Origin of the sequence: Flavobacterium tiangeerense (assembly GCF_007830355.1) — a bacterium.
GTDB classification, from domain to species: Bacteria; Bacteroidota; Bacteroidia; order Flavobacteriales; family Flavobacteriaceae; genus Flavobacterium; species Flavobacterium tiangeerense.
Genome location: NZ_VLKO01000012.1, coordinates 57672 through 100538, shown reverse-complemented (window position 1 = coordinate 100538; position 42867 = coordinate 57672). Strand labels below are relative to the sequence as shown.

Annotated in this window: 41 protein-coding genes and 1 tRNA gene (1 of these 42 cut by a window edge); 16 read left to right on the top strand and 26 right to left on the bottom strand. The window is 33.8% G+C overall.

Going from position 1 to position 42867, the window contains the following annotated elements; genetic code table 11:
• Positions 1–326, top strand: a 326-nt coding sequence (locus tag IQ05_RS14110; protein WP_144890508.1) for a transposase, incomplete at its 5' end; no start/stop codon positions are given.
• 99 nt (positions 327–425) lie between these two features.
• Here the strand turns inward: IQ05_RS14110 and IQ05_RS14105 are convergent.
• Both IQ05_RS14105 and IQ05_RS14100 read right to left on the bottom strand, forming a co-directional pair.
• Positions 426–500 (bottom strand) — tRNA-Val (locus IQ05_RS14105).
• 87 nt (positions 501–587) lie between these two features.
• Positions 588–1808, bottom strand: coding sequence for a bifunctional folylpolyglutamate synthase/dihydrofolate synthase (locus IQ05_RS14100; protein WP_144894008.1), 1221 nt, complete (start codon positions 1806–1808; stop codon positions 588–590).
• A 128-nt stretch (positions 1809–1936) separates the two neighbouring features.
• Here IQ05_RS14100 and IQ05_RS14095 point away from each other — a divergent pair, with 128 nt between their 5' ends.
• Both IQ05_RS14095 and IQ05_RS14090 read left to right on the top strand, forming a co-directional pair.
• A complete protein-coding gene (locus IQ05_RS14095; protein ID WP_144894006.1) occupies positions 1937–2632 on the top strand; it encodes a MotA/TolQ/ExbB proton channel family protein in 696 nt (231 codons plus the stop codon).
• 1 nt (position 2633) lies between these two features.
• A complete protein-coding gene (locus tag IQ05_RS14090; protein ID WP_144894004.1) occupies positions 2634–3029 on the top strand; it encodes an ExbD/TolR family protein in 396 nt (131 codons plus the stop codon).
• A 200-nt stretch (positions 3030–3229) separates the two neighbouring features.
• On the opposite strand, the gene IQ05_RS14085 is transcribed toward IQ05_RS14090, so the two are convergent.
• The 4 genes from IQ05_RS14085 to IQ05_RS14070 all read right to left on the bottom strand — a co-directional run bounded on the left by IQ05_RS14085 (position 3230) and on the right by IQ05_RS14070 (position 7419).
• Complete coding sequence (locus IQ05_RS14085) at positions 3230–4129, bottom strand: energy transducer TonB (protein WP_144894002.1); 900 nt, start codon at positions 4127–4129, stop codon at positions 3230–3232.
• A gap of 175 nt (positions 4130–4304) precedes the next feature.
• Positions 4305–5531: a Glu/Leu/Phe/Val dehydrogenase dimerization domain-containing protein gene (locus tag IQ05_RS14080; protein ID WP_144894000.1), complete on the bottom strand. Its 1227-nt coding sequence runs from the start codon at positions 5529–5531 to the stop codon at positions 4305–4307.
• A 92-nt stretch (positions 5532–5623) separates the two neighbouring features.
• Positions 5624–6208, bottom strand: a complete 585-nt coding sequence (locus tag IQ05_RS14075) for a chalcone isomerase family protein (RefSeq protein WP_144893998.1) — start codon at positions 6206–6208, stop codon at positions 5624–5626.
• Positions 6209–6354: 146 nt separating this feature from the next.
• Positions 6355–7419: an anhydro-N-acetylmuramic acid kinase gene (locus tag IQ05_RS14070; protein ID WP_144893996.1), complete on the bottom strand. Its 1065-nt coding sequence runs from the start codon at positions 7417–7419 to the stop codon at positions 6355–6357.
• 88 nt (positions 7420–7507) lie between these two features.
• On the opposite strand from IQ05_RS14070, the gene IQ05_RS14065 reads away from it, so the two are divergent.
• From IQ05_RS14065 to IQ05_RS14040, 6 genes are all read left to right on the top strand, one after another.
• Positions 7508–8647: an acyl-CoA dehydrogenase family protein gene (locus IQ05_RS14065; protein ID WP_144893994.1), complete on the top strand. Its 1140-nt coding sequence runs from the start codon at positions 7508–7510 to the stop codon at positions 8645–8647.
• Between the two features lie 215 nt (positions 8648–8862).
• Entirely contained in the window at positions 8863–9351 is a 489-nt protein-coding gene (locus tag IQ05_RS14060; protein ID WP_144893992.1) for a DinB family protein, read from the top strand.
• Positions 9339–10049, top strand: coding sequence for an NRDE family protein (locus tag IQ05_RS14055; protein WP_144893990.1), 711 nt, complete (start codon positions 9339–9341; stop codon positions 10047–10049). Before IQ05_RS14060 ends, IQ05_RS14055 begins: the two co-directional genes overlap by 13 nt.
• 11 nt (positions 10050–10060) lie before the next feature.
• On the top strand, positions 10061–11095 hold the full coding sequence (locus IQ05_RS14050; RefSeq protein ID WP_144893988.1) for an ATP-grasp domain-containing protein: 1035 nt from the start codon (positions 10061–10063) through the stop codon (positions 11093–11095).
• Between the two features lie 217 nt (positions 11096–11312).
• Positions 11313–11753 (top strand): hypothetical protein, encoded by a 441-nt coding sequence (locus tag IQ05_RS14045; protein ID WP_244289583.1) that lies wholly within the window; start codon positions 11313–11315, stop codon positions 11751–11753.
• 38 nt (positions 11754–11791) lie between these two features.
• Positions 11792–12772: a M28 family peptidase gene (locus IQ05_RS14040; protein ID WP_144893984.1), complete on the top strand. Its 981-nt coding sequence runs from the start codon at positions 11792–11794 to the stop codon at positions 12770–12772.
• Here IQ05_RS14040 and IQ05_RS14035 read toward each other — a convergent pair whose 3' ends face one another.
• Positions 12773–13342, bottom strand: a complete 570-nt coding sequence (locus IQ05_RS14035; RefSeq protein WP_144893982.1) for a GNAT family acetyltransferase — start codon at positions 13340–13342, stop codon at positions 12773–12775.
• Positions 13343–13471: 129 nt separating this feature from the next.
• Between IQ05_RS14035 and IQ05_RS14030 the strand changes: the two genes are divergently transcribed.
• Positions 13472–14149, top strand: coding sequence for an SDR family NAD(P)-dependent oxidoreductase (locus tag IQ05_RS14030; RefSeq protein ID WP_144893980.1), 678 nt, complete (start codon positions 13472–13474; stop codon positions 14147–14149).
• A gap of 12 nt (positions 14150–14161) precedes the next feature.
• Positions 14162–14761: a SprT-like domain-containing protein gene (locus IQ05_RS14025; RefSeq protein ID WP_144893978.1), complete on the top strand. Its 600-nt coding sequence runs from the start codon at positions 14162–14164 to the stop codon at positions 14759–14761.
• Positions 14762–14765: 4 nt separating this feature from the next.
• On the opposite strand, the gene IQ05_RS14020 is transcribed toward IQ05_RS14025, so the two are convergent.
• The 6 genes from IQ05_RS14020 to gcvP all read right to left on the bottom strand — a co-directional run bounded on the left by IQ05_RS14020 (position 14766) and on the right by gcvP (position 22181).
• Positions 14766–15527, bottom strand: a complete 762-nt coding sequence (locus IQ05_RS14020; protein WP_144893976.1) for an ABC transporter ATP-binding protein — start codon at positions 15525–15527, stop codon at positions 14766–14768.
• Complete coding sequence (locus IQ05_RS14015; protein ID WP_086453470.1) at positions 15524–16273, bottom strand: MlaE family ABC transporter permease; 750 nt, start codon at positions 16271–16273, stop codon at positions 15524–15526. The genes IQ05_RS14020 and IQ05_RS14015 overlap by 4 nt, the downstream gene beginning before the upstream one ends.
• Positions 16274–16352: 79 nt before the next feature.
• Positions 16353–17201, bottom strand: a complete 849-nt coding sequence (locus tag IQ05_RS14010) for a glycosyltransferase (protein ID WP_144893974.1) — start codon at positions 17199–17201, stop codon at positions 16353–16355.
• Positions 17202–17227: 26 nt separating this feature from the next.
• Positions 17228–17755 (bottom strand): methyltransferase, encoded by a 528-nt coding sequence (locus IQ05_RS14005; protein WP_086453472.1) that lies wholly within the window; start codon positions 17753–17755, stop codon positions 17228–17230.
• A gap of 234 nt (positions 17756–17989) precedes the next feature.
• On the bottom strand, positions 17990–19048 hold the full coding sequence (locus tag IQ05_RS14000) for a 3-oxoacyl-ACP synthase III family protein (RefSeq protein WP_144893973.1): 1059 nt from the start codon (positions 19046–19048) through the stop codon (positions 17990–17992).
• Positions 19049–19331: 283 nt separating this feature from the next.
• Positions 19332–22181: an aminomethyl-transferring glycine dehydrogenase gene (gene gcvP, locus IQ05_RS13995; protein ID WP_144893970.1), complete on the bottom strand. Its 2850-nt coding sequence runs from the start codon at positions 22179–22181 to the stop codon at positions 19332–19334.
• A 145-nt stretch (positions 22182–22326) separates the two neighbouring features.
• On the opposite strand from gcvP, the gene IQ05_RS13990 reads away from it, so the two are divergent.
• Complete coding sequence (locus tag IQ05_RS13990; RefSeq protein ID WP_144893968.1) at positions 22327–23142, top strand: UbiA prenyltransferase family protein; 816 nt, start codon at positions 22327–22329, stop codon at positions 23140–23142.
• Here IQ05_RS13990 and IQ05_RS13985 read toward each other — a convergent pair.
• From IQ05_RS13985 to IQ05_RS13930, 12 genes are all read right to left on the bottom strand, one after another.
• The gene (locus IQ05_RS13985; protein WP_144893966.1) at positions 23119–23577 is read right to left on the bottom strand and encodes an SRPBCC family protein; all 459 of its coding nucleotides are present in this window, start codon (positions 23575–23577) and stop codon (positions 23119–23121) included. The two genes, IQ05_RS13990 and IQ05_RS13985, sit on opposite strands and share 24 nt — an antisense overlap.
• Positions 23574–24485 carry a TIGR01777 family oxidoreductase gene (locus IQ05_RS13980; protein ID WP_144893964.1) on the bottom strand — a complete coding sequence of 304 codons (912 nt, stop codon included), beginning with the start codon at positions 24483–24485 and terminating at the stop codon, positions 23574–23576. Before IQ05_RS13980 ends, IQ05_RS13985 begins: the two co-directional genes overlap by 4 nt.
• Positions 24486–24490: 5 nt before the next feature.
• Positions 24491–25309, bottom strand: a complete 819-nt coding sequence (locus IQ05_RS13975; protein WP_144893962.1) for a DCC1-like thiol-disulfide oxidoreductase family protein — start codon at positions 25307–25309, stop codon at positions 24491–24493.
• The gene (locus tag IQ05_RS13970; RefSeq protein ID WP_144893960.1) at positions 25306–26016 is read right to left on the bottom strand and encodes a YqjF family protein; all 711 of its coding nucleotides are present in this window, start codon (positions 26014–26016) and stop codon (positions 25306–25308) included. Before IQ05_RS13970 ends, IQ05_RS13975 begins: the two co-directional genes overlap by 4 nt.
• Positions 26013–26348: a hypothetical protein gene (locus tag IQ05_RS13965; RefSeq protein ID WP_144893958.1), complete on the bottom strand. Its 336-nt coding sequence runs from the start codon at positions 26346–26348 to the stop codon at positions 26013–26015. The genes IQ05_RS13970 and IQ05_RS13965 overlap by 4 nt, the downstream gene beginning before the upstream one ends.
• A gap of 59 nt (positions 26349–26407) precedes the next feature.
• Entirely contained in the window at positions 26408–26911 is a 504-nt protein-coding gene (locus IQ05_RS13960; protein WP_144893956.1) for a GbsR/MarR family transcriptional regulator, read from the bottom strand.
• A 225-nt stretch (positions 26912–27136) separates the two neighbouring features.
• Positions 27137–29161, bottom strand: coding sequence for a M3 family metallopeptidase (locus tag IQ05_RS13955; protein ID WP_144893955.1), 2025 nt, complete (start codon positions 29159–29161; stop codon positions 27137–27139).
• 95 nt (positions 29162–29256) lie between these two features.
• Complete coding sequence (purE, locus tag IQ05_RS13950) at positions 29257–29742, bottom strand: 5-(carboxyamino)imidazole ribonucleotide mutase (protein WP_167496949.1); 486 nt, start codon at positions 29740–29742, stop codon at positions 29257–29259.
• Positions 29743–29752: 10 nt separating this feature from the next.
• Positions 29753–30349 (bottom strand): HNH endonuclease domain-containing protein, encoded by a 597-nt coding sequence (locus IQ05_RS13945; protein ID WP_144893951.1) that lies wholly within the window; start codon positions 30347–30349, stop codon positions 29753–29755.
• A 2-nt stretch (positions 30350–30351) separates the two neighbouring features.
• Positions 30352–31644, bottom strand: a complete 1293-nt coding sequence (locus IQ05_RS13940; protein ID WP_144893949.1) for an AAA family ATPase — start codon at positions 31642–31644, stop codon at positions 30352–30354.
• Positions 31645–31766: 122 nt separating this feature from the next.
• A complete protein-coding gene (locus IQ05_RS13935; protein ID WP_144893947.1) occupies positions 31767–32921 on the bottom strand; it encodes a 5-(carboxyamino)imidazole ribonucleotide synthase in 1155 nt (384 codons plus the stop codon).
• 103 nt (positions 32922–33024) lie between these two features.
• Entirely contained in the window at positions 33025–33558 is a 534-nt protein-coding gene (locus tag IQ05_RS13930) for a hypothetical protein (RefSeq protein ID WP_144893945.1), read from the bottom strand.
• Between the two features lie 105 nt (positions 33559–33663).
• Here IQ05_RS13930 and hpt point away from each other — a divergent pair, with 105 nt between their 5' ends.
• The 4 genes from hpt to obgE all read left to right on the top strand — a co-directional run bounded on the left by hpt (position 33664) and on the right by obgE (position 37178).
• The gene (gene hpt / locus IQ05_RS15555; RefSeq protein WP_144893943.1) at positions 33664–34194 is read left to right on the top strand and encodes a hypoxanthine phosphoribosyltransferase; all 531 of its coding nucleotides are present in this window, start codon (positions 33664–33666) and stop codon (positions 34192–34194) included.
• Between the two features lie 12 nt (positions 34195–34206).
• Positions 34207–34779 (top strand): adenylate kinase, encoded by a 573-nt coding sequence (locus tag IQ05_RS15550; RefSeq protein WP_144893941.1) that lies wholly within the window; start codon positions 34207–34209, stop codon positions 34777–34779.
• Between the two features lie 52 nt (positions 34780–34831).
• Positions 34832–36106, top strand: coding sequence for a hemolysin family protein (locus IQ05_RS13915; protein WP_144893939.1), 1275 nt, complete (start codon positions 34832–34834; stop codon positions 36104–36106).
• Positions 36107–36176: 70 nt separating this feature from the next.
• Entirely contained in the window at positions 36177–37178 is a 1002-nt protein-coding gene (obgE, locus tag IQ05_RS13910) for a GTPase ObgE (protein ID WP_144893937.1), read from the top strand.
• Between the two features lie 69 nt (positions 37179–37247).
• Here the strand turns inward: obgE and IQ05_RS13905 are convergent, their stop codons facing one another.
• Positions 37248–42867, bottom strand: the 3' portion of a protein-coding gene (locus tag IQ05_RS13905) for an alpha-2-macroglobulin family protein (RefSeq protein ID WP_158634596.1). The gene runs 860 nt beyond the window's last position; the window shows 5620 of its 6480 coding nt (coding positions 861–6480); its start codon lies beyond the right edge, outside the window; the stop codon is at positions 37248–37250.

Sequence of the window (42867 nt, the reverse complement as noted above, 5' to 3'; positions counted from 1 at the left end):
TTGAATTATATCCCGAAATCGAAAAAGCATATAATTTAGCCCAAGAGTTGAGAAATATATTTGAGAAAACAACAGATAAAATCATTGGACTCTCAAGATTAGCTAAATGGCATGAAAAAGTAAGTCAATCTGGATTTAAGTCTTTCAATACAATCTCAAGATCTATAATAAATCATTACCAAACCATACTAAACTATTTTGATAACAGAAGCACAAACGCATCTGCAGAGTCGTTCAATGCTAAAATAAAAGCTTTTAGAACTCAATTTAGAGGCGTTAAAAATGTTGCATTCTTCCTTTTTAGGCTAACAACTATTTATGCTTAATTTTTCATTCCCCACAGGTTTTGGGATTGATCCCATATTTTATAAAAAGCTGTTGGCTTTTGTGCAAAAAAAAACTTCTCAATTTCTTGAGAAGTTTTGTGGGCGATGAGGGGTTCGAACCCCCGACCCCCTCGGTGTAAACGAGGTGCTCTGAACCAGCTGAGCTAATCGCCCTAATGCAATTCGATAATTTTCATTTCCTTATTGCGAGAGCAAATATAAGACTGTTTTTTGGATTTGCAACTAAAAAACAAAAAAAAATTACAAAATTTCTGCAACTACAAAGGTACTCCCACCTAAGTAAATGAAGTCGGTCTCTACTGCATTTTGCAAGGCTTTTTGATAAGCTTCTGAGACAGAATTGTATACTTCGCCTTGAAGTGCAAATAACTCGGCTTTTTGTTGTAAGTTTGAAGCGTCTAGTCCACGAGGAATATTGGGCTTACAAAAATAATATTTTGCAATTTTTGGAAACAAAGGCAAAATTTCTTCTAAATCTTTATCATTTACGACTCCTAGAACAAAGTGTAACGTATCAAATTTCTCGTTTTGAATTTGCTTTAATACGATTTCAAGCCCGTTTTTATTATGAGCTGTATCGCAAATTACCTTTGGAGCCGTATGTATTTGCTGCCACCTGCCTTGAAGTCCTGTGTTTTTTACCACATGTAACAAACCAGCTTGCGTATTTTGAGTGGTGATTTCAAATTCAGTTTGCTTATTCAAAACCTGTATAGTTTGTAATACCGTCTTTTTATTGTGCATTTGATAATCGCCAATCAAGTCTGAAGCATAGCTTTCTGAAATTAAATCAGAGGCAAAATAAATCTCCGAATTGCCTTCTTTGGCTTTAGTTATAAAAACGGGTTTTGTTTCAGAGGTGTATTCTCCAATAATCACGGGAACATTGGGTTTGATAATTCCTGCTTTCTCAAAAGCAATTGCATCAAGTGTATTTCCTAAAAACTGGGTGTGATCCAGTCCTATATTGGTCACAACCGAAACTAATGGGGTGATAATATTGGTTGCATCTAGTCTTCCGCCCATTCCTACTTCAATAATAGCAATATCAACTTTTGAAGTAGTAAAATAATCAAATGCTAATCCTACGGTCATTTCGAAAAAACTCATGTCATTTGCTTCAAAAAAAAGCTGATGCTCCGTTATGAAATCTTCAACAAATTTTTCAGATATTTCGATCCCGTTTATTTTAATACGTTCTCTAAAATCTTTTAAATGTGGAGACGTGTACAAACCTACTTTATATCCCGCTTCTTGTAAAACCGATGCTAGCATGTGTGATGTTGATCCTTTGCCATTGGTTCCTGCCACATGAATGCATTTCAACTGCTTCTCTGGATGATTAAGGTGTGTAGCAAGTTTATGAGCATTAGTTAAATCTTTCTTGTAAGCTTGTGCTCCCTGAAGTTGGTACATTGGGAGTTGATTAAACATCCAGTTTATAGTGTCTTGATAATTCATTTTGATGGTAAATAGGGATTGTTTAAAATATTTTTCAATTTTTTTAGTTTAATATTACATCGAAAAGTATCTTTATTGCAAAATTGAAATAAATTTTAGAATTAATGATTAAAATACAATAATATTATATGTTTAGTTTTATACAATTACAAGCGGACACCCTTACTAATGCTGCATCAAATGTAGTTATTGAAAAAATTGCTCCTAACACTGAGGTTTCTACTTTAGGATTTTTATTAAAAGGAGGAATATGGCTAATTCCTATTGGAATTTTATTGTTTTATACCTTTTATCTCATTGTAGAACGCTATTTATATATCAGTAAAGCTTCAAAGGTAGATAGCTTGTTGCTTCGTGATGTAAGGGATCAGTTAAATTCTGGCAATTTAGACTTGGCTAGATCTATTGCTGAGCGCAACAGTACCGCATCAGGAAATATAATTAAAGAAGGTATTCTTGTTATTGGTAGGCCAATTAGTGAAATCGAATCGAATATGGATCGTGCAGCCGATATTGAAATTGGCGAAATGGAAAAACACTTAAGCCATTTGGGACTTATTGCGGGTATCGCGCCTACATTAGGTTTTATTGGGACAATTTCTGGAGTTATTAAAATATTTTACAGTATATCAGTAACTGAGAATATTAGTATCGGAAACATTTCTGGCGGATTGTACGAAAAAATGATTAGTAGTGGAGCGGGTTTAATAGTAGGGATTGTTGCTTACAGTGGATACCACTTGTTGAACGGAAAAATTGATAATTTTGCATTAAAAATCCAAAAACAAGTTCTTGAGTTTGTAAATATTATTCAAAGATCATAACATGTCTATAAAAAGAAAAAGAAGATTCCATGCCGAGGTCGCGACTTCTTCGTTAAGCGACATTATGTTTTTTTTACTGCTGTTTTTCTTGATTATTTCAACACTTGCTAATCCAAATGTAATCAAGATGACCTTGCCAAAGGCACAATCAAATGAAAAAACAAACAAGCAATACATCAGTTTATCAGTCACTGAGGATAAAAAATTCTACATTGACAAAGAGCCTGTTTCATTTGAAGAACTCGAGACTACACTAATGTCGAAAATGGGTTCGGCAAAAGATCAAACCGTTATTGTTAGGATTCCATTTAACTTACAAGTACAAGATTTAGTCGATGTCTTGCAAATAGGAGTGAGGAACAATCTGAAATTTGTGATTGCTACCAGTCCTAAATAAGAATATAAGTTTTTAAAAGTTGCTATTTTTGGGCGTGACCAGAATAAATAAAAGGGGCTAATCAACTTTATAGTGATTGGCCCCTTTTTTTATTCTGGTCGGGCTATTCGCAGTACTTCGGTACTTGCTGCTATCCCTCACGCGGCCCAACGTAGATTTGAAGCATATTTTTAAAATGTATTGTGGTGTAAACAAACCCACTAATTCAAATTGAAATTATAAACAATCTTTCCTACTTGTTTTTCTGGTGCATCACTGCTTGCGTCCCACTTAGTGTTCATGGCAGCAATTCTAGCTTGATCTAGCAAGCATTTTGCCGTATTTGTAGTTCCTTTTACACCAGCAAGTGCACTCATTGTTCTACCGTTGCGGTCAACGGCTACTTCAACAACTACTTTTCCTTGCTCGTTACAGGTGTATTTAGGAGCGGGTTTAGAAACCGCTTTTCTATTTCCTAGTGAATAGCCAACGCCACCGCCAGAACCACTTCCGGATCCGCCTCCACTTCCAGAACCATAGCCACTCCCAGTTCCTATACCAGTTCCAGTTCCGTTTCCTCCGCCTGTTCCACCACCAGAACCACCAGAGCCATAATATTCTCCAGAGTTTAAGCTTCCGTTTGCTTTTCCTTTGTTTCCGGCTGTTTTGTCATCACCATCGCCTCCTTTGTTTGAACCTTTAAGAATACTCGACAAAGCATCATTCGTAGTATTCGAAACTTTTGGTTTTACAACTACTGGTTTTGTTTCTTCTTTTACTACAACTGTGGGTTTCTTTGTTTTTTCTTTGGTAGGAATAACAACGCTTTCGTCAGTACTGTTTTCTTGTGACAATATTGCTTCGTCAGGTGTAGTATTTACTGGAGTTTGCTTAGATTGGTTGGTTGCCTCTAGTACTTCACTTTGATAATCAGCACCAGACCCAAGATCACTATCTCCAAAATTGACTGTAACTCCGCCACCGCCGCCACCGCCGGCAAGTTCATCTGCATTTGCAGGAGGCCAAAATCGGATAAAAAATAAAATCAACAACATTGTCGCATACAAAAGAGTAGTGATGATTAAAGATTTCTTTTGATTAGATGAAATGGTGGAACTCATTTTTGTTTTATTTGTAAAAGTGTATGATTAAAAACGTTGAAAAGTACTAAAAATTGTCAAGAGTAAAAAGCGAGTGCTCAAATATAAATTGGAGCTTTTTAAAAGTAAAATGGGAATTAGTAGCTTTTATGACTACTAATTCCCATTTATATAAGTGTAATTATGATTGCTTGTATTAAGTAAGCTGTTTTAGTGCAATTTCAAATGCAGTTGCGCTAATGTTTGTTTTGCTAGGGTTGATTGCGTATGCTTTCTCGATAGCCGTTTTGATAATTTCAGAAGTGTCTTGAAATATAGCTTCATCAGTCATTTGTACTTTCTTTTCCATGAAATAAGCAAATACACGTGCCATACCGCAATTAGAAATAAAGTCAGGAATTAAGCTCACTTTGTGATCTACATCTTCCATAATTGGACCAAAAAATATTTCTTTATCAGCAAAAGGTACATTGGCACCACATGAAATTACTTCAAGACCATGAGTAATTAAACTGTCAATTTGAGATTGCGTTACCAATCTTGATGCAGCGCATGGAGTGAATATCTCAGCACCAATTGTCCAAATCTTTTGGTTGATTTCTTCAAAAGGAATCATGTTTTCGGCAACCAGTTTATTTCCGTCTTTGGCTAAAAACAAGGCTCTTATTTCTTCAAAAGAGAATCCTTCTTCATTGATCAATCCACCATCTCTATCAATAATACCAATTACTTTGGCGCCCATTTCTGCTAAATAAAAAGCAGCTGCAGAACCCACGTTACCAAAACCTTGAACGATAGCTTTTTTTCCTTTTACATCACCGCCATAAATGGCATAAAAGTTACGAACGGCTTCGGCTACACCGTAACCAGTAATCATATCAGCAACAGTATATTTTTTAGAAACATCTGGAGAGAATTTTGGGTTCTCAATTACTTTTACAACACCTTGACGCAACTGACCTATTCTGTTAATTTTATCAGCTTCAGTAGGTTTGAAATGACCGTTGAACACGCCTTCTTGCGGGTGCCAAACGCCACATTCCTCAGTCATAGGAATAACTTCGTGAATTTCATCTACATTCAAATCGCCACCTGTACCGTAATAACTTTTCAATAAAGGAGAAACGGCTTTGTACCAGCGTTGCAATACTCCTTTTTTTCTTGGGTCATTTGGGTCAAAATTTATTCCAGATTTTGCTCCACCAATAGCGGGTCCAGAAACCGAAAATTTAACTTCCATTGTTTTGGCAAGTGATAAAACCTCGTTCATGTCAAGGCCTTTTCTCATTCTTGTACCACCACCGGCAGCACCTCCGCGAAGAGAATTGATTACAGTCCAGCCTTCGGCTTCGGTTTCAGGATCTTTCCAGTTAAAAACAATTTCAGGCTCTTTATTTTCGAATTTCTTTAATAAATCTTTCATTTGTTGTGATATGTTTATATTTGCAAATATAAAAAAAGCAATTTTGCTAAATGTTTATTCTGCAAAAAAAAAAGAATAAAGATTTTTTTTAGTTATTCTTTTCCTAATAAATCTTCTTTCAATGTTTTGTCAACTGGGTTTTCAGATAGCCAAATTCCGTAGAATGCTTTTTTGAATTCAACACCTTTAATTTTACCTCTGTAGATTTTGTTTTTTGTAATCCACAATGACTCGTCTTGTGGGTTAAAGGTCAACTCAAAAACATCACCAGATTTAGTTTCTTCTGTGCTTAATAAGTCTTCGAGTTCTTGAAGTTCTTTGGCAAATTTTAGAGCTCCTGATTCTCCTACAGATTTTTCCATCCCTTTTGCAAGCGCTTTAGATAGTTTTTTTGAAGTGATCAATCCAGACGTGATGTGAAGTGCAACAGCCATTTCATTACCGCTTTCAAGAATCTGTTTAGCATCTTGATTAAACTTTGTCAAGTATAAAGCTTGAATGTATAAGTCAGTAAAAAATTTAGAGCGTTGTCCTACTCCATTAAGGGTAAGATTTACTCCTTTAAATTCAATTGTTCTAGGAATATTAACTCCGTTAACAGTAAAGTTTTTTTGTGCATTTACGGTATTAAATTGTAGTGCACTCATTAAGGCGAATACTATCAGTACTTTTTTCATAATGTGGTATTTAATTAAAAAAAATGGATTTAAAACAGTCTGCAAATATAGCTCAAAAAAAGGATTGTAATGGTATTGAGAATAATGTCTTTTTAAAATTATGATTTCTAGCCTGATTTGTCTTAAAATTAATGAAAAATATTTATTTATTCATAAATTTTTCCTGAACTATGATTCATTTTGGCTCCTGTCACACTTTTTAATACATTGATTTTGTTTTCTAATCGCAATATTCCAAGTATTCCAAAGATCAGTGCCTCTTTGAATTCGATAATTTTAGGTGAAGGAATTATAATTGTAGCCAGTTGCAATTCATTTTGTATTGTTTCAATTAAAAAATTATGGTAAGCTCCGCCTCCGGTAATAAATAGTGTTCCAGTTTTGTTTGGCAACGCATTTGCTATTTGTATAGCAATATGATTTGTAAAGGTGTTAAGCTTATCTTCAATTGATAAGTCATATTGGTCTATCAATGGAATAATTATTTCTTTAACAAATTCAAAGCCCAGTGATTTAGGGTGTTTTTTTTGGTAATAGTCTAATGCGTTTAATTTTTGTAATAATGTAGCATGGCATTCACCTTTTTTTGCAATAGCACCTTTGTCATCATAAGCCAATCCTAGCGTATTAGAATAGTGATTTAACACCGTGTTTACAGGACAAATATCAAAAGCTATCCGTTCTTGATTTACTTCAAATGATAGGTTTGAAAACCCACCTAAATTCATGCAATAGTCATATTCACTAAATAAAATCCGATCTCCTATAGGTACAAGTGGTGCGCCTTGGCCCCCTAGTGCTACATCTTGAACTCTGTAATCACAAACTACTTTTTGGTTTACGATAGATGCTATATGTGGTAAATTTCCAATTTGTAAAGTGATACCCTTCTCTGGCTGATGTAAAATAGTATGTCCGTGGGAACAAACGGCATCAATAGAGTTGAGCTTGTTTTTTAAAATGAAGTTTACGATAACCTCACCTAGTAACTGTGTATAAGATTCATTCAGTTCAATTAATTTTTCAGTAGAGAAAGAAACGGCACTTTTTAATTTGTTTAACCAATCTGGTGAATATGAAACAGTTTCAGTTTCTAAGATTTCAAATTCCCATGTATTGTTTTTTGTAGTAAAAACAATGTGTGCCAAATCAATGCCGTCTAGCGACGTTCCTGACATTACACCTATAATATTGTATTTTTCTTTAAACATTGGCTAAAATTGCGAAATCGTTTGAAATCTGATATTTAATAATTACTTTTGGGGGCAAATTTAAGAACAATTAATTTACAACAAAAATATGGATTTTAATCTAACCGAAGAGCATTTAATGATTCAGCAGGCTGCTAAAGATTTTGCAGTTGCAGAATTATTACCAGGAGTGATTGAGCGTGATGAACATTCAAAATTCCCTACTGAGCAAGTGAAGATGATGGCCGAATTGGGTTTCATGGGAATGATGGTAGATCCTAAGTACGGTGGGTCAGGTTTAGATAGTATTTCATATGTATTGGCAATGACCGAAATAGCAAAAGTAGATGCGTCTGCTGCCGTTATTATGTCTGTTAACAATTCATTGGTTTGCGCCGGTATGGAAAAATATTGTTCAGAAGAACAAAAAATGAAATACTTAGTGCCACTTGCTAAAGGAGAAGTTATTGGTGCGTTTTGTTTGTCTGAGCCAGAAGCAGGAAGTGATGCAACTTCTCAAAAAACAACTGCAATTGATAAAGGAGACCATTATTTATTAAATGGTACTAAAAACTGGATTACAAATGGAAGTACGGCTTCTACATACCTAGTTATTGCACAAACAGATGTTGAAAAAGGACATAAGGGTATTAATGCTTTTATTGTTGAAAAAGGTTGGGCTGGTTTTGATATTGGACCAAAAGAAAAGAAAATGGGAATTCGTGGTAGTGATACACACTCTTTAATGTTTACAGATGTTAAGGTTCCTAAAGAAAATAGAATTGGTGAGGATGGTTTTGGGTTTGCATTTGCTATGAACGTATTAAATGGAGGTAGAATTGGTATAGCATCTCAAGCACTAGGAATTGCTACAGGAGCTTATGAAATAGCTTTGAAATATTCAAAAGAAAGAAAAGCTTTTGGTAAAGAGATTTTTAATCATCAAGCGATTGCCTTTAAATTAGCGGATATGTACGTAAAAGTGACTGCTGCTAAATTATTAGTAATGAAAGCTGCTTGTGAAAAAGATGAAGGTAAAGATATTGCGCACTCTGGTGCAATGGCAAAATTATATGCTTCAGAAATTGCTCTTGAGGTAGCTAATGAAGCAGTTCAAATCCACGGAGGAAACGGTTACGTAGCTGAATATCATGTAGAACGTATGATGCGTGATTCTAAGATTACACAGATATACGAAGGAACTTCGGAGATTCAACGTATCGTGATTTCAAGAGGATTAGTTTCCTAAAAGTTATACAGATCTAGTTTAAACCCTTTTCAATTTCGATTGAAAAGGGTTTTTTTTATGGTCTTAATTAGTATTTTAAGATTTTTTTAGATTTTTATTGTTTAAAAATGATTTCGGGACTCTTTTTAATTTGATACTAATTGCTTTTCTTTGTTGAGTTGTGATTTTAGATTTCTTTTTTTTAAACCATTGCAACACCCAACTAATATATTTTTATGCTGATACCTTCTATACATAATAGTTTAAACGAACTGATAGATTTGCTAGGTCAATTGTCACAAACAGAATATTCAAATTCTTGTGCAGAATTAAGCAATGCTACTATTGGAGAGCATACGAGACATATTATTGAAATGTTTCAATGTCTTGAAAAGCAATATGATTTAGGAGTTGTGAACTATGATAAAAGAGAGCGTAACACCCTTATTCAAACGGATACTACATTTGCTATAGAAAATATTAGGGGTGTTCAGAAAAATTTGGATAAGGAAAACAAAAACATAACCTTACTGCAAATTATTGACGGCGAAGAAATCCGAATCGACAGCAACTACAATAGAGAATTGTTATATAATTTAGAACACTGTATTCACCACCAGGCACTTATAAAAGTTGCGATATTACAATGTGAAACCGTTACGATTGATCCAAATTTTGGTGTTGCAAGATCAACCATAGAATATAGAAATCAATGTGCACAGTAAGTTTTGTAGCAACAAATGATAGTGTTATCATTACTTCGAACCGGGACGAAAAAACAATAAGGCCTAGTGCCATTCCTCCAAAAAGCTATACTGTAAATGGTCAAAATCTTATTTTTCCTAAAGATCCAAAAGCTGGAGGAACTTGGTTTGTGACCAAAGCTGATGGAACTATTTTGGTTTTGCTAAATGGTGCCGCAGAAAAACATGAAGTCCAATTACCATATCGAAAAAGTCGTGGCTTGATTGTTTTAGAAATAATTAGTAGCGCGTCGCCAAAAGATTTCTGGGTGGAGATTGATTTAGAGGCAATAGAACCATTTACATTAGTTTTGTTTCAAAATCAGGAACTTTTTCAATTGCGTTGGGATGGAAATAATAAGCAAACGCTAGCTTTAGATAGCAATAAAAATCACATTTGGTCTTCATCTACTTTGTATCCAGCTTTGGTGAGAGAACAACGAGCTGCTTGGTTTCATACTTTTATGAGCGAAACCGATGTTATTTCAAAAGAAAAATTATATGATTTTCATAGGCATACGCAGGAAGGAAATGAGGAAAACGGTTTAGTAATCAATCGAAATAACGAGATGAAAACCTTAAGTATTACTCAGGCTGTAGTACATCAAAATAAAGTTAGTCTCTTACATTATGATTTGGTAGAACAACTCGATTTTTCAACCTCATTTATCACTATCTAAATAATACAATTTTGAAATTATTTTTTCATAAAATTACCCATTGGGAATATTGGCCTTTTCAAATTGTTTATATTCCCATTTATTTTTTGTGGTCTTACTATTCGATCAAGGCAAAATCTATTTTTTTCTTTAATGCTTCTAATCCAACTATAAAAAATGGTGGGTTTATGATGGAGTCTAAGAAAGAAATTTACGACTTGATACCGCAACAGTATTATCCCAAAACAGAATTAGTTTTGGAAGGAACCCCAGTAGAAAATGTTATAAAAACAGTTGAAAGCGCAGCAATAAAGTACCCGTTTATTGCAAAACCAGATGTTGGACTACGAGGATCTGGAGTCAAAAAAATTAACACGGTTCAGGATTTAAAAGAATATGCTGAAAAAGCAAATTTCAATTACTTGGTTCAAGATTTAATACCTTTTTCAAATGAGGTTGGTATTTTTTATGTGCGCTATCCTAATGAAAAATCAGGTAGAATTACCGGAATAGTATCTAAAGAATTCTTGATTATTACTGGAGATGGTTTTTCAACCGTTCAAGAGTTAATCAAGCAGAATCCACGCTATGAACTTCAATTGAATGTCTTGAAAAAAGAGTACGGTAAAAAATTATTCGAAATTTTACCAAAAGGCGAGAAGTTAAATTTAGTTCCTTACGGTAATCATGCTCGAGGTGCAAAATTTGTAGATGGTAGTCATTGGATAACTCCAGAATTGACTAAAACGATTAACGAAATGTGCTTGCAAATCCCAGGTTTTTATTTTGGTAGACTGGATGTCATGTACAATACCATCGAAGAATTAGAACTAGGAATTAATTTTGCAGTTGTAGAGTTAAACGGAGCTGGGAGTGAGCCAACTCATATTTATGACCCTAAGCATTCTTTGTTTTTTGCTTGGAAAGAATTAGCGCGTCACATTACATATATGTATGAAATAAGTGTAGCAAACCATAAAAATGGCTTTCCTTATTTAGAACATAAAGAGGGAATGAAGGAATATAGAATGCACCTAGAACAAAGTAAAAAAATTGTAAATTTCTAATGCCATGAGAGCCATAAAAAATATTTTTGTTGGTTTTTTGGTAAGCTTTATTGGTTCAATTCCACTGGGTTATTTAAACTTGATTGGTTTTGAGATCTATTCGAAACTTGGAATAAGTAGTCTGATTTTATTTTTGTTTGGCGTTCTAATAGTAGAAATGTTTTTTATATATTTCTCGTTACTTTTCGCAAAACAACTTGTCTCCAATAAAAAATTAATGAAAGTTATTGATTTTTTTGCCATTTTTTTTCTCTTAATTCTTGCCTGTACTTTTTATTTTAGCGGGAATACATCGCTAAATAGCCCGTCATTACTTGAAAAATATGCCGCCTTTTCTCCTTTTTTAATTGGCCTCGGATTGAGTGCCATAAATTTTGTTCAAGTTCCATTTTGGACAGGATGGAATCTCTATTTAATGAATGAGAATTATATTTTGGTTGCAAAAAGATTGAAACTGTATTATATTGCAGGAACTTTGGCAGGAACATTTGCAGGAATGCTTAGTTTGATATTGCTTTTAAGCGTTTTGGCGCAACGCACAACAAGTTTTTCAACGTTTGTAGTACCAGTACTTTTTCCGTTGTTTTTTGTTGTTTTAGCTCTTTTTCAAATTATAAAAGTCTACAAAAAGTATTTCTCAAAAAAAATGCCATTATAAAATTTATAAATTTCGCTAATAAATAAACCACAATATCTATGAAAAATATTTTCTTATCGCTTCCTAAAATTTTTCTTGTATGCTTTTCAACTGCAACAGTCTTTGCTCAAACTAATGGTACTTTGCCGCTTAAAAGTATTGAAGCGGTGTATCAAGTAAATGAAAAAGAAGTAGCTGCTACATTGCAATTTTTAGCGTCAGATGCATTAGAAGGTCGAGAAACAGGACAGCCGGGCTTAGTGAAAGCTGCAGATTATTTAGAACAATTTTTTAAGGATAATAATGTAAAGCCTTACTTTAAATCTTACAGAGATACCTTATCTACTTTTAAAGAAACCGCTTTTAATGTTGTAGGTTATCTAGAAGGTAGTGATCCTGTTTTGAAAAATGAATTTATACTTCTGAGTGCACATTACGACCACATCGGAATTACAAAAAAAGGTGTTAACGGTGATTTTATTAACAACGGTGCCAATGATGATGCGTCAGGTACCACTGCGGTTGCTGAAATGGCAAAATACTTTAGCATATCAAAAAACAACAAGCGTAGTATTCTATTTGTGTTCTTTGCAGGAGAGGAAAAAGGGTTGTTAGGATCTAAGCATTTGACTAAAAAACTAAAAGCACAAAATTTCAACTTGTACACTCACTTTAATATTGAAATGATTGGCGTTCCTATGAAAAGAGATTATCTAGCCTACATTACTGGTTTTGATAAGTCTAACATGGCGGCTAAAATCAATGAGTATACAGGAAAAAAAACTATTGGTTTTTTGCCAAAAGAAGCCGAATACCAATTGTTTTACAGATCAGATAATTTTTCTTTTTATGATGTTTTTAAAGTACCGTGTCAATCTGTAAGTACTTTTGATTTCGAGAATTTTGAATTCTATCACCATGTTTCCGATGATTTCAAAGCAATGGATGTTCCTCACATGACCTCGTTTATTCAAGAATTATTACCTGCTGTGACACAAATGGCAAATACGGCTTCTCACGAAATCATCATGCTCAAATAGTTAATAAAGGGCTTGATTCATATCATACGCAAGAATGTAATAGTCATTATTGTTGAATTGAAATTCGCTAATGATTGACCAATTCAGTTTTTGCGTATGTGCTTTTGTAGAAGGAATATTGATTTTGTTTATAAAAGTTAAGGCTAATGGAAACTTTTGCGACATGTGTACGCGCATGTGTTCAAATAGTGGAAATATTAGTCCTTTTCCACGATAATCCTGATGAATTGAAATTGGTCCATATTGAAAACTATTGGATAGTGTAAAAGTATGATCTAAAAATTGTAATTCAGGAAGCAGTGAGATCATGTATTCAAAAATGGGCCATTGTTTGAAAAAATCCCAACTTCCGGCAAAAATGTACCCAATAATTTCACCACGGTCTTTGGCAATAAATAGTTCTTGTTTTTCTATAACTTCATTTAATTGTGATATTGTAAAAGGAGTAGTGACAAATCCAGCAGCTTTTTCAGTTTCAGTTAGGTTTGCAACGAGGTATAATTCTTGTAAGGCCAGCACTCCGTCAATGTCACTTATTTGGGCTATTTGATAGGATAGATTCTGTGTCATATTGTGAGAATTCAAAGGTTCATGTTTTGATTTAATTCTACATGTAATAATACGAAATTTAATTTTTATTGAGATAACAATCTCCAGGTAAAGCAGTATTTTTTTGCTGTTTTTGTTTATTTTTGTCCTATGAAAAATATTATTATTACTGGAACTAGCAGAGGCATTGGGTTTGAATTGGCATTGCAGTTTGCAACCGCGGGACATCAAGTGCTGGCAATTTCTAGAAACATTCCACAAGCATTAGTAGCACACCAAAATATTACGTGTCTCTCAGTTGATTTGGCTGTTGAATTAGAATTAAATAAAGTCAAAGAATTTCTAGACCAATCTTGGAAACAAGTAGATGCTGTGATTCATAACGCAGGAAGTTTATTGTTGAAACCTTTTGTTGAAACCACTCAAGAAGATTTTGAAAATATTTACAAAGTCAATGTTTTTGGAGTTGCTAATTTAACCCGCATTTGTTTGCCGTACTTGCAAAAAGGGAGTCATGTTGTAACCATAAGTTCTATGGGAGGTATTCAAGGAAGCTTGAAATTTGCTGGCTTAGCTGCATATAGTTCGAGTAAAGGAGCTGTTATCACTTTGTCTGAATTATTAGCTGAGGAGTATAAAGAGCAAGGAATAGCATTTAATGTTCTTGCGCTTGGTTCTGTTCAAACTGAGATGCTGGAAGAAGCTTTTCCAGGATATCAAGCACCTATTCAAGCAAATGAAATGGCAAATTACATTTTTGATTTTACTTTAAATGGCAATAAGTATTTTAACGGTAAAGTGCTGCAAGTTTCTTCTACAAATCCATAATTCTGAATTATTTTGATAGAAACGCTTGCTAAATTTCTGCCTGATCACGCTGTCAAACCTGCATTTGAATTGATCGTGACACATGGTGTCCATTTAAAAATTGTGAATGAACGCGCTACACGTCATGGTGATTATAGGAAAGGGTTAAGTGGTAAACATGAAATAACGGTTAATGGGAGTTTAAATAAATATAGGTTCCTTATGACGCTTATTCATGAAATTGCTCATCTGGTAGCATTTGAGAAATATGGTCGCAATATTAAACCGCATGGTCAAGAATGGAAACATACTTTTCAACAATTGATGGTGCCTTATATTCGGCCAGAGATTTATCCCAATCATTTATTACCCTTGCTAGCAAGACATTTTAGAAATCCAAGTGCCACAAGCGATACCGATACTACTTTGGCATTAGCCTTGAAACAGTACGACAATCAAAACGATAAAAATTATGTTTTCGAAATTCCGTACGGAAGTGTTTTCCGAATTAAAAATGGAAAAATTTTCAAGAAGATAGCTGTAAGAACGAAGCGTTTTGAATGTCTCGAAATAAGTTCTGGTAAACTCTATCTTTTTAATCCAAATGCTGAGGTTGAACTGCTACAATCATAATTGCTTATTCTTTCAAGTAGGCTTCTCTCACTTTTTTGAACAAGTTTGAGGAGTATACAAAAGCAACTACAGCTTCATTGTCTGTTCTGAAAATTTCTTCTTTGGTGCCTTCCCAAGCTTTTAAACCATCTTTTAAGAACAAAATTTTCTCCCCAATTTCCATAACTGAATTCATGTCATGTGTATTAATCACAGTAGTAATGTTGTATTCTTCGGTGATTTCTTTGATGAGGTTGTCAATCAAGATTGCCGTATTTGGGTCTAAGCCTGAATTAGGTTCGTCACAAAATAAGTATTTAGGATTGTTTACAATAGCACGAGCTATGGCAACACGTTTTTGCATTCCACCAGATATTTCAGAAGGCAGTTTGTTATGAGCTTTAACCAATGCAACTCTGTCTAATACAAAATCAACACGTTCCTTGATTTTTGCAGTATTATCTTTGGTAAACATTCTCAAAGGGAACGCTACATTTTCGGCTACGGTCATAGAGTCAAAAAGGGCGCTTCCTTGAAAAACCATTCCAATTTCGGTACGCAATTCTCTTTTTTCATCAGCTTCCAAATCAGAGTACACACGACCATCAAAACAAATTTGTCCAGTCTCGGGCGTATGAATTCCTAAAAGACTCTTCAATAAAACAGTTTTTCCAGATCCACTTTGTCCTATAATAAGGTTGGTCTTTCCTGTTTCAAAAACAGTCGAGATCCCTTTTAGAATTTTATTTCCGTTAAATGATTTTTCTACGTTTTTTACTTCTATCATGACCCTAGTAACAATTGTGTTAATATATAATTGATAAGTATGATACAAACAGATGTCCATACAAATGACACTGTACTTGCTTTTCCTACCTCTAGTGCACCGCCTTTCATATAGTAGCCATGAAAAGAGGGAATTGTAGCAAGTAACATAGCGAAAATTAAGGTTTTTATAAAAGCATACGTAATGTGAAACGGAATGAATTCCATTTGAGTTCCGTTTATAAATTCGTCACTAGATATAAACCCGCCGTAAACACCAGCCATCCAGCCACCTAAAATACCTAAAAACATAGCAATTCCTATTACAAAAGGGTAAAGTAATAAGGCTATAATTTTTGGAAAAACAAGGTAATTTAAGGAATTTACACCCATTACCTCTAGCGCATCAATTTGTTCTGTAACACGCATCGTTCCTATACTTGATGTAATAAAGGAACCCATTTTTCCAGCCATAATAACAGAGATGAAGGTAGGAGCAAACTCAAGAATCACAGATTGTCTTGTGGCAAAGCCAATAAGATATTTTGGAATTAATGGGTTTGTAAGGTTCAATGCAGTTTGAATAGCCACTACACCTCCCACGAAAAAGGAAATAAAAGCAACAATCCCAAGTGAGTCAATGACCAAGTCATCAATTTCTTTGAAGATTAATTTTTTCATTACAGACCATTTCGTCTGTTTGTTGAAAATTTCTTTAAGCATCAGGAAGTATCTTCCTATTTGCGTTATATATCGAATGAGCATCATAAGTTTACGAATATGGGCTAAATTACAAAATTGTAAGCATTTTGCGAGTCAAGTAAATTAATAGTTTCCTGCTGTAAAACTAAAACAGTTTTTCTTTCATTTTTTTCAATCGGTAATTGCGAATGAATTTTGCTTGTTCTGTAGTAACCAACAAGGGAGTTTTTGAGCTTTTTGCTTTCCAAAAACCGTTCATGTAATCTATAAATAGAAGTGGTTTTTTTTTCATCATAGCTAGTTTTATCGAAGCTATCGCTGTGATGAAGAAGCCATAACCAAGTGTATAAAAAGCTTCGCCTTGCTTGTAACGTGCTTTTTGATTGTAATTTGCACCTGTTGGTTTTAAGTGTTTCACTTGCAAACTTTCATTAGTGACTACTTTCCAGTTGTAAAATTTGCATAACAATTCATCTACGGTATCCCAACCCATAGCTGGTTTTAGTCCGCCAATTTGTTGAAACGTTTCTTTCCTGTAGGCTTTTAATGCGCCACGAATATGATCTTTGTCTGTTAAGTTTTCAAGTATCCATTCACCGTTTTTTTCGATGTAGCAAAATCCACCTGCCATTCCAATTCTTTCATCGGACTGGAAGTGTTTGATAATGGTTTCGAAATAATTAGCAGGAAATATTAGGTCGGCATCAATTTTTACAATTAAATCATAGTTTTCGTCTAAAGTGTCAAAACCTGTTTGAAAGGCTTGAATCACTTTACTTCCGGGTAAATGAACAGCATCTGAAGTTTTGTTAACCAATGAAATAAAAGGATGTTTACTGATAAATGAATTGACAACAGCAGCTGTATTATCAGTAGAATTGTCATTTACCACTACAATTTTAGCTGGTAAAAAAGTTTGGTCCACTAAGGATTGAAGTGTCAAAGAAATCAATGCTTCTTCGTTATGTGATGGAATTACGATATAATATCTCATTAGAAAAATCTGTTTTCTTTATTCTATTATTTATTTTCTCTAACAGCGCAAACAATATAATATCTCGGGGTGAAATAGCGTAATAAAGGTCTAAAACCAATTTTTTTTACTGGATGTGTGAATTTTTCTCGAGCGGTGATTTTCCAACCCGTTTTTTCTAATAACCAATCTAATTGCCAATCTTCAAACTCATGGTAATGCCTGTCCCACATGTCTGTTTTACTGCGGTACGCTGGTGAAAACCAAAGACGCAACGGAATAGAAATGACTAATTTATTGCAGTTTACATTTTCTAGAACAGTATATGGATTTAATAAATGCTCGAATATTTCGAAGGCAGTAAAAACAGAATAAGTTTCGGTTTGCAATGCCGTTTGGTCGTTATCTAAATCTTCTCCTTTGGTGTTTTTTACTTGGTATCCATTTTCTTCCATGATTTTAGAAAACGGATTAGGTACTCCTAAATCAAAGATGGTTTCTGATGTGGTAACGTGTTGTTTTAAAAATTCTAAGGTATGTTTGAATCTTTTATTAGGAAATGTTTTTTCGTACATGTTTTTTTGATTTTGCCACTGTGGCACGCAGGTACAAATATAGTAATAAATGTGTTTTGGGCACTGTTTTTTAGCCCGGATGGCAACGAAAATCCCGGAGGTATAAAATGTAGTTTTTCAAGGGGCAAAAAGCGACTAACAGAAGCTTTATTGCCCCTTAGAAAAACAAGTTTTATAACGAGGAATTGCAGTGTACAGCCGGATTAGCTTCATGTACTCATGCAATTGTTGTAGTTAATATCTATAAATAAAGGCATTGATGTTCATTCCTGCACCTACAGAGGCAAAGAGAAGGATGTCCCCTTTTTGAATGGATTGATTTTCTATTTGACCGCGAATTAACAAATCAAAAAGAGTCGGTACGGTTGCAACGCTGCTGTTTCCTAATTCATGAATGCTCATGGGCATGATGTCCTTAGGTACAGTTTTGTCAAATAATTTATAGAAGCGGTGAATAATAGCTTCGTCCATTTTTTCGTTGGCTTGGTGAATCAAGATTTTTTTCACGTCGTCAATGCCTATTCCACTGGCATCAAGACAGTTTTTCATAGCCAAGGGAACATTGTTTAACGCAAATTCATAGATTTTTCGACCGTACATTTTGATGTAGCGGGTATCTGGATCTAAATCAAGATTGTATGATTTGCCAAAAAACAAATAGTGTGACTCGTCAATGGAGTAGGTGGCACTTTCATAGGCTAACATACCAGTTTCATCATCCGAAGCTTCGATAATGGCAGCACCAGCTCCGTCTGAATAGATCATAGAATCTCTGTCATGAACGTCAACAACTCTGGAAAGTGTTTCGGAACCGACTACTAAACATCTTTTTGCCATTCCAGATTTGATGAATGCATTAGCCTGTAAAACGCCTTCAATCCAGCCTGGGCATCCAAAAAGGATGTCGTAAGCAACACATTTTGGATTCTTTATTTGGAGTTTGTTTTTTACACGTGTGGCTAAGCTAGGTAGCATATCCGATTGGTTTGTGCCATATTTCACATCACCAAAATTGTGTGCAAAAATGATATAATCAATGGTTTCTGGATCGATTGATGCGTTTGCTATTGCTTTTTCGCAAGCAAAAAAGGCTAAGTCTGATGAATTGAGATGATCTTCGGCATAGCGTCTGTGTTCTATTCCAGTAATGCCTTTAAATTTTTTAATAACAACTTGGTTAGGATAGCCAAAAGGAGTTCCATCTTCATTCAAAAATACATGTTCGCCAAAGTCAGTATTGCTTACTTTTTTCTCAGGAATATAGCTTCCTATTCCAGCTATTTTTATTTTCATTGTGTTAATTTTCCAAATTTGAGGCTAATTTAATCAATATTAATTTAGAACACTCACAAAATTTACTATGCGTGCATATAATTATGAAATAATAGATAATTGGCAAAAAAAATGATAATTCAATTGCAAATCAAGAAAATTGTTGAGATAATTATTTTGTAATTCTAGCAATTCGTAAAGCTCTTTTTTGAGTACTAATATTGGTCTTGTATCAAAGAGTGATTGGCAAAAAAAATACCCCGATATATTGAGGTATTTTTATTATTTGTATATTATTAGAAAATTAACTTTCCATGTAAGCTTCAATTGGAGCGCAAGAACATACTAGGTTTCTATCACCGTAAGCTTCATCGGCACGACGTACTGTTGGCCAAAATTTATTATCGGCAATGTATTCTAATGAGAATGCAGCTTGCTCACGTGTATACGGATAAATCCAAGTATCAGAAGTTACCATTGTCAATGTGTGTGGTGCGTTTTTCAATACATTGTTTGGATTCTCCAATGTTGCTGCTTCAATTTCTTTACGAATTGAAATCATAGCATCACAAAAACGATCAAGTTCCTCTAAGTTTTCACTTTCAGTAGGTTCAATCATTAGAGTTCCAGCAACTGGGAATGAAACGGTTGGAGCATGGAAGCCATAATCCATCAAACGTTTTGCAATATCAGTTACTTCAATTCCTTTTTCTTTAAACGGACGACACTCTAAAATCATTTCGTGTGCAGCGCGACCCATTTCTCCAGAATAAAGGGTATCAAAATGACCGTTTAGCTTTTCTTTGATGTAGTTTGCATTTAAAATAGCGTACTCAGTAGATTTTTTCAAACCTTCAGCACCTAGCATGCAAATGTATCCGTACGAAATCAAGCAAACCAACGCAGAACCCCAAGGAGCAGCAGATATTGCTGTAATTGCATTTTCGCCACCTGTAGGTATTACTGGATTTGTAGGTAAAAATGGAACCAATTGTGGTGCAACGCAAATTGGACCTACACCTGGACCACCACCACCGTGAGGGATAGCAAACGTTTTGTGTAAATTTAGGTGACACACATCTGCGCCAATTGTTGCAGGATTTGTCAATCCTACTTGTGCATTCATATTGGCACCATCCATATATACTTGTCCACCATTATCGTGAATCAATTGGGTAATTTCTTTAATAGCACTTTCAAAAACACCATGCGTTGAAGGATAGGTTACCATCAAGCAAGACAGATTATCTCTGTGAAGAATGGCTTTTTCACGTAAATCATCAATATCGATATTTCCGTTTTCAAGAGTTTTAGTAACCACTACTTTCATTCCAGCCATTGCAGCAGATGCAGGGTTTGTACCGTGAGCTGATGATGGAATCAAAGCAATATTACGGTGGTGATCACCGCGAGATTGGTGGTAGGCACGAATAACCATTAAACCGGCGTATTCTCCTTGAGCACCAGAATTAGGTTGCAATGTAGTTCCTGCAAATCCAGTTACTACGTTAAGTTGTTGCTCTAATTTAGCTAACATTTCTTGGTATCCTTGCGCCTGATCTAATGGTGCAAACGGGTGAATGTTGTTCCATTGTGCCATACTTAAAGGCAACATTTCAGAGGCTGCATTCAATTTCATGGTGCAAGATCCTAGTGAAATCATCGAATGGTTTAATGCTAAATCTTTTCGCTCTAACATTTTAATGTAACGCATCAAAGCCGTTTCAGAATGGTGTTTATTGAAAACATCATGTGTTAAAAACGTAGATGTTCTTTCTAAATGAGACGGAATTTGATTTTCGGTTGCTAATTCTGAAATTATTGTAGTTGGTTTTCCAGTAGCTTCAGCAAATATAGAAACGATGGTATTCAAATCAGCAATGCTAGTTGTTTCGTTTAAAGAAATTGAAACAGTAGTTTCGTCAGCATAAAAGAAATTTACTTCTTTTGATTCTGCTATTTCTCTAATTTTTTGAGCGTTAGTTTTGATAACGATAGTGTCAAAAAACGAAGTGTTGGTTTGGTACAAGCCCAATTTTTCTATTTCGTTTGCCAATGTTACTGCCGAAGCATGAACTTTATCAGCTATGTATTGCAATCCTTTTGGACCATGATAAACAGCGTACATTCCGGCCATTACAGACAATAATACTTGAGCAGTACAAATATTTGATGTTGCCTTGTCACGTTTTATATGTTGTTCTCTCGTCTGCAAAGCCATACGCAATGCACGATTTCCATCTGTATCTACAGTTACTCCGATAATACGACCTGGCATAGAGCGTTTGTATTCTTCTTTGGTAGCAAAATAAGCGGCATGAGGACCACCATAGCCTAATGGAATTCCAAATCGTTGTGTAGTTCCTAGCACAACATCGGCTCCCATTTCTCCTGGAGGAGTCAGTTTTACCAAACTCAATATATCAGCAGCAACTGCAACTTTAATTTCATTTAGTTTTGCCTTAGCAATAAAACCAGCATAATCATTTACTTGACCAAATTTCCCTGGATATTGTAAAATTGCACCATAAAATTCTTTTGAGAAATCAAAATCTTCATGGTTTCCTATTACAAGCTCAACGCCAATAGGAGTAGAACGAGTTTGCAATACCGATAGGGTTTGTGGTAAAATTTCTTCAGAAACGAAGAATTTATTAACATTGTTTTTCTTTTGGTCACGAGAGCGAACATCGAATAAAAGGGCCATAGCCTCGGCTGCAGCTGTACTTTCATCAAGTAAAGATGCGTTTGCAATTTCCATTCCCGTAAGTTCAATTACTGTAGTTTGGAAATTTAAAATAGCTTCTAAACGACCTTGAGCAATCTCTGCTTGATAAGGTGTGTATGCCGTATACCAACCTGGATTTTCAAAAATATTTCTTTGAATTACAGCAGGAATAATAGCAGCGTTGTATCCTAATCCTATATATGATTTGAATACTTTATTTTTGTTTCCTAAGTTAAAAATGTGGTTTGCAAACTCGTACTCTGTCATGGCAGGTTCTAAGTCCAAATCAGCTTTTAATCGGATGTCACTCGGAATGGTTTCGTCAATCAATTGATCTAGTGAGTCGGCACCAATTGTTTTTAACATGTGCGTTAAATCATTCTCTCTAGGTCCAATGTGTCTTAAAGCAAAAGCGTCTGTTTTCATTGTATGTCTAATGGGTTGTGTGTTTCTTAATTTAAGGCTGTAAAATTAAATATTAATATGCTATAAATAACCTTTTTTAAGTTGATTTTCTATGAATTTTTCAACTAAAAGCCTTTCTTATTAACACATTGATTAATTTTGTCTAATGCGATATTTTAAAAATATTTTTGAATTTTACATCAATAGCAGTATTCACGTGGCATTATCTTGTTTTGCGCTGGTTCATCTTACGTACAGGATGTTCCACATTTCTTATAACAATAGCGTCGCTTTCTTTACTTTTTTCGGAACCATAGTGGGCTATAATTTTGTAAAATACGATGCTCTGGTTAGAACGCAAAAATTGAAAATGACACTGCAATTGAAAGGCGTCGCATTCATCAGTTTTCTATCATTGATAGCCACGGGTTATTATTTTTTTCATTTAGAAAAAGGCACACAATTTATTGGTCTTTTTTTTCTAATCATCGTTTTGCTCTATACGTTACCCTTTTTTCCGAATAAAAAAAATGCACGAAACTGGGCTGGAATTAAAATCTATATTGTGGCTTTATGTTGGGTAGGAGTGACGCTTTTTTTACCTATCGTTAACAATAATACGGAATGCACAAGTTTGGTTTTTTTAGTCGCAATCCAACGATATATTCTGATTTTCGTTTTGATTTTAATTTTTGAAATAGTTGATTTAAAATGGGATGACCCACATTTAAAAACCGTTCCGCAACAAATAGGAGTAATGCGCACTAAGAGAGTAGGATTTGTATTGATGTTTTTATTTGTACTGTTAGAATTTTTATCAAATGATTTTACAATCGAATTTTTAGCTTTAAAAACAGGATTAGCAATCACTACCATCTTATTTTTAGTATATGCAAATGAGAATCGTTCCCGCTATTACGCTTCTTTTTGGGTAGAAAGTATTCCTATATTTTGGTGGTTATTTTTGATGATTTTCAGCTAGTTCTTTGATGAAAGAATTCCTTTCAGAAATGAATTTGGTTAAATGTTTCTTGAGGAGAAAATGGTCAAAGATTTTCCCGAAAATACCATACGGTGTTTCATATTGAATGTTATCTTCCATGATAACAAATCCTTTTTTTTGAATAAAAGTATGCTGGTGTTTGAAATATTTAAACTTGCCTTCAAGCATTTCATCTACAAAGTACGTTGGGATTTCCATTGCTGATATTAAGCTTTTGTGTGTTAAGTAAATACCAAAATGTTTGCCACGCCAGGTAACGGTTTCGTTTAAATTTATCAAACCCGAAGTTATTCCATCAATAGCGGTTTCATTTGATTTTGCAGTGGATTGTTGATGAACATCTATGTTTCTGGATAAATCAAAAATGAGTTCAATTGGGGCGTTTATTCTAGTTGTTAGTTGTATGGTTGTCATTTCTTGGTTAAGTTTTTAAATGTTTTTTCTAAAATTGCATATTCAAATGTAAAACCATTTTCCTGTAATCTTCTCGGAATTACATTCCGGCTTTTCAATACCAATTCTGTTTCTGTTCTAATGAAAAAGGATCCAATTTCCAGTAAAAGTTTACTTGTTGAAAGTCCAAATGGTATTCCAATTGTTTTTCTAAGAGTTGTCATGAAGTCAGAATTGGTGCTAGGTTTTGGAGAAACAATATTTACAACTCCTGTCAGCTCTTTTTCTATTACAAATTCAATTGCTCGTGCAAAATCTTTTTCGTGAATCCAACTTATAAATTGATTTCCTTTTCCTTGTTTTCCGCCAAGTCCAAATTTAGTTAGCATTTTTATCGGAACAAAAGCGCCGCCATTTTTTCCTAAAACTATTGAAGTTCGTAAAGTAGTTTTTAATGTTTTTGGAGTTTCAGTTTCAAAGAAGGCTATCTCCCAAGATTTAGCAATATTCATGGAAAAATCATCTCCAATTTCACCAGTAACTTCATCCATTTGTTTATCCAATGAAAATCTATAAATTGTAGATGTTGATGAATTCAGCCAGTGTTTGGGTGGATTTTTACAATTTAAAACCGCTTCATTTAATATTTTGGTACTGTCAATTCTAGAATCGTAAATCTCTTTTTTGTTGGCGGCGGTATATCTGCAATCGACAGATTTTCCCGCAAGATTTATTAAAACGGAAGCGTTTTCTAGTTCATTCTCCCAACCAGAAAGCGTTTTGGCATCCCAATTCACATATTTTACCGAATCAGTACTTTTAGATTTTCCTCGAGTTAGAATAACAATTTCATCAAATTTATCTTTAAAATGTGTTACTAAAACTTGACCTAAAAATCCTGTTCCTGCTGCAATGATTAGCTTTTTCATTAGTTTTAATTTAAGATGATCGTCAAGGCAATGATTCGATAAATCACCCAAGTTATAGATAAGTAGAAAGACAATTCCAATAGTTTAATTCTTCGTGAATGTTCTAGTAACATTACTAAAATGGTTATTCCAAACCAGCCTAAAGTGACGAATTCTGAGATGTTAACAACTAAATTCAAAATCAATATCGGAAGTAATAATAAAGAACCCATTAACGACACCGTCATTAAGTTTCCGATGTAATTCAAGATTATTTTCTTGTCCAATTTTATTAAAAATAAACTCTGAAAAACCATTTGACTTAATGCAAGAATCAGTTCTCTTGCAATAGTTGGTTTTGGCAAAATGGGTATGGAATCTGAAAATTTATACAAAACAATTGTTGTTATTGTCGTTGCAAAGAAAATGTACAAAATTCGATACTGATAATTAAAATCAGGAATACATTGCAACTTGATTTCTTTTTTAATCTTACTCGGAATGATTACTTTTCGATTATAAGAAATGAAGGAATATAATTTTTTCAGAAAAAACTTTATTGGTTTTAGATTTCCGATTTTCTCCATCCACGGAAATGAAAATCCAATTACTTTTAGCAAACTGTCAATTCCATAAATGACGGTTTTGTTTTCGTTATCAACTAATGCGATTTCGTTTGAGGCGCGTTGGACATCAATAAAGTTTTGTTCTTCATCAGATAATTGACAGTATGGTTTCTTGCCATTTTCGTCCAACATTCCAGCTTTTATAAATCCAGAAGTATAAACGCGACAAAGCGGACAATCTTCGTCATATAACAAGGTTTGGTTAGTTAAAGTTTTCATCGAATATTTTTTTTACCTTCAATCGTTATTTTTGAACCAATGGCAAGAAATTCAGAGGTAGGTTTTAGGTCTTTTAAAAATTTATAATCCTTGCCGTAAATACTCTCAAAATCAACATCAATTTTTGAATTGATTACTTGCAGTTGTTTCCACCTTGGGTGAGAAACAGCATATTCAATTGACTTATCTTTGTTATAGTTGGTGTACCCAAAATAATGTTCGGTAATAAACTCGGCTTCTGAATTTTTTTCAATAGGAATTGGATTTTTTTCTGTTGTCATCGAAATGGAATTCCACTTTGCATCCTTGAAACATTCGTATTGAAAAGATTTTGATGTTCCGTTTTCAGTTCTTGAATGTCGCATTTTCAAGGTTTGGTAATGCTCGTTGTATAAGGTGTTGGCAACAATGGTTATTGCGTGCTTTGGAACAATTTCTTTAATGAAAACAACACCGCGTTTCCAAATTCCATTTTCGAATCTTTTTACATAAAAGCGTAAATTGACTTCCTCAAAATTGACATGAAACGGAACTTTAATTCCCAAAACTTTCACGTTTTCAAACATAAATCCAATTAAACTAATGTAGCATTTGCCGTTCCATAAATCGAGTTCAGTTCCTTTTGGAACATAACTTTCTAAAATTTTCGGATTGATTTCGTAGTTGAACATCGCTAAATCATTCCATTCTGCGGTTAAGAAGCTCATAATTTTAAATTTTTGTGGATAATAAGTGAAAGGTAAAAAGCTAATGCAACTGGTAATGCAAAAAGTAAAAATATCAGTTTATCTGAATAATGATAATTTACGTTGATAAACCACAAGCCAAAAAATAATAAAACGATACCCAAATAAATTTGTAAGTGCTTGTTTCTAGGTTCTTGTACTAACAAATACAGAGAAATTAGTACTTGAATAAAACCAGTAACCATAGTTGATAATAGTGCAATTATTAACAAGTTTTCATTTAAAACTGCAAAGACACCTATTATGAAAGGCAATGCAATTGCGAAAGTATTTATCTTTTTTATCGTGTTCATATTGGTTTTATTTTTAAACTTTCAGAAAAAAATGAAAGTTTTGATTAAATTTTTTTACTCTATTTCATTATTTTTACAACCAATTTTGCCAACCAATTGTCTTTGTATTCCGTCATTTTGTCCAAAACATTATCTGCTTTTAGAACAAAATCATACAATTTAGTTGTTTGATCTACAAAATGTTTTTCTTCGGGAGTATTGTCTGATGTTATGGAAGAAACTTCTTTTAAAACCTTCAAAGCAGGTTTGATTTCGCGTTTGCTTCTTTCTCTTGAAATTTTCACAGCCAATTCGTCTAAGTCTTTTTCAGCTGTAAAAAATTCGCGGCGTTCGCCAGCTTTGTATTCTTTGTAAACAATTCCCCAATCCATCAGGGCACGTAAATTCATAGATGCATTGCCGCGCGAAATTTGCAACTCTTCCATGATGTCTTCCATCGAAACGGCTTCGTGTGAAACCATCAAAAGCGCATGAATTTGAGCCATGGTTTTGTTAATACCCCATTGACTGCCTAATGCTCCCCAAGTTTGAATGAATTTATTTTTTGCGTCTTTGAATTCCATAGTGTAAAGATAAATAATGTTTTTGAACTTTCAATAAAAAATGAAAGTTTATTTTATTTTTGGGCGTTCCCTTTCAGGTCGGGCTTTCCGTTGCAAGTCCTCGCTGCGTCGTTCCTCCTTGCTGTGGGCTTTTCACTGCAATCCCTAACGCAAATCCCATTGAAAAAGTCGAGATATTGCTACCTCGACTTCCTTTTATAACTTACTATGTGTTTTAACATTGAACTATAGCAACCCAGCACGTTTCAATAACGCATCTGCCTTTGGTTCTTGACCTCTGAATTTTTTATACAATTCCATTGGTAATTCGGTTCCACCTTTAGAAAGGACGTTGTCTTTGAATTTCGTGGCCACTTCTTTATTGAAAATTCCTTTTTCTTGAAAATAAGCAAACGCATCAGCATCTAGAACTTCGGCCCATTTGTAACTATAATATCCAGAAGAATAACCACCTTGAAAAATGTGTGAGAACGATGTGCTCATGCAATTTTCTGCTACATCAGGATATAAACTTGTGCCTGCCATTGCTTGTTTTTCAAAAGCTTTTACATCTTCAATCGCTTGCGATTTGCCGTGATAAGTCATGTCTAAAAGTCCAAAACTAATCTGTCTTAAAGTTGCCATTCCTTCTAAGAAACTCGCGCTTTCTTTGATTTTTTCTACGTATTCTTGAGGGATAACTTCACCCGTTTCATAATGTTTTGCAAACAAAGCCAATGCTTCCGGTTCGTAGCACCAGTTTTCCATTACTTGACTTGGCAATTCCACAAAATCCCAATAAACTGAAGTTCCAGACAAACTCGGATAAGTCGTATTGGCTAACATGCCGTGTAAGGCGTGACCAAACTCGTGGAATAAGGTCGTTACTTCATTGAAAGTTAATAAAGATGGTTTGGTCTCTGTGGGAGGTGTGAAATTACAAACAATAGAAACATGTGGTCTTTCATTGATTCCATTTTTCATAGCTTGCGATTTATAGGATGTCATCCAAGCACCATTTCGTTTTCCTTTTCTTGGAAAAAAATCAGCATAGAAAACAGCAACCAATTGGTTTTCAAAATCCAAAACTTCAAAAGTTTGAACATCTTCGTGGTATTTGTCAATATCAAAACCTTCTTTAAAAGTAATTCCGAACAGTTTTTCAGCAATAGTGAAAGCGCCATTTAAAACATTTTCTAATTTGAAATAAGGTTTTAAAATCTCATCATCAAAGTTGAATAATTTTTGTTTTAATTTTTCTGAATAATATGCTCCGTCCCATTTTTCTAATTGATCAATTCCGTCAAGTTCTTTTGCGAAAGCGTTTAATTGAGCAAATTCTTTTTGAGCAGCTGGTTTCGCTTTTTCTAATAAATCATTCAAAAAAGAAAGTACTTTTTCAGGATTTTGAGCCATTCTTTCTTCCAAAACAAAATCAGAATGCGATTTGTAACCCAGTAAATTAGCACGTTTATGACGTAGTTCAACAATACGTTTTACGTTTTCTTTATTGTCGAATTCGTTGTCTTGAAATGATTTTTTTCCGGCAGCAATAGCAATTTCTTTTCGTAATTCGCGATTGTCAACATACGTTACAAAAGGCAAGTAACTCGGGAAATCAAGAGTGAAAACCCAACCTTCCAATTCTTTTGATTTAGCCAAACTTGCGGCCATTTCTTTGGCACCATCAGGTAAGCCTTTTAAATCAACCTCGTTAGTAATATGCAATTGATAATTATTGGTTTCGGCCAAAACATTTTCGCCATACGTCAATTTAATTTTGGCCAGTTCGGTATCAATTTCGCGTAATTTTAATTTGTCTTCTTCGTTCAATAAGGCTCCATTTCTAGAAAATCCTTTGAATTTTTTGTCTAATAAAGTAGCTTGTTCCGTAGTTAATATCAACGAATCTTTTTGATCATAAACGGCTTTAACTCTTTTGAACAAATCTTCGTTTAAGGCAATATCATTACTAAATTCAGTCAACAACGGAGAAACCTCTTGAGCGATTTTTTGCATTTCGTCGTTAGTTTCAGCTGAATTCAAATTGAAGAAAATCGAAGATAATCTATCCAATTGTTCACCAGCAAAATCTAAAGCAACAATCGTGTTTTCAAAGGTTGGAACATCAGAATTAGTAGTGATGGCATCAATTTCAGCTTTTGCGGCAGTGATATTTTCAATAAAAGCAGGTTTGTAATCTTCTAGTTTTATTGCCGAAAATGGGGCTGTATTGTGTTTGGTATTGAATGTTGAGGTAAGTGTTTTCATTTTTGTATCAAAGAGTTTCACAAAGTTTTTGCACAAAGCTTCACAGAGGATTTTGTGTGACTCTGTGTTGAACTTCGTGTAACTTTGTGCAATAATTATTTTTTCAATTCAGATGCCGCTTTGTCAACAGCTTGTTTTAATGCTTCTTTATAGAAAATGATTTTGTCAAGAATAGCACTGTCATGACTTCCAATGATTTGTGCAGCAAGAATTCCGGCATTTTTAGCTCCGTTAAGCGCAACTGTTGCTACGGGAACACCACCTGGCATTTGAAGTATTGACAATACTGAATCCCAGCCATCGATTGAATTACTGGATTTTACTGGAACACCAATTACAGGAAGCGGTGACATGGACGCTACCATTCCAGGTAAATGAGCAGCACCACCAGCGCCAGCAATTATTACTGAAATGCCACGCTTATGAGCGTTTTTACTAAAATCAAATAGTTTATCAGGCGTTCGGTGTGCCGAAACAATATCTACTTCGGTTTCGATGTCAAATCCTTTTAATATGTCGATGGCTTCTTGCATTACTGGCATATCCGAAATGCTTCCCATTATGATGGCTACTTTCATTATTTTGTTTTATTTATTTTGGTTCTGGAATCATATTCCAAATGTCAATATTGAATTCTTCTTGAATGGCTCTTAAATATGAAATTTGTTTTATGTCAGCTTGGATTAATATTTCAAAAAAATCATTTGAAGATTGACCAAATCTTTCAATTTCATCTTTTTTTCTTCTAATATATTTTTTCCTTTCATCAGCTAAAATTAAATCATCAAGTTTTATTAATCTAACTAAATTAGAAGATTGGATATCATTAGAATTGGCTACTCTATAATCTCCGTTGTCGTATATTATTTTAGAATTGAAATTTTCATCTGTTGGATATAAAATAGGTTGGTATTTATCCCATTTTGACGATTTTTCACTATTCCATAGATGTTTTACTAAAAACAAATTTGAATAGGAATCATTGTTAGTTCCTTTTAAATTTGGATTGAAATGTTCAATATCTCTTGCATCAGCTCTTCCAATATATTCTTCTGTATAAGCACAAAATCCTTTTTGTTCTTTAAAAAGAATTTTGGAAATGTTCTGATTGTTTGCAGAATTACCTTCGATATATTTTAAATTTTGAGTGACAATTTCAGAATTATCATCTTTGATTATCCTTCTCATATTTAAAAATTATATGTATCACCTAATTTTACGGTTTCCAATAACAATTCTTTCTTTTTTATAGGGTCTTGTTCTTTGGCTAAATCTTCTTTTAAATTTAGATACTTTTTATAAGCTTCTTCTCCAAATTTGTTATAATAATTAACACCAAAATCATTTTTTAACATATCATTCGGGTCGTCACCAATAGGGGAGGTACCTCTTCTAACGGCAACTTTTCCATCTTCATTAAAATACAAAATAAAACGCTCTTCAGGTTCAAATGATGCTGCTATAAATGGAGAATGAGTGGCAACAATAAATTGGGCATCCGGAGCAAGATTTTGGTAATGATCCATCAACTCCATTTGCATATCAGGATATAAGGAACGTTCCGGTTCATCTATTAAAATGATAGAATCTGTTGTATTTAATTTAAATAAAGGTAAAAAAGATAATAATAATCCTTTTGTTCCAGTACTTGTATTTTGAATTGGAATTATTTCATCAGTTCTTTTATTCTTTATTGGAATAGAAAATTCAGTATTTACTAAATCAACTTCTATGTTTAATTTTTCTAAAAGAGGGTTTAATTTTTTAGCAAAAATTTCTAAAGCGTTAGGATTTTCTTTTTGCCATTTTTGGAATTCAGAACTTAATTTTTTTGTATCTGCAAGTAATCCTTTATGGATTAGTTCAGACATTTTTTGAGTAAAATTTTTTCGATATTGAATAATTTCACCCAAAAGGGTAAGCCATATTTCAGTATCTACTTCATCGTCAAATATTGTAGTTGATTCAATTTTATTCTTAAGAAGGTACTCTAATTTTATTTCATTTTGATCTGAATATTTTTCAAATAAATCAATAGGGTTTTTTGTAAAAATATCAATGTTTTTATCAGAGATTAAGTTAGCTTTAAAATAAAAAGTTTCACTTCTATCTTGATAGGGAATTAACGGAGTAATACTTCCTCCTTTATTTTCAAATTTATAACTTTCACCTTTAAAAATAATTTTGTTATTTCTTAAGTTAAGAACTTCATTACCGATTAAGAGATTAATTTCTCCATTTACATTTTTTAAAGGATTATCTAATCCTGCTAAATATGTGTTATCAATTAGTTCAACATTTATAATATTTGAAGTGTGCTTGTAAATTAATTCTAGTAAACCAGTTTTCCCAGTAGCACTTTGTCCAATAAAGCATATCTTGTCTAAAATTTGACCTCTACGTTCGCCTGTTTGATACGTAAAATCAAAATCTAGATTTTCTAAATGTCTAAACTGGTCAATATGTAAATTTAAAATTTTCATTTATTTGATTTTTACAAAATTAATTAAAAAACAATAGCTTTTGTAAAGTGCCGTAACTGCAACTGAAAACGTATTACTGCTACTTTTTTATTACTACTACAAACTGAGACTGTCACCTACGACTAAATACTAATCACTCTAATACTATTCTTAACCTCTTCTGCAATTCTCCTCGCTTCAACCATATCTTCATTTACAATCGTAACATGACCCATTTTCCGGAAAGGTCTTGTTTCTCTTTTGCCGTAAATGTGAGGTGTAACGCCATCAATTGCCATTATTTTTTCGATGTTTTCATAAACTACTGGACCCGAAAAACCTTCTTCGCCAACCAAATTTACCATAATTCCGGCAACTTTGCTATCCGTATTTCCCAAAGGTAAGTCTAAAATGGCGCGTAAATGATTTTCAAATTGAGAGGTGTAACTTGCTTCAATGGAATAATGCCCGGAATTGTGAGGTCTTGGGGCGACTTCATTGACTAAAATTTCATCGTCTTCGGTTTGAAACATTTCAACTGCTAACAATCCAACGTGATCAAACGCCTCAGAAACTTTTAGTGCTATGTCGATTGCTTTTTGCGCCACATTATCATCAATTCGAGCGGGACAAATTACATATTCAACTTGATTGGCTTCGGGATGAAATTCCATTTCAACCACTGGATATGTTTTTACTTCGCCCGAAGCAGAGCGAACAACAATAACTGCCAACTCATTTTTAAACGGAACCATTTGTTCTGCTATGCATTCAACATCAGGCAGTTTTACTAAGTCTATTGCTGAACGGCACACTTTTACACCGTTTCCATCATAGCCAAATTGAGCACATTTCCATACAAAAGGAAATTCTAATTCGTCTTTCTCTAATGATTTTCTCAAATCATTTAAATCTACAAATCGTTGATGAGGTGAAGTTGGAATGTTATTTTCGACATAAAAATCTTTTTGACGACCTTTATTCTGAATCATTCGCAATGTTTTTGGCGATGGGAATATTGGTAAACCTTCCGATTCTAGCGCATCTAAGGCATCTAGGTTTACATTTTCAATTTCAATAGTTAATAGATTTGCCATTTTTCCAAATTGATAAACGGTGTCATAATCCATTAAACTTCCTTGGTAAAAAGCATTGCAACTGTATCTTGCAGGTGATTCTTCATTTGGTTCTAAAACCAAGGTTTGTATGTCAAACTTTCGAGTATCGGTCAATAGCATTTTGCCTAATTGGCCGCCGCCAAGAATTCCTAATTTAAAATCAGATGAAAAGTAGTTCATTGTGTTGTTGTTTTATTTCTTAACAAATAACTAGTTGCGGTTATTTGTAAGCAGTAGTTGTATGTTCTGCAAAGATACTTGTTAATGGTCAAACCGAAAAATACTAAGCAATTTTCTTCATGATTTCTCTAGCAACGGCTTTGTAAGCAGATGAATATTTAGTGTAATCATCAGTTAGTATTCTGGACAGATTAGCATGGATTTCTGTGTTTTTTTTACCCATTTGGTAAAGTGTTCTTATGGCATAAGCCTTTGTGGCTACTTTTCCGTTAGGATCTATGAGCCAGTCATAGCTACTTTCTATCAAGAGTTTTTCTTGTTTCTCATTAAGGGAAGCATGCAGTGATAGAAACATGCAAATTTTTGATATAGATCTTAAGGCACTGTAGTTTGAATAATAAGGTAAGGTCTCACAAAATTGATCTAAATAACTAAAAAGCAGATGCAAGTCTTTTTCTAAAATCATTTCCAGGATCCAACAAGCTTTGTGATGATTTTTGTCTGATGTTGAAAGAACAATTTCAAAAAAATCTGGCATCAAGTCTGGATTGCTCAAAATGTATTGAGAATTTACTGCTTTACTAGCTACATGAGCCGTGCTTTCTTGTATTTTTTGATACAATTCTGGATTTACCATAAAAGTTTTTTTTTAATTTTAAAGTATGGCTATTCTTCTAACAATTATTCTAAGATGTAAAGTGAGAAATTGCTATCTTTGCCCATTATTTTAAATACAAAAATAATGATACAACTTCACGATAAACAATTTGTTCCATTTATTTCTGCAAAAGAAATTGATTTTGCTATAGCTAAAATGGTATCACAAGTTGAGGCAGATTTTGCTGATGAAACGCCTATTTTTGTAGGAGTGCTTAACGGTGCTTTTATGGTAGTAGCTGACTTTGTAAAACAATATAAAAAATCATGTGAGGTTTCGTTTATAAAAATGGCTTCGTATGAGGGTACTTCTTCAACGAATGAGGTAAAGCAATTGATAGGAATTAATCAAGATTTTACCGGTAGATCTGTTGTTATTATTGAGGATATAGTAGACACAGGAAATACTTTGGTTGAACTAAAAGAATTGTTTAAACAACAAAATGTGAAACATTTTAAAATTGCAACACTTTTTTTTAAACCGGAAGCATACCAGAAAGACATCAAAATTGATTACATCGGAATTCGAATTCCTAATAAATTTATTGTAGGATACGGTTTAGATTATGACGGACTTGGAAGAAACTTACCTGAAGTATATAAATTAAAAGAATAACTACAAAACAACATGATTAATATCGTTTTATTTGGCAAACCAGGAGCTGGAAAAGGAACTCAAGCAGAGTTTTTAAAAGAAAAATACAAGCTAACACACATTTCAACAGGTGATGTTTTTAGATTTAATTTAAAAAATGATACGGAGTTAGGCAAACAAGCCCGTGTTTATATGGATGCTGGAGATCTTGTGCCTGATGAATTAACTACTAAAATGCTAATTGATGAAGTAAATAAACATCCAGATACAAACGGTGTTTTATTTGACGGGTATCCAAGAACACTTTCTCAAGCAGAAGCATTAGATGTTTTTTTAGAATCTATTGGGTCAAAAGTTGCAGCTACAGTAGCGCTAGAGGCTGACGATGAGATTTTAATTCAGCGTTTACTTGAAAGAGGAAAAACAAGCGGTAGAGTTGATGATCAAGACGAAGAAAAAATCAGAAACAGATACCAAGAATACAATGAAAAAACTGCTCCTTTGATGGATTTTTATAAAAATCAAGATAAATTTTTCATCGTAGACGGGATTGGTTCCATTGCTGAAATTACGGAAAGAGTAAGTGCAGTGATTGATAATTTATAATTGATAATTTCAAATACGCAGAACAAGAGATATAAACGAATCCATTAAAAAATTGGAAATACTAATAATATTTTTTCTGATATTACTAAACGGAGTGTTCTCAATGTCAGAAATAGCATTGATTTCAGCTCGAAAAAACCGATTAGAGACAGCAGCAAAAAAAGGCAATAAAAGCGCTAAAATAGCATTGGACCTTGCAAATTCTCCCAATAAATTTTTATCAACGGTACAAATAGGTATCACTCTGATTGGGATTTTAACGGGTATTTACAGTGGTGATAAGATTACTCAAGATGTAGAAATTTTTGTAAGTGGTTTTGAATTTTTAAAACCCTATGCACAGCCAGTTGCAGTAGGTTTAGTTGTGGTAGTATTGACTTTTTTCTCTTTGGTTTTAGGAGAATTATTGCCCAAAAGAATAGGCCTTAATCATCCAGAAGGTATTGCTAAGGCAGTTGCTTTGCCAATGAAAATGGTATCAATTGTGACAGCTCCTTTTATATGGCTTCTTACTACTTCTACAGATTTTTTATTAGATGTTTTGCAAATTAAGCCAACAGCTGATGGAAAAGTAACCGAGGAAGAAATAAAAGCTATTATTAAGGAGGGAACTGAGGGTGGAGAAGTTCAAGAAATTGAACAAGATATTGTGGAGCGTGTTTTTCATATTGGTGACCGAAAAATCAATTCTTTGATGACGCATCGCAAGTCGGTTGTTTTTTTACCACTTCATGCAGATAAAGAAAAGGTTAGAGAGTTTATGCTCAAGGAACTTCATTCTATTTATCCCGTATTTAATGAAAACTACGATGACATAGTAGGTGTGGTTAACTTAAAAAATATTTTTGCTCATTTTGAAAATGAAGAATTCAATTTAGCATCAATCATGACCGAAGCTCCTTTTATGATGGAGCAGACTACTGCTTATGTGGCACTAGAAAATTTCAAGAAATCAGGCATTCATTATGCTTTTGTATCTGATGAATATGGTGTTTTTCAAGGGGTAATTACATTAAATGATATCCTTGAAGCATTGGTAGGTGATGCTTCTGATTTCTATAAAGATGATTTTCAATTGATAGAAAGAGAAGATGGTTCGTGGTTAGTAGATGGACATTACTCGTTGCATGATTTCTTGACCTATTTTGAATTAGACGAATTAATAAATGATTATGAAGTCACTACGCTAAGTGGTTTAATAATGACTGAACTGTCACACATACCCAAACAAGGTGAGAAATTGATTTGGCAAAAATTTGAATTGGAGGTTATCGATATGGATGGTGTGAAGATTGATAAAGTAATGGTGAAAGCCTTAAAAGATTAAAATAGTTTTAAGTCCTAGTTTTTTAATATGAGAACTAATAAACTAGAACTGTAACTGAATACTAAAAAAAATGACTGAGGGAAATTTTGTAGATTACGTTAAAATATATGTTTCATCTGGAAAAGGTGGAAAAGGATCTACGCACTTGCATAGAGAAAAGTTCATACAATATGGTGGGCCAGATGGTGGTGATGGTGGAAGAGGTGGACACGTTTATCTAGTAGGAAATAAAGCATTATGGACGTTGTTTCATCTCAAGTTTGCAAGACATATCAAAGCAGGTAATGGTGGAGATGGAAGTGGAGATAGGAGTACTGGTGCTGATGGAGATGATAAATACATAGAGGTGCCACTTGGTACTGTTGTAAAAGATAAGGAAACAGGAGAAATTTTATTTGAAATTACTGAGGAAGGCGAAAAACAAGTCCTTTCTCGCGGCGGAAAAGGTGGTTTAGGAAACTGGCACTTTAGAAGCTCAACCAATCAAACACCACGATACTCTCAACCAGGTTTACCAGGCGTAGAAATGGATGTTATTTTGGAATTGAAGGTACTTGCTGATGTAGGTTTAGTTGGTTTTCCTAATGCTGGTAAGTCCACTTTATTATCTGTTTTGACTTCGGCTAAGCCAAAAATTGCGGATTATCCTTTTACAACTTTAAAACCTAATTTAGGAATTGTGGCTTACAGAGATTTTCAATCTTTTGTGATTGCTGATATTCCGGGAATTATTGAAGGAGCTGCTGAAGGAAAAGGTTTAGGGCATTATTTTTTAAGACACATTGAGCGTAACTCGACATTGTTATTTTTAGTTCCCGTTGATACACCAGATATCAAAGGGGAATATGATATTCTTGTGAATGAGTTGACCAAGTACAACCCAGAAATGCTAGATAAAGAGCGTTTATTAGTGATTTCTAAATGCGACATGCTTGATGATGAATTAAAGGCTGAATTGAAAACAGAACTGGATGCATCTTTTCAAGATATTCCATACATGTTTATATCTTCTGTGGCGCAACAGGGACTTACAGAATTAAAAGACAAATTGTGGAAAATGTTGAACGACTAATTTTTTACTTTTTAAAATAGTAAATCCGCTTCAAGAAATTGAAGCGGATTTTTTTGTGGCATTATTCATTTATTTTTTAACTTTTATACGAATCCCTTTGGTATGACTACTGAATTCTGGGGCGTACATACTTTGAATAGTTGTAATTCCATTTGAAAATGATCCTGCATTATTGACACGAATGTCATATTCTAATACATAGGTTCCTTTGTTTATGTAGTCAAAAAAGAAATGAGTAGCAGCATCTTTTGTACTGTTGTAAAATCCTAATCCTCCTTTGTATTGGTATTCAGATAGTACATTTACGGGTTCAAAACAAGAGGCTCTTAGGTCTTTTAAATGAACAAATTCCATGTCTTCCTTCGCCGTAATAATTAACCTCACGGTAACTAAATCACCAATTTGTAATGGAAGTGTTGCATTTATTTTTTGTAATACATCACCATTAGCTGTGTTTTTTTTGATAAATAATTCTTTTGCAACCGATAAAATACCTCCAGAATGATTTTTTATTTGATCTAATTCTTCAAAATATTGCCAATAAATTCCGCCAAATCCAGGGACATTTGATTTGTTTTGAATGCTAATAGTTCCCATTTCTTTTTTGATTTCATCAGATTTCCAGTTGAGTTTCACATATCCAGTTTCGGCCTCTTTTGCGTTTTCGGAGAGTTTTTTGGTAAGTATTTTTTCGTCGCCAATTTTGATCACAGTATTGTCTTTTACACTCAACCAATCAGTTCCTTGCATTAGGAGTGCGTAGACAGCCTCGGTAGTTGCTTTTGTGGTAGGCCAATTCTTTACTTGTTTGTTTTTTAGCAACCAAACTTTCATTTCGTCTACTGCTTTTTTGTCGTTTGTCACTTCGGCGAAAGCCTCAATGAGCAAAGCTTGTGTTTCAATAGGTGCTTGATGCCAATACCAGCCTGCTTTGTTAGCAATCCAGTACATGCCCCAATCTTCATTGTTAGAGGCTGTTTCTTTTAAGCTTTCGATTATTTTTTTGGCGGTATCTTTTTCACCAAATCGATTTAATGTTATTGCTGCCAAACCTTTTTCGTACAAGGAATAGGAAAGCCAATCTTTTTTTGCAGTTTCTATATACCATTTTGTGGCTTTCTTTATTGTATCAGAAAGAGGTTGCTGCTCTACGTAAAAACTACGCGTATAGAGGTAATGCAATTCAGAGTACGGATTGTGCCAAATTATTTTTTGTGATGGAGTTGCTGCTGTTATTCTATTCTTATGTTGCTCTAAAAACTTTTGGTCTAAGAATGGAATACCTGTTTTAGCAATTTGTGCTATTTTTTCAGTACTGTTAGTGGTGGTACTTAATTTTGATAAATGTCCTAGACCTGCTAAGATATGTCTTGTAATATATTCGCTTTCATTTCCGCCGTCAAACCAGCCAAAGCCTCCAGAAGGTTTTTGTTTCTGTTTTAATTTGGAAAAAGCAATTTCTTGCGAACTTTTCATTTTCTCCAAATCAAAAAGTAAAGCTAGGTTTTTCTTTTTTTCGGCATCACTTTTTACATCATTGATCCATGGTGTTTCGGCTAGAATTATTGATTTCAATTCTTCGTTCTCCTCCAGTTTGGACTCAATTTTTTTGTTTGCTGTCCAAGTTTTAAAAAGATTTTCAATTTTTTGATTGCTTGAAATGATTTCTGACGCCAACGCATTCGAATAGAAACGTGCAAATGTTTGTTCAGCACATTCGTGTTCGTATTCCATTAAGTATGGCAAGGATTGAATGGCGAGCCAAGTAGGATTTGAGGTGTACTCAAAGGTAAATTGATGGTTTTTTAAAGTAGTAGAGGTGTTGTTTTTTAAATTTTCAAGTGAATACTCTTTTTTAGAATTGTCTCTAACCCAAACTGGAGTGCTCTCTGTGACAAGCATGCTATTCGTTAAAACTGGTACAATGTTTTCTTCACCATCTGAAAAGTCTCCTGCTTTTGCTACTATTTTATATTGTACTCCTTGTAGGCCTTCAGGAATATAGATTTTCCAATTTACAGATGTGTTTCCAAATGCTGCAATAGTGAAGTTTTTGACGGTGTTATTATTTGCCATTTTAACATCAACTGCTTGCATGGTAGTGGCATCAAAAAGTTGTAAAACGGCCATTCCTTTTTTAGTTCCATTGGTGATGTTTGCAATTTTGGCTGTAATCACGATTGAATCTCTTTCTCGAAAAAAACGAGGAAAATTAGGAGTAATCATCAGTTCTTTTTGAGTAACGGTCATTTTTTCTAAATACCCTGAAACAGCGACTTTGTTATGAGCCAACAAACGGAGTTTCCAACTGGTTAAAGCCTCTGGTGCACTAAAACTGAAGCTCAGTTTTCCTTTGTTATCGGTTTTTAGATTTGGGTAAAAGAAAGCAGTTTCAGAAAGATTTTTTCTTGCTTTTACTTGTGTTAAGGCTTCAAGTGCTTTTTTTGTGGTGATGATTATGACACCATTTTTGCCATTTTCTCCGTATAAAGCGATGGCTTTGTCGGCTTTTAAAACTTCGATGTCAATAATGTCATTTGGTGCAATTGCTTTTATTTGCTCCATGGTCATGGGTACTCCGTCAACGATACAAAGTGCGTCAATGGATGCAGATGTACTGTTCGCACCTCTAATAATTATTTTATTTGCTGCTCCTGATACTTGTAAACCTTTTACGGTTTCGGCTAGCTGTTTGTCTATTCCTAGGGTAGCGTAAATGGCGTTGTCTGGTGCTTCTTCAACAACTGCTGCTGTTGCGTTAGTTGACGCTTTACTTTTTTGACCGGCATACCCCTTAACGACGACTTCTTCTAAACGAGAGCTTGACTCTTCAAGCTGTACATCTATTACCTTTGTGGTTACGGTAATTTTTTTTACGTCAAAACCAATATAGGAGAAGGTTAATTCTTCTCCTTGTGCTGCTTCAATCTGGTAATATCCATCAAAATCTGATTGTGTACCTCGATTTGTTCCGTCAATTTGGATTACAACTCCAGGAAGAGGTTCGTTTTTATCAAAAACATAACCTGAAATCATTTTGGCATTCAGTGGTTTTTTACTTTTATTGTTGATTTGCTTGCGGTATTCGTCAATATTTTTTGAAGTAAAGGAGTCATTAAAGTCAAAACCAAACCACATTAAATTCGTGTTTTCAATATCAAAGGTGATGGGATTTAAAAAGGGATTTAAATTTAAAAGTGTAATGTATTCTTTATCAAAACCCAAACAATTTTTGAAGCGCAATGAATTCCAGTAGTAGTCATTTATTTTTAAGTCACTCCATTTTTTCTTTGTAAACTGGTCAAGAGAGCTGTCATACATTGAGGCTAAAATTTCAGCTTCTTGAATGGTATTTGATGATTTTAATTGGAAAGACCAATTTTCATTACTTCCAGGCTGGATTTTATTTCTAAAACTTTCTATGGAGAAATTTAAACTAGGTTCCACCTTTTTTAAGTAAATCTCTAAACGATCTTGGAAAGTGTTATTTTCAAATACAGATTCAAAACCAATACAGATTTCATTTTCGAATTCCTTTTTTAGAGGAATTTTTATAATAGTTTCGTTGTTTTCTAAATGAAACACATCTTCAAAATAGATATAGCCATGGTAGTTTCCGGTTGTGTTGATGTACAAATTAGGTATAGTAGAGGATAGTTTTACCAATACAAATCCATCTTTTTTTGGATCTTCATTAAGTTGTTTTGCCTTAAATAACTTGCTGGAATCAAATTTGTCTTTACTTTGAATGATTTGAAAATTAGAACTTGTTTCTATTGGATTATTAAAGTTGTCCATAGCTGAAAATACTACTCTGTAATTACCAGATTTATAATCAGAAATAAAATCTAAAAGTAATTCCTTATCCTTTTCAGTAATCACTTTTTTAGAAAAAACTAATGTTTCGGTTGGCTTTACTGCATTTTGTTTTTCGTTCAATTCATAAGGAAAAAGTCTTTCAAATTCCTCATCAGGAATAGATACAATTTCTGGTTGACTAAAAATCCTAGGTTTAAATTTAGTGGCAAACGGACTTACATAATACAGTTTAATCTCTCCTTGCGTGGGAATAAATGCGTTGTTGAGATTGGTGCTGTTTAATGTGATTTGATTTTTATCACTAGTTTTTATACTTGGCTGTACCGATGCCGTTAACTTTAAAGTATGATATCCAACAATCACCTCGGTTTGGGTTATATGTGTTTCACCATTAATGTCAGTAACCGTTGCATGGATGAGGTATTTAAAAAGCGGAAGATTATCTTTGCTTATGTTGTTTGAGGGATTGGCTATGAAATTGATTTCGAATTTGCCTGAAGCATCGGTTTTAGTTTCGCCAATTAAAATGGATTTTATTTCATTGTCAAAATTAAAATCGTATCCATTTCTGGCAGACAAAGTAATTAATTTCACTTCGTATTTAACGATAGCATCTGATATTGAACTTCCTGAAAAAGCTTTGGCTTGACCTGTTGCTAAAATATTTTGATTGACTTGATACGTTTTGGTAAACGGTTCAAAAGTCACTTCAAATTTGGGACGTTTGTATTCTTCAACTTGAAATGTAGCAATACTATGGTTGAATTCTACAACATCCCAAAATGGATGTTCATCCTTTATGGTGTCATAAATTACATCTTTTTCATAATCAGCTGGTTCTTCACCCTCTATTCTAAATTCACCGGTTAAACCTGTTTTTGGAATATTAAATTCTCCAGAAAAAGAACCAAATTCATTTGTAGTGACATCAAATTCTTTGAAAGTTTCATAGTTTGCATTTTTTAGTCGAATATGAAAACTAGTTTTGGATACAACTTGAGAGGTGTTATTGTTTTTTTGGAATGCAATCCCTTTGTAGTAAACAGTTTGTCCTGGTCTGTAAATAGCTCGGTCTAAAAAGAATTCTACCTTTGCCTTTGGTGCATCATCTTTAATTTCGTAATCATAGGTGTTGTAAACATATTGTTTTTCTAATGTTAATGTGTCATTCTTTAAGGAGAATTCTAAGATTTCATCATTGTCATTGTCGTTTTCTTTTGGTGCGACAGCAATTCCCTTCTTGTTAGTGGTTAGTGTTTGACGCGGTGATTTAACAGAAACATTTTCAAGAGGTTTCCCTGTCTTTCTGTCTAAAACTTGGTACCACTGCATATTATTTTTATGCGTGGCCAATACAGCAATATTAGTAACGGTTAGAGTTTTAAATGCAAAGGCTTTTTCATTTACATTAAAGGAATCACTTTCTAGATATACTAAATAAGTTCCTGTCTCTAGTTGTGGCAGGAGGATTTCTGTGGTGTATTCAAAATAATCTTTTTTGTTTTCTAAATCATAATCTCTAGTTGCAATTTCTTTTTTAGCTCTAATGGTTTGAACTAAGCTGTCTTTGTTATAAGTCGCTTTTTGTAGAATTTGATTTGTTTTTTGATCTATTTTATAAAATGTAACCTTGAGTTTGTTTATGTTTTTGTATTGTACAAAGGCTCTGGTGTTTTCATTTGTATAAGACTGTTTTTGAAGTTGAACTGTCAGTGTTTTTAACGTTGTTGTGTGACGCAGTTGTACAGCTTGTTTAAAAGCATTTGTTCGTGTGTTGTTTTTTATAATGCTATCCAGTAATGCAAGTGCATTTTTATTGTAATCAGGGAAATTCTTTTTTGAAGTATTTGCAAGAAGGATACTTGCGTTT

Excerpts from the sequence above, each read along its gene's own strand:
- IQ05_RS14035 (WP_144893982.1), bottom strand. The coding sequence starts at position 13,342 with ATGACACAGAATCTATCCTATCAAATAGCCCAAATAAGTGACATTGAC.
- IQ05_RS13975 (WP_144893962.1), bottom strand. The coding sequence starts at position 25,309 with ATGAAAACTTTAACTAACCAAACCTTGTTATATGACGAAGATTGTCCG.
- IQ05_RS14000 (WP_144893973.1), bottom strand. The coding sequence starts at position 19,048 with ATGAAAATAAAAATAGCTGGAATAGGAAGCTATATTCCTGAGAAAAAA.
- IQ05_RS14055 (WP_144893990.1), top strand. The coding sequence starts at position 9,339 with ATGTGCACAGTAAGTTTTGTAGCAACAAATGATAGTGTTATCATTACT.
- obgE (WP_144893937.1), top strand. The coding sequence starts at position 36,177 with ATGACTGAGGGAAATTTTGTAGATTACGTTAAAATATATGTTTCATCT.
- IQ05_RS13980 (WP_144893964.1), bottom strand. The coding sequence starts at position 24,485 with ATGAAAAAGCTAATCATTGCAGCAGGAACAGGATTTTTAGGTCAAGTT.
- IQ05_RS14065 (WP_144893994.1), top strand. The coding sequence starts at position 7,508 with ATGGATTTTAATCTAACCGAAGAGCATTTAATGATTCAGCAGGCTGCT.
- IQ05_RS13940 (WP_144893949.1), bottom strand. The coding sequence starts at position 31,644 with ATGAAAATTTTAAATTTACATATTGACCAGTTTAGACATTTAGAAAAT.
- IQ05_RS14095 (WP_144894006.1), top strand. The coding sequence starts at position 1,937 with ATGTTTAGTTTTATACAATTACAAGCGGACACCCTTACTAATGCTGCA.
- IQ05_RS13945 (WP_144893951.1), bottom strand. The coding sequence starts at position 30,349 with ATGAGAAGGATAATCAAAGATGATAATTCTGAAATTGTCACTCAAAAT.
- IQ05_RS14005 (WP_086453472.1), bottom strand. The coding sequence starts at position 17,755 with ATGTACGAAAAAACATTTCCTAATAAAAGATTCAAACATACCTTAGAA.
- IQ05_RS14085 (WP_144894002.1), bottom strand. The coding sequence starts at position 4,129 with ATGAGTTCCACCATTTCATCTAATCAAAAGAAATCTTTAATCATCACT.
- IQ05_RS13960 (WP_144893956.1), bottom strand. The coding sequence starts at position 26,911 with ATGGAATTCAAAGACGCAAAAAATAAATTCATTCAAACTTGGGGAGCA.
- IQ05_RS14045 (WP_244289583.1), top strand. The coding sequence starts at position 11,313 with ATGAAAGTTATTGATTTTTTTGCCATTTTTTTTCTCTTAATTCTTGCC.
- IQ05_RS13985 (WP_144893966.1), bottom strand. The coding sequence starts at position 23,577 with ATGACAACCATACAACTAACAACTAGAATAAACGCCCCAATTGAACTC.
- IQ05_RS14030 (WP_144893980.1), top strand. The coding sequence starts at position 13,472 with ATGAAAAATATTATTATTACTGGAACTAGCAGAGGCATTGGGTTTGAA.
- IQ05_RS13990 (WP_144893968.1), top strand. The coding sequence starts at position 22,327 with ATGCGATATTTTAAAAATATTTTTGAATTTTACATCAATAGCAGTATT.
- IQ05_RS14080 (WP_144894000.1), bottom strand. The coding sequence starts at position 5,531 with ATGAAAGATTTATTAAAGAAATTCGAAAATAAAGAGCCTGAAATTGTT.
- IQ05_RS14040 (WP_144893984.1), top strand. The coding sequence starts at position 11,792 with ATGAAAAATATTTTCTTATCGCTTCCTAAAATTTTTCTTGTATGCTTT.
- IQ05_RS14100 (WP_144894008.1), bottom strand. The coding sequence starts at position 1,808 with ATGAATTATCAAGACACTATAAACTGGATGTTTAATCAACTCCCAATG.
- IQ05_RS14015 (WP_086453470.1), bottom strand. The coding sequence starts at position 16,273 with ATGATGCTCATTCGATATATAACGCAAATAGGAAGATACTTCCTGATG.
- IQ05_RS15550 (WP_144893941.1), top strand. The coding sequence starts at position 34,207 with ATGATTAATATCGTTTTATTTGGCAAACCAGGAGCTGGAAAAGGAACT.
- hpt (WP_144893943.1), top strand. The coding sequence starts at position 33,664 with ATGATACAACTTCACGATAAACAATTTGTTCCATTTATTTCTGCAAAA.
- gcvP (WP_144893970.1), bottom strand. The coding sequence starts at position 22,181 with ATGAAAACAGACGCTTTTGCTTTAAGACACATTGGACCTAGAGAGAAT.
- IQ05_RS14070 (WP_144893996.1), bottom strand. The coding sequence starts at position 7,419 with ATGTTTAAAGAAAAATACAATATTATAGGTGTAATGTCAGGAACGTCG.
- IQ05_RS14020 (WP_144893976.1), bottom strand. The coding sequence starts at position 15,527 with ATGATAGAAGTAAAAAACGTAGAAAAATCATTTAACGGAAATAAAATT.
- IQ05_RS13935 (WP_144893947.1), bottom strand. The coding sequence starts at position 32,921 with ATGAACTACTTTTCATCTGATTTTAAATTAGGAATTCTTGGCGGCGGC.
- IQ05_RS13965 (WP_144893958.1), bottom strand. The coding sequence starts at position 26,348 with ATGAACACGATAAAAAAGATAAATACTTTCGCAATTGCATTGCCTTTC.
- IQ05_RS14075 (WP_144893998.1), bottom strand. The coding sequence starts at position 6,208 with ATGAAAAAAGTACTGATAGTATTCGCCTTAATGAGTGCACTACAATTT.
- IQ05_RS14010 (WP_144893974.1), bottom strand. The coding sequence starts at position 17,201 with ATGAGATATTATATCGTAATTCCATCACATAACGAAGAAGCATTGATT.
- IQ05_RS14060 (WP_144893992.1), top strand. The coding sequence starts at position 8,863 with ATGCTGATACCTTCTATACATAATAGTTTAAACGAACTGATAGATTTG.
- IQ05_RS14090 (WP_144894004.1), top strand. The coding sequence starts at position 2,634 with ATGTCTATAAAAAGAAAAAGAAGATTCCATGCCGAGGTCGCGACTTCT.
- IQ05_RS13955 (WP_144893955.1), bottom strand. The coding sequence starts at position 29,161 with ATGAAAACACTTACCTCAACATTCAATACCAAACACAATACAGCCCCA.
- IQ05_RS13930 (WP_144893945.1), bottom strand. The coding sequence starts at position 33,558 with ATGGTAAATCCAGAATTGTATCAAAAAATACAAGAAAGCACGGCTCAT.
- IQ05_RS13970 (WP_144893960.1), bottom strand. The coding sequence starts at position 26,016 with ATGAGCTTCTTAACCGCAGAATGGAATGATTTAGCGATGTTCAACTAC.